The organism is Desulfobulbaceae bacterium DB1, from assembly GCA_001914235.1.
Classification (GTDB): domain Bacteria; phylum Desulfobacterota; class Desulfobulbia; order Desulfobulbales; family SURF-16; genus DB1.
Genome location: MQUF01000025.1, coordinates 1 through 57,671 on the forward strand (window position 1 = coordinate 1; position 57,671 = coordinate 57,671).

The following is a 57,671-nucleotide window of genomic DNA, read 5'->3' on the forward strand; positions in this document are numbered from 1 at the left end:
TATTTTTCTCAAAGTTTCATGCTTCGTTGTTCCCGTCCACGGGGATGGGGGTTAGTGGCAAGAGCAAGCAGGAATATTCGGTTAGCACAACCCCGTTTTGCTGGTCAATTTTAGGTTAGCACTGAGCGAGCTCGGCCAGTGTCTGTTCCCCCCTGACCGCTTCAATGGCAACTTTTGCCTTGAATGCAGAGGAATGATTTCGTCGTGGTCTCTTTGTCATGTTTTTACTCCTTTCTGTTTTTGGTGAATTTAACAGATTGGAGCAAAATTTTCACTTAACAGCCTGTCCAAATTTTCCAGACCGGCTCTTTTTCATACGGCTGTCGGTTGCGACCGCTGTTTTCCGAAATTTAAGTTTTTTCAACGCAATATTATAGTAGTATTGTTGATTAATAGCAAGTCTGAAAAGAATATGGAGGAATAAAATGAAAAAATCTCTCGGAGCGAGTACACTTGTTTATCCAACTCCGGTTTGGGTGATCGGCAGCTATGATGAAAACGGCAGGGCAAATATGATGACGGCAGCCTGGGGCGGAGTCTGCTGTTCAAAACCTCCGTGCGTGGCCGTGTCTTTGCGGGAAGCCACTTACACCCACGGATGCATCATGGCCTGCAAGGCTTTCACCGTTAATATCGGTGGTGAAAATTATGCCGAGCAGATTGATTATTTCGGTATTTGTTCCGGCCGGAACGTCGACAAAATAAGAGCCGTCGAATTGACCGCGACACGAAGCACCCTGGTTGATGCCCCCTTTCTAGGAGAATTTCCTTTGATTCTCGAATGTCGACTCAAGCAGGTGGTGGAAATCGGCCTGCATACCCAGTTCATAGGTGAGATCGTTGATGTCAAGGCAGATGCCGATATCCTCGGGGACAAGGATGTGCCGGAGATTGAGAAACTGCGACCTCTTCTTTTTTCACCCGGCCTTCGAAGATATCATGGCGTCGGCGCTGCTGTCGGCGAGGCCTTTTCCATGGGCAAGAAATTCCGGCAGCAATAAATGACGGCACGAATCGGTGTCGTCATTGACCCGGACAAATGTTCCGGCTGCGGCCAGTGCCTGCGGGTCTGTCCCGACCGTTCCCTTTCCCTGCAAAACGGCAAGGCGGTGGCCGCCGGCACCTCGTGTATCGCCTGCGGGCATTGTTGTGCGGTCTGCCCTGAACAGGCCGTTTCCGTAAAGGGAATAGACGGTCTTCTCGGTTTTGCCACGTTCCCGGAGAATGCGTCCTGGCTGCCCTGGGGAGAAACGAATGTGGCGGAACTTGTCCGTTTGATGCGCTCTCGCCGTTCGTGCCGAAACTACCTTGCCAGGCCCATGGACCGGAACATTCTTTGTGACCTGGTGAAGATCGGCATCACTGCTCCATCCGGCACCAACAGTCAGGCCTGGACGTTTACCGTGCTTGAGACCCGGGGTGAGGTGATGGCGCTGGGCAACCTTGTCGGCCGCTTTTATAAGAAACTCAACCGCAAGGCGGCAAATCCGCTGCTGCGTTTCCTGTCCCGCATTTTCATGGGAGACGTGCTCGGCAATTATTATCGCAGGTATTATCGGACCATTGCCGATGGCGTGCGGCTTTGGGAAGAAGAGGGGCAGGACCGTCTTTTTCATGGCGCGGTTTCGGTCATCCTGGTCGGGTCGCGGCACGGGGCAAGCTGCCCGGTCGAAGACGCCCTGCTCGCCACGGAAAACATGCTGCTTGGCGCCCATGCCATGGGATTGGGAACATGCCTCATCGGTTTCGCCGTTGAGGCCATGAAACGTGACAGGGCCATTCAACAGGCATTGGGGATTCCGCTGAGCGAGGAAGTTCATGCCGTTATAGCCCTCGGTTATCCGGCGGAAAAATACCGGGAGGTGGCGGGACGTAAAGAGGTTGTCTGCCGTTTTTCGAAGATAAAATGAATTATGTTTTCCCCCTTTTATGACACCTTTCTTGACAGACATCCCTGTTTTAGTATTACACTTTTAACAAGGGGTATGGTTGCATAAATTTCCGGACGGAGGAGAAGAAACGATAATGGCGGAATATGAAAAAGCAAGACAAACGGTGCTGACCCTGATGCCGGATTCCCATCTGGGAAATCTTATTGTCGCCCTTCCCGCCGTCATGTCTCTTGAAAGGCATTTCCAGCATGACGACCATTATTTGGTTTTTGATTCCGCCTTCAGGGAAATAGTCGAACCGCTCATTGAACCCTCCCGGACTTTGTTTTATCCTCGAAAAATGGCAAATGAGGGTTCCATTATTGCCCGCATGTTTGTCTATTTCAAATTTCTGCGGCAGATAAAAAAACTTCACCCTGATATCACCATTGATCTTGAGGGGGGGGCCACGTCCTCCATTCTCACCCAGGTTTCCAGGGCGGGCAGGTCATTTTCCCGCAGCAACGCCGAGCGTCCCGATGTCTATACGGACAGGGTTGTTTTGCCGCAGGGCAAGCATAAGGCCTATCATTACAAGGCGATCGCCGAGGCCACCGGCGCCTCCGGCGATGAAAGTTTTTTTTGTTTGCAGGCAACCGATGACAACAGGCTGCTTGTGGAAAAGAAACTTTCTGATGCGGGCATTAATCCGCGGGAGCCCATGATCTGCATTCATCCCGGCGGGAGCAGAAATCAGAAGTTGTGGCCCCTTGAATGTTTCGTCGAGGTGGCCGACTGGTTTGCCCGACACGGACGCCAGGTGGTTTTAATCGGCGGCGAAAGAGAAAAAAAAGCCGCGAGTCGGATCATGGCTTCTCTGGATCGTCCCGTGACGAATTTCGCCGGCACGTCCGGTTTGGGAGAGCTTCTGGCCCTGTTTGGGAAAAACAGCATTTTTGTCGGCAGCGACAGTGGTTTAATGCATATGGCCGCTGCCGCGGGATCAGCCGTTGCGGCGCTTTTTTCTTACGAGGATGAAATTGAATGGGGGCCGCGTTGTGCCAGGGCCGTTGTTTTGCGCGGCCGGGAACGGTGTCCGGATTGCAACAAAAAGGATTGTGCGGACCCGCGTTGCATCAACACCCTTTCCCCTGATGTCGTCAAACACGCTGTTGCGGCATTTCTTGAGCCATATTCGCAGAATTCTAAATAATTCCTGTTGTTTCTTGAGGGAGCATATGCAAAGCAAAAACATACCGGCTGCCCTCCTTTGCCTGGTTCTGCTCGCCTTCCCTTTTTCCGCGTCGGGCCATTTTCTTGAAATTATTCCATCAACCGACATCGTCACTGCCGGGTCAACGCAAAAAATAGATGTCAATCTGGCTTTTAGTCATCCGGGAGGGAAGGAACGTGTTCCGGAAATGGCGGCGCCGGAGCAGATTTTTGTTCTCCATGGAGGCGAAAAAACGGATTTGCAAGATCTGCTCGCCCCAGGGAAGCTTGAACGGAAATCGGCTTACGGATTTGTCGCGTCCGTGCAAAATCCGGGAGACCATGTTTTTGCCGTTGCCGCGGCTCCTTATTGGGATTCGACGGAGAAAAAGCTTATCGTGCAGTACGCCAAGGTGGTGGTCAACGGTTTTGAACGGGAAACGGGTTGGGATGAACCGATTCGTTTTCCTGTTGAAATTGATCCGCTCGTGCGTCCCTACGGGCTTTGGACCGGCAATTCGTTCCGGGGAGTTGTTAAGCACAACGGCCGTCCTGTTCCCTTTGCGGATATCGAGGTTACATATCGGAGCAGGAACGGCGAGGTAATGATTCCTGCCGAGCCGTTCAGGACCCAGGTACTGGTCGCCGATATTAACGGCGTTTTCACCTATACCATGCCCAGGGCCGGTTGGTGGGGATTTGCAGCCTTGATCGAGGGAGAGATGGTGGAGTACGAAGGCAAAAGGGTTGAGGTGGAACTGGGCGGACTCATGTGGGTCAGGTGCGTGGACATGGTAAGCCGATAAAGTCCCTTACGGAAACCCCAACCGTTTTTTGATCAACCGATATTGTAACTATCCAGGTAGATAGGCTGAAGGCTGTAGACTGAAGGAAAAGCGCCTAAAATATGTAATACGACAGTACCGGCAGCCCTATAGCCTTCAGTCTACAGTCTAAACAGCTGGATAGTTACCCGATATTTAAGTTTTTTTTGAAATATTCCGAAATGACAAGTATGAACAATAATGAAGAGTCAGAAGTGAGGAGGAACAAAAATGGATATTATTATCGGCAAGACACCCTACGTCAAAAAGGATCCGGAAAAAAAACCTGCCTATGACACTACGGACAAGAAGAAGGAACGGCGGCGTAACCGTCGTGATCGCCGTAAAAGCGTGCGCGGAGATGTCATTGTTTCCATTTCCGTACCCAATGACCGGCGGATGCATCCTGAGCGGCGCAGGGGATAAGGCACGAAGATGATGTCGCGAGTTAACCGGAATTCCCCATGGGCCAGTTTGTCAATGCACTAAATTGTCATCGGGGAGAATTGCGATCCGGTTCACCAGCAGCAGGATATTTTTTTTCATTTTCGGCGAAACGTTGATGAATTTGACCCCCATCCCACGGTCGATTTCCGGTCCGTCCAGGTTTACCCAGGCGACTTCAGCATTCACCTTGATATCTTTTGCCAGGCCGATGGCAAAATCAACCAAGACTTTTTCTCCTTTGGAAACCGGGGTGGATGTGTTGATGAACATGCCGTCCGCCGAGATGTCACGGGTAAAGGAGATGAGGTAGTCGCCTTCATGCAGAACGGTTACGTCAAACTGAACAGGAATTCGGTTGCTTTTTCTTTTTTCCTTTTTTTTGTTTTCCATAACAGGACCAAAAAAATTAACGGGATATCGATAATATAAATGTTTCTACCACATCAGTGACTGGAAAACAAAAAATATCCCGTTAGTTTTTAAAAAAAACATAGGCCGCCAGTCCGAGCAGAATAACGGCAAAAATTTTCTTGAAATTGGCGGTGGAGACGTGTTCCACCAGCCGGGCGCCGATCTGGGCGCCGGCGATGCCGCCGATACCGAGCAGGATGCCGGCCCGGTAATCGACATGAGTCAGTTTGTTATGGGCAATGACGGCGGATATGGCAATAACCAGAATCGCCATGAATGAGGTGCCCACCGCTTTTTGCGCCGTATAGCCGAGAAAAAGCAGCAGGGGGATGATGAGAAATCCGCCGCCGAGTCCGGTGAAGGCTGCACCGATGCCGACGATAAAGCCGCTGCAGATAAGAAGAAGTGATTGGGTCATGGTAAACGGTTCCTTTCCAGGCGACGATATTGGATGGCCTCGGCGATATGGCCGGAGCCGATTTCTTTTTCTCCGGCGAGATCGGCGATGGTGCGGGCGATTTTCAGGATGCGGTGATAGGCCCTGGCGGACAGGCCAAGTTGCGCCATGCCGCTTTCAAGCAGGCTGAGGGATTTTTCGTTCAGGAGGCAGAATTTTTTCAGATCGCGGCTGGTCATCTGGCTGTTGCTGAAAATTCCTTTCCTGCCCTTAAAGCGTTGTTGCTGTATTTTCCTGGCTTTTACCACCCTTTTCTTGATTTCCCCGGAGCTTTCACCCTCAACGGCTGATGCAACTTCCTGGAAGGGAACAGCCGGCACCTCAAGATGGATATCGATTCTGTCAAGTAATGGACCGGAGAGCTTTTCCGCGTAGCGTTTTATCTGCAGCGGAGTGCAGGTGCAGACGTGCCGGTTGTCGCCGAGATAACCGCAGGGACAGGGGTTTAATGCCGCCACCAGCACGAACCTGGCAGGAAAGGTGAGAGTCGACGTTGCTCTGGCAATGGTCACCTTGCCGTCTTCCAGCGGTTGCCTGAGCACCTCCAGGACGTTTTTTTTGAATTCCGGCAGTTCATCAAGAAAAAGAACGCCGTTATGGGCCAGGGAGACTTCTCCCGGACGGGGAATGTTGCCCCCGCCGATAAGCCCGGCGTCGGAAATGGTGTGATGCGGGGAGCGAAACGGCCTCTGCGGCATCAGACTGCATCTGTCGGGCAGCAGGCCGCAGACGCTGTATATCTTGGTTGTCTCCAGAGCTTCTTCAAAACTGAGATCCGGCAATATGGTCGGTAACCGTTTTGACAGCATGGTCTTGCCGGATCCCGGCGGGCCGCTCAAAAGCACATTGTGGTCACCGGCGGCCGCAACTTCCAGGGCCCGTTTGACATGCTCCTGGCCTTTGACTTCACTGAAATCAAGCTGGTAATCCTGCTGTTTGGTCAACAAGGATTCCATGTCAACCACGGCGGGGGGAATTGATTTTTTGCCGGCAAGAAAATCAACCGCCTGGTGCAGAAAACTGATGCCGATGACGTCTATTCCCGTCACCACCGCCGCTTCCGGCGCGTTGTCAACCGGAACCATGATTCCCTGGAGCCCAGCTTTGCGAGCGGCGAGAACCATGGGGAGGATGCCCGGCACAGGCCGAATGATGCCGTCCAGGGCAAGTTCGCCGACCACGGCGTACAAAGGGAGTTTGTCCGAGGGGAGTATCTCCTCGGCCGCAAGAATGCCGACGGCAATGGGAAGGTCGAACCCGGTTCCCCCCTTCTTGATGTCCGCCGGAGCAAGATTCACGGTTATCTTTTTGTTTGGAAAATCGTAGCCGCTGTTTTTGATTGCGGCCCTTACCCGATCCTTGCTTTCGCGGACGGCACCTTCGGCAAGGCCGACAGTGGAAAAGGCGGGCAGACCGAAAACGATATCCACTTCGACTTCAACCGGCAGTGCATCGACACCGAAAACAGTGCTGGTCTGCACCTTGGCGAGCATCTTCGTGTTCAGCCCTTTCCTGTCAACGCGTCATACATGGCGATGCTGAACCCGAGATAAAATGTTTTGCCGATCTGCAGAGTCGGGGCCCGCAGAGTGCCGCTGCGGCCAAGGGCTCCTTTCAGTATCTCTTCTTTGTTGTCCGAGCTGGGTGAAAATTGTTTTGTCTTGCGACCGCCGGCAATAAAAATCGTCTCTCCACCGGCAAGCAGCTTCCAGGCAGCATCCTCCTCAATCGGATTTTTTCTGGCATCAACTTCGGTTATGATTTCCGCCTTGATCTTCCCAAGAGCCTCTTGGGCTTTCGCACAGGACGCTCAGCCTTTTCTGAAATAGGCCCAATGTATTTTCATAATTTTTCTCCTGTTTTTCGCTGATAGCAATCCGCCACGAGATCACCGGGCGCAAGGGAAAAGCAACTTCGCCTTCTTCCGGGCCTCATGATTCATGCATTTATTTTTTTACCACAATACAATAAAAAAGATAAGGGATGAATGATGAGCACGGGAAAAAATGAAATACATTCAGTGATTCACAAAACAGACGAAGCCTTCCTTTCCCGGACGACGCCACGATGTGCCGTTAATTTCATGAAATGCTGAGCGCCTCACCCCGGCCCTTCTTCCAAAGGGAAAGGAAATCCGCTTTCATGCTCAGCTTGGCATCTGATGATCATCTTGAGTCATTTTGCAAGAGGCTCCGCTGTTTTCTCAATTGATCAAATGATTTGATGCCGGAGAAAAAATCAGATACGTTGAGATATGGCATTGATAAAATTCGGCTGGATTCTCCTGCGAGAGGGGCTGATCCAGAGAAACCAGATGGAGAATATTCTCAATCTCAAGGAGCGTCACCAGGACAGGCTCTTCGGGGAACTGGCATCCCATTATTTCGACGTTCCTGAAGATGAGATCGAGGACGTGTTCGCCAATCATGTACTTCTGCCTTTTTTCAAAAACTGGTTCCTTGACCAGATTCGAAAAAAGGTCAAGATCAAGGATGCGGATATGGATGAGTTCATTACCCATGTGGAGGTGACTCTGTCCGGCTTTACCCGGAAGATTATTCGGTCCACCGCTTTTGCTCAAAAAGACAAGCACTTGCATTGTGCCTCGAAGGACGTCGATCTGCGGATCAGCGGCACTCTTGCCGAGATCGTCATTCATACCTCCATAAATGAAACGCTTGTTTTTCGTGATGTTCAATTTGAGTTTAAAAGAGCGCACGAAGAAATAGCTTTGCTGAACCCCCACATTTTCACCGAAGCAAAAACCCGACTTACCCAGTTGTACAAAAAATATTCTCTTTCTTAAGCATGATAGTGAACCCAAGGTGGCGCCATGCCTGAATCGGTCAAGCTTTTCAAGCAATATCCCTTTCAGAAGGGAGACAAAATCCGTATTGTTGACGGCAAGCGCCACGGCGACTGGCTGGTTGCGGATCTTGACGAAAAAAAAGTGACGCTGCGTTGTCCTGTCAGCGGCCGTGAATTTGCCTGGGATCGGTTTTGTTATTTTGTCGAGGAAAGGGTGCAGTCGTGGCCGGAGAAATAAGCGATTGCCGCAACCAGGTTCCTTCATGATTCCGCGCTTTGCGGAATGCGGCTTTTCCCCGCTGCGGCCACTCATTTTCCGCGAAATGGATGGTGATTTCAGGGGCGGCGGCAGCACCCGGCTTACCAGTGATGAGGAAATCGACACGGGTAACGGCAATAACTGGTTTTACTGTCGATTCTGCCGGGCTCGCATCACCTCTTTTTCCCGAATGATCGAGGTCAACGGCAGTCATTGCCATGTGTTTGCCAATCCTCATGGGAAAGTTTTTGAAATCGGTTGTTTTTCCGCCGCACCCGGCTGTGTTCACCACGGAACGCCGACCAGGGAGTGTACCTGGTTTACCGGCTGTTCCTGGCGTTTTTCGCTTTGCGCTGTTTGCTCGGCCCATCTTGGCTGGCATTATCAGTCGGATCTTGCCGGTTCCTTTTGGGGACTTGTTCTTGCCAATCTCGTCAATTCGTGAATAGTCAGGTCGTTACTTGCGGGGCGGGGCATGCGGATTGCGGATTTTCCGTTATTTTTCGATTTTTCATCACGATTTTACACGTTCATCAACCCCAACAATGATACAATATCCGTAACTATCCAGCTGTTTAGACTGTAGACTGAAGGCTATAGGGCTGCCGGTACTGTCGTATTACATATTTTAGGCGCTTTTCCTTCAGTCTACAGCCTTCAGCCTATCTACCTGGATAGTTACCAATATCCACAAATTATTTTTATCATCAGTATCTTTACTCCGGCCGAAGAAACCAGGTCGGAAAGTTGAGTCACAGGAGAGTTCTCATGAAAACAGCTATGATCGGACTGGGCAGAATGGGGATGAACATGGCCCGCAGGCTTTTGCAGGGCGGGCATCAGGTGGTGGCCTATAACCGCAGTCCGGACAAAACGGAAGAAATCGTCAACGAGGGGGCGGAAGGGTGCTTTTCGCTGGAGGAACTCCCGGAAAAACTCGATTCCCCCCGGATTGTCTGGCTGATGCTGCCGGCGGGCCGGGCGGTTGACGAGCATCTGGAAAAATTACGCGGCCTGCTTGAGGCGGGTGACATCATTGTCGAGGGCGGCAACAGCCGCTATCAGGATGATCAGCGTCGGCAATCCTATCTGAAGGGAGCCGGAATTCATTATGTCGATGCCGGAGTGAGCGGCGGCATCTGGGGACTGACGGTCGGCTACTGCACCATGGTGGGCGGCGAGAAGAAGATTTTTGATTATCTGGAGCCTCTTTTTCGCACCCTGGCTCCGGCGGACGGCTACCTGTATTGCGGGCCGACCGGTGCGGGGCATTTTGTCAAGATGATTCACAACGGCATCGAGTACGGCATGATGCAGGCCTATGGTGAAGGTTTTGCCCTGCTCGAAGCGTCAGCCTTCAGCCGGCATCTTGATTTCGGCCGTATTGCTCATTTGTGGAACCAGGGCAGCGTTATCCGTTCCTGGCTGTTGGAGCTGCTCGAGGACGCCTTTGCCAAGGACCCTGATCTGGCCGAATTGAGCGGTTATGTCGAGGACTCCGGGGAAGGAAGGTGGACGGTGGAGCAGGCCATTGAAAGCAGTGTGCCGGCGCCGGTCATAACCATGGCGCTTTTTCAGCGTTTTGCTTCCCGCCGGGACAATTCCTTTGAAAACAGAGTGCTGGCCGCGCTGCGTCGGGAGTTCGGCGGCCACGCGGTAAAAGGGAAATAGTTGCTGTATTCACCCCTTGAACGCGCCAACGCGGCCAAACGTTTCGTTCCCCTGATGGTGACTTAAGGAACAACCAGTCATGAATGAAAAAATCCTTGATCCCGACGCCGGCTGTGACTGCCTGAAAGCCGGGCAACTTGAGCCGTGCACCATTGTCATTTTCGGCGCATCAGGCGATCTTGCCGCCCGCAAGCTGATCCCCGCTCTCTATCAGATGCATCTGCGCAACAGTCTGCCCGTGCCTGTGACAATCGTCGGCTGCGCCAGGAGCGACTTGACCAGTGAATCCTTTCGTGCCCGATTGCATGAAACCTGTTCCGTTGAGTGCCGATCAGGCATGTCCGGCTGGCAACGATTCGCCGCCTCTCTTTTTTACTGCCGGATAGACTATGATTCACCTGAATCGTTTCAGGGGCTTGCCGGTTTTTTGCAGGAACGTGACCGTGAAATGGGGACCGCCGGCAATTATCTTTTTGACCTTGCCTTGCCGCCGTCTCTCTATCCGGTGGTGGCCGAGCAATTGGGCCGGAGCGGGCTTTCGATCCAGCACCAAAAGAAAAGAGGCTGGTCGCGCATCGTGGTGGAAAAACCTTTCGGCCGCGACCTTGACAGCGCTCTGGCCCTTGACGCCATCCTGCACAGCCATTTCCAGGAAGACCAGATCTATCGTATCGACCATTATCTGGCCAAGGAAACAGTGCAGAATATTTTGATGTTCCGTTTTGCCAATGCCATTTTCGAGCCGGTATGGAATCGCGGTTTTATCGACTATGTCGGCATCATGGCGGCGGAAAAACTGGGGGTGGAGAACAGGGCGGGATATTACGAGCAGGCCGGTGTCATCCGGGACATGTTTCAGAATCACATGCTGCAGCTCATGTCGCTTATCGCCATGGAGCCTCCTGCCCATTTTGAGTCGGAAGGGGTGCGGGATGAAAAGGTGAAGGTCTTGCGCGCCGTTCGTCCCTTCCGTCGCAGGGAGGATGAGGTGGTGCTGGGACAGTATGGACCCGGCGAGATTGACGGCAGCCCGGTTCCCGGCTATCCGCAGGAGACGGGTGTGGCGATCGGTTCGCTCATCCCGACCTTTGCCTTGATGCATCTGTATGTGGAGAACTGGCGATGGCAGGGGGTGCCGTTTTATCTTGTTTCCGGCAAGCGCATGGCGCGGAAGGAAACCCGCATCGTTGTCCAGTTCAAGGAGATCCCCCATTCCATGTTCCGCCGGGTGATCGGGGAGGAAATTGCGGCTAATCGTCTGATTTTCGGTATCCATCCGGAAGAGGGGATCAGTCTGACCTTTCAGACCAAGAAACCCGGTTCCAGGATGTGTCTGCGCTCCATGACCATGGATTTTCGCTATGCGCAAGGGTCCGGGCTAGATGCCTATGAAAAGCTGCTGCTTGACTGTATCGTGGGTGACCGAATGCTGTTCTGGCGCCAGGACGGCATTGAACAGTCATGGAAAATCCTTACTCCGGTGCTGAACGAATGCGAACAGTGCCAAGGCCGGGAGCAGAAGCTCCACGTGTATCCGGCCGGCAGTTGGGGGCCGGATGCGGCCTCATTCTGGGTAAAAAGAATTCACGAAAGGGAAATGGTGTGAATGATGCCCCGTGACATTCCGGTGGGAAACGGTTCCCTGATGATAAATTTTGATGCGAACTACCAGCTGCGTGATATTTACTGGCCCTATGTCGGTCAGGAAAACCATACGGCGGGCAGCCCCTGCCGGTTCGGTGTCTGGGTCGACAATATGTTCCGCTGGGTCACCGATTCGGGCTGGCAACGCAGTCTTCTTTATCTCGAGGATACTCTCGTCACCGAGGTGACCCTTTTTCATCCGGATCTCGAGCTTGAACTGGTTTGTCACGATTGTGTCGATTTTCACATTAATCTCTATTTAAAAAAAATCACGGTACGCAATCACGCGGCAACAAAGCGTGAAGTTCGTCTTTTTTTCGGGCAGGATTTGCGTATCGGCGGTCATTCGGTAGGCGACTGTGCTTACTATGAATCCCAGAAACGGCTTCTTTTCCATTATAAGGGGAAACGCTGGTTTCTGGTCAGCGCTTCCCGGGGAAGGCCGGGTTCATGCGGTTCCGGGCTTGATCAGTGGGCGGTGGGGATCAAGGGGGTCGGTGACAAGGTCGGCACCTGGCTTGACGCGGAGGATGGATTGCTTTCCGGCAATCCGGTGGCCCAGGGCAGTGTTGATTCCGTAGTCGCCCTTCATTTACAGGTGCCGTCTCACGGACAGGACGAGGGGTGGTACTGGCTCGCGGTTGGCGAGGATTATTCCCAGGTAATGGAAATTCAACGAAATCTCTGCCGGCGAGGAGCTGATCCTTACCTGAACCGCACCCGGGATTACTGGCGACTTTGGGCGAACAAGGGACAAGAGGCTGTCACGTTGCCGTCCTCGCCCCTTGCCGGGCTTTATCGCCGCAGCCTGCTCATTCTCCGCTCCCAGATCGACAACAATGGCGCGATCCTTGCCGCTAATGATTTCGACATCACGGATTTCAACAGCGACACCTATTCCTATGTGTGGCCCCGGGACGGCGCACTTGTTTCATCCGCTCTCATAGATGCCGGCTACTCGGAAATAACGGGCCGCTTCTTTGCCTTCTGCCATCAGGCCATAACCCGGGAAGGATATCTGCTCCACAAATACAATCCGGACGGTTCCCTGGCTTCCAGCTGGCACGGCTGGTATCGGGAGGGTGACAAGGAACTGCCGATCCAGGAGGATGAAACCGCCCTGGTCATCTGGGCCCTGTGGAAACATTTCGACCGTTTCCGCGACATCGAGTTCATTAAACCCCATTACCGCGGCTTGATCATCCGCGCCGCCAACTGGTTGCTTTCCTTCCGGGACGAAGAAACAGGGCTGCCGTTGCCGTCCTGGGATTTGTGGGAGGAGAGGCGGGGGGTGCATGGCTGGACTGTCGGCGCCGTTTGGGCCGGTCTCGAGGCAGCGGCCAAATTTGTTCACGCCTTTGGGCAACAGGATCTGGCCGCTGAATACCGCAATGGGGCAAAGGAAATAAAGAAGGCTGCGGGGAAATATTTGTGGATGGAGAATGCCGGTCGTTTCGCCCGCATGATTAACAGGAAAAAAGAGGGTGGCTGGGAGTTTGATGCAACCCTTGATGCTTCTCTCGTAGGGTTATGGTATTTCGGTATGTTCCCGGCGGATCATCCGAAAATTGTCTCCACCATGGAAGCGGTTCGCGAACGTCTGTGGGTAAAAACAGGGGTGGGGGGAATGGCCCGTTACGAAAACGATCCCTATCATCAGGTGTCGGAGGACGTTGCACGGGTGCCGGGCAACCCGTGGTTTATTTCCACCCTGTGGCTGGCCCAATGGTATATTGTCCGGGCTGAATCAGTGGATGATCTGCAAAAGGCGTTTGATATTCTTCAGTGGACGGCGGAGCGGACCTTGAAAAGCGGCATCATGGCGGAACAGGTACATCCGTTCACCAACGAGCCGCTTTCCGTCAGCCCTTTAACCTGGAGCCATGCAACATTTGTTCAGGCCGTGCTCGAGTATCGGGATAAAAAAAGCAGGATGCAACAGAATTGATATTCGCAGGATAAACACAACCCAAAACCAAAATAAAAACCATGTCATTGCTCCTCGCCGCCGACGTCGGCGGCACCAAAACAGATCTGGCCGTTTATGACACCGCGCACGGGCTCGGAAATGCTGTTGTCGAAGCGACTTTTGCCTCCGGCAAGTACAGCTCTTTTGCTCAGCTTTTGGAGGATTTTCTCGCAGACGGGAAACTTCGGATTGACCGGGCCTGTTTTGGGGTTGCCGGGCCCGTGCTGGACAACAGGGTACGACTGACCAATCTTCCCTGGCAAATTGACGGGGATGAAATAGCCGGTAAATTCGCCATGGGCTCGGTTGTCGTGATCAATGATCTGGTGGCGCTGGGCAGCGCCATTCCTTTTTTGCAGCCGGATGATGTCCGTGTGCTGCATGCCGGGAACAGGAAGGAAAAGGGCGCCGTCGGAGTGGTGGCGCCGGGCACGGGGCTGGGTATGGCCTTTCTGGTGTGGAATGGAGCAAAGTATCAGGTCTGTCCGTCGGAAGGGGGACATGCCGGTTTTGCTCCGGGCCGGGATGATGCGGAGCTGTTCAGGTTCTTGCAGGCGCAAAACAGGGCCATAAGCATTGAATCGCTTTGTTCGGGGCAGGGACTGCCCAATATCTATGGTTTTTTGCGGGATTCAGGGCTCTTCCCTGAACCGGAATGGCTGAAAGAGGAACTGGCCGGGGCGCATGACCCGACACCTGTTATTGTCGCGGCGGCCATGGACCCGCTGCGAAAATGCCATATCTGTCGGGAGACGGTACGCAGCTTCGTGGGCATATTGGCTGATGTGTGCGGCAACCTTGCCCTAACGGTTGTCGCCACCGGCGGCATGTATATCGGTGGCGGTATCCCCCCCCGGATTCTTCCCTTTCTGCTGGAGGATGATTTTCACGGTCGTTTCGCCGGCAGGGGGAAAATGTCCGGTTTGCTCGCCGATGTTCCTGTTGCCGTTATTATAAATTCCAAGGCAGCCCTGCTGGGTGCCGCTGCGTATGGGTTGGGCAATGATGAATAAGAAAACCCTGCAACAAGCGGCCATTGTCCTTTTTGGCGCCGGCTGTGTCGCCCTTTTTTATGTTATGGGTTTGGACCGCTATCTGACCCTGCACTATCTGAAAGAGTCACAGGCCGGCTTCGCCGAACTTTACGCCGCACGCCCTTTTGCAGTTATCGCGTCCTACATGGCCGTCTACATTCTCGCCACCGCGCTTTCCCTGCCCGGCGCGGTGATCATGACCCTGGCCGGCGGGGCACTGTTTGGTCTGCTCACCGGCACGGTGATCATTTCTTTTGCCAGCACCATCGGCGCGACACTTGCCTGCATCGTTTCGCGTTTTCTGCTGCGTGACTGGGTACAAAGAAAATTCGGCGACCGGCTTGAGCCGATCAACCGGGGCATCGAGCAGGAGGGAGGATTTTATCTTTTCACCCTTCGTCTGGTGCCGGTCTTTCCCTTTTTTCTCATCAACCTGGCCATGGGCGTCACCCGTATTCCCCTGCGCCGGTATTACTGGGTGTCGCAAGTCGGCATGCTGCCGGGCACCATTGTTTATGTCAACGCCGGCAAGGAGCTTGGCAAGTTGGAATCGGTATCCGGCATACTTTCCCCCAGCCTGCTTCTTTCCTTTGCCCTGCTCGGCCTTTTCCCGATCACGGCGAAGAAAGTGTTGGGATGGATAAAAATTCGCAGGGATGTTTAAACTGTAACGGCGGCAAGGGATTGCCGCCCTCCAGCACCATGCACGGAGAGCCCGTAGGTCGGCAATCCCTTGCCGACAAAAAAACGACGACACCACGCACGATGAACCCGTAGGTCGGCAATCCCTTGCCGACAAAAAAACGACGACACCATGCACGATGAACCCGTAGGTCGGCATCCCCATGCCGACAGAACAAAGGAAAAATGAATCATGTCGAATTATCGACGTTATCATCTTCCGCATCATCCGGTGTTTGTGACGATTGTAACAAATAACCGTCGGAAAATATTTGCATCCGCAGAACGGGTCGAACTTCTACTTGTCGCAATGCGAAGGGTTAAGGTTCAATATCCCTTTCGCCATTATGCTCATGTCATTCTACCCGACCATTTGCACTGGATGTTTGAATGTGATGAAGCCTGCAATTTTTCAAAAATTGTCGGGGCGGTCAAGCGAGATGTCACATGGCGTTTGAAGGAAACGTTTACAGAAAGTAACGGCGGCAAGGAATTGCCGCCCTACGACACCATGCACGGCGAACCCGCAGGTCGGCATTCCCATTCCAGCGGATGCATACACGGTGAACAAGTAGGTCGGCAATCCTTTCCCGACATTCGTGATGGAGAGTTCTTTCCCTTATGGCAGAAAAGGTTTTATGACCACCTTATTCGCGACGAAACTGATTTTGCCAGGCATCTTGATTATGTTCATTATAATCCAGTCAAACATGGTTTCGTTGATCGTGCTGCCGATTTTGCTCATTCTTCATTTGCCGGATGGATGGATCGAGGTGTTTATTCAATTAATTGGGGTGTTGCTGAACCGGAACGGATAAAAAATATGGATTTGGAATAAACCGAGTCATGTCGGCGGCAAAGGATTGCCGCCCTACGGTCATTTGCAAGGAGAACCCGTAGGTCGGCATCCCCATGCCGACACCATGCACGATGAACCCGTAGGTCGGCAATCCCTTGCCGACAAAAAAAACGACGACACCATGCACGGAGAACCCGCAGGTCGGCTCCCCATGCCGACAAAAGGATTTTTGAAAATGACAAAATATGACTATGATCTCGGCGTGATAGGCGGCGGGGCCGCCGGACTCACCGTAACGGCCGGTGCGGCGCAATTGGGTGCAAAAACGCTGCTGATTGAAAGGGAACCTGAGCTGGGTGGCGACTGCCTGCATTATGGATGCGTGCCGAGCAAGACGCTGATCAAAACGGCCGACGTCTATCAATCCATCAAAACGGCAACCCGTTTCGGCTTGCCCGAGGTGGATATCCCACCGGTTGACTTTGCCCGGGTGAAGGAAAGAATCAAGTCGGTCATTGCCGCCATCCAGCAGCACGATTCGGTGGAGCGTTTCTGCAGGCTGGGGGCAAAGGTCGAATTCGGCGTTCCCTGTTTCGTTGATGAACACAGCGTTTCGTTAAACGGCAAAACGGTGTCCGCCCGGTCATGGGTCATTGCTACCGGTTCGTCGCCTGCCGCCGCGTCCATTCCCGGCCTTGAAACAACACCCTTCGTGACCAACAGGGAGATTTTCTCCCTCGACAGGCTGCCTTCCTCCATGGCGGTATTCGGCGCCGGTCCCATTGCCGTTGAGATGGCCCAGGCCTTCAGCCGGCTGGGGACAAAGGTAACGGTTATCCAGCGCAGCAGCCAGATACTCAGCAAGGAAGACAAGGACATGGCGGATCTCGTCATGGCGGCCATGGTCGGGGAAGGGGTGGTTTTTCATCTTAATACCAACGTGCTCGGGGTGCGCGATCTGGGAAAGGTAAAAGAGGTGAGGCTTGCCGGGCCGGACAACACCCCGTTTTGCCTCAACGTCGAAACACTGCTGGTCGCCTTGGGCAGGACGCCGAACACCGATGGCCTGGGGCTTGATAAAATTGATCTTGCCTGCGACGGGAAGGGAATTCAGGTGGACAGGCGCATGCGTACCGGCCGGAAACATATTTACGCGCCCGGCGATGTCAACGGCTCCTTTCAGTTCACCCATGCGGCGGGCTATGAGGGGGGAATCGTCGTCAGCAACGCCGTCTTCCATCTGCCCCGCAAGGCGGATTATACCTGGATGCCCTGGTGCACCTATGCCGACCCCGAGCTTGCCTCCATCGGCATGAATGAAAAGGCGGCCAAAGCCGCGGGCATCGATTACCAGGTGTGGAGCGAGGACTTTGCCGGCAACGACCGTGCCCTGACCGAGGGTGAAACCGGCAAAATCAAGATGATCCTCGATGAAAAGGAACGGCCTGTCGGCGTGCAGATCTGCGGGCCTCGAGCCGGTGAGCTGATCAGCGAGTGGGTGGCGATGTTAAACGGATCGGTTAAGCTCTCCACCCTGGCCGGGGCGGTGCATCCTTATCCGACCCTGACGGAAATCAACAAAAGGGTGACGGCAAACTATTTTTCGCCGAAAATATTTTCCGAAACAGTCAAGAAAGGGCTGAAACTCTTTTTCCAGCTCAAGGGTTCGGCCTGCGATCCGTGTTCTGATCTTGCAGGAAAATGACAATGTGTGTAAATAAGGTGTGCGCACTGAACAGCTGAGAGGAAAACAAAAGGGGAATTGTTGAATTGATATGAAAAAACGGGCACTTATAACCGGCGTAACAGGGCAGGACGGCGCCTATCTTGCCGAGTTCCTGTTGAGAAAAGGATACGAAGTCCACGGCATCAAAAGACGCTCTTCGTTGTTCAACACGGACAGGATAGACCATCTCTATCAGGACCCCCATATAGAAAATAGAAATTTCATTCTCCACTATGGTGATATGACCGATTCCAGCAGCCTGGTGCGAATTGTGCAACAGGTGCAGCCCGACGAGGTTTACAATCTGGCGGCCCAGAGCCATGTCGCCGTCTCATTCGAGGAGCCCGAATACACGGCAAATTCCGACGCACTGGGAACGTTGCGTCTGCTTGAGGCGATACGGATAGTTGGCTTGGAAAAAAAGACCCGTTTTTATCAGGCGTCAACCTCGGAGCTCTACGGCCTTGTGCGGGAATCACCGCAAACCGAAAAAACACCTTTCTACCCCCGTTCACCCTATGGGGTGGCGAAACTGTATTCCTACTGGATCACGGTCAATTATCGCGAAGCGTACGGCATGTATGCCTGTAACGGCATCCTTTTCAACCACGAATCACCCGTTCGCGGTGAAACCTTCGTGACCAGGAAAATCACCCGGGCCATGGCACGTATCAAGCTGAAATTGCAGGATTGCCTCTACCTCGGCAACCTGAATGCCAAACGTGACTGGGGGCATGCCCGTGACTACGTCAAAATGCAGTGGCTGATGCTGCAGCAGGAAAAACCGGAGGATTTTGTCATTGCCACCGGCGTGCAGCACAGCGTGCGCGACTTTGTCAGCGCCGCCGCCCAGGAACTTGGCATGCGGATTCGCTGGGAAGGCGAAGGTGTTGATGAGACCGGAATTCTTGAACCTTGTGGCTTGCATCTTGAGCCTCGCACCATAGTGCGTGTTGATCCCCGCTATTTTCGTCCCACCGAAGTTGAGTCTCTGCTTGGTGATCCTTCCAAGGCAAAAAATGTTTTGGGTTGGTCGCCGAAAACCACTTTTGCCGAGCTGGTTGCCGAGATGGTGCGGGAAGATCTGAAGGCGGCCGAGCGTGACGAGCTGGTCAAACGGCATGGCTATATTGCCTATGACTATAACGAATAAGGCAACATGGTAAGATGCAAGTCCCAAGATGCAAGGTTAAAGGAGAACGAGTGTGGGCCGATTCGAAGATCTGGAAGTCTGGAAACGATCTGCACGGTTGAGCGCTGATTTGTATAAAGCCTTGCAGGGGTTAAAGGATTTTGGTTTCCGAGATCAGATTACCCGCGCCGGATTATCTATCCCCTCAAATATTGCCGAAGGCCATGAACGGGGATCGGAGAAGGAGACCGCAAATTTTCTCAACTACGCCAAAGGCTCTGCCGGCGAATTGCGAACACAGATATATATTGGGATGGAGATTGGCTATATTGAGCACGATATTGGAAGGAAGTGGTTGGGCGAAGCAGAGGAAATTTCACGCATGCTCCATGCCTTGATCAAATCTGTCAGGAACCGATCTTCACTCCTGTAGAAGCAAGATACACGGTTCAAGGTTCATGATGCGTAAGATACAATGCCCCTTGAATCTTGCCTCTTGCATCTTGCCTCTTGCATCTTGCCCCTTGCCTCTTGAATCTTAACCTTGAATCTTGCCTCTTGAATCTTAACTCTAAAATATACATCGCCGGGCATCGGGGGCTGGTGGGGGGATCGCTGCTCCGCTGTCTGGCCGTTGATGGTTTTTTCAATATCATCACCCGTACCCATGCTGAACTCGATCTGACCGATCAGCTGGCGGTAGAAAAGTTTTTTGCCCAGGAAAAACCGGAATACGTCTTCCTGGCGGCAGCCAAGGTCGGCGGCATCCTGGCGAATTCCACCTATCCCGGCGAATTTATCCATCAGAATCTGGCCATCCAGCAGAATGTCATTCATCAATCCTGGCGAACAGGAGTCAAACGCCTTCTTTTTCTCGGCTCATCCTGTATTTATCCCCGGGATTGCGCGCAGCCGATGAAGGAGCAATATCTGCTCACCGGGCCGCTTGAAACGACAAACCGTTCCTATGCCGTTGCCAAAATCGCCGGGATCGAGATGTGTTGGGCTTACAACCGGCAATACGGAACCCGGTATCTGGCGGTTATGCCGACCAACCTCTATGGGCCGGGCGACAATTATGATCTGCAAAACTCCCATGTGTTGCCTGCTCTGATCCGTAAATTTCACCTGGCAAAACTGGCGGTCAAACGCAACTGGGCCGCAATCGCGCAGGATGAAACCAGATACGGCCCCATCCCCGAAAGCATCAAGAGCAAACTTCGTGATACTTGCACCTTGAATCTTGAACCTTGTGTCTCCGTCTGGGGAACCGGATCGCCTCGCCGCGAGTTCCTCTACAGTGACGACATGGCCAGAGCCTGCCTTTTTTTAATGAATCTGTCGGATGATAAATTCCAGGCCCTGCTCAGTCCAGCCGGCTCGCCTCTTGATTCTTGCGACTTGAATCTTGCTCCTTTAATAAACATCGGTTGCGGCGAGGACCAGACAATAAGGAATTTGGCGGACCTGGTGAAGGAAGTTGTCGGCTATACGGGGCAGGTGGAATGGGATGGAACGAAACCGGACGGCGCGCCGAGGAAACTGCTTGATGTCGGCAAACTTTTTTCCTTGGGATGGCGTCCTGAGATTGCCCTGGTCAATGGGATAAAAATGGCGTATAAAGATTTTTTTGCTTCAGTGATAAAGGAAACTCCAAGTCTCAACGGTTGTTGAAACTTGATTTTTTCTTCAAAATTAAAAGAGTGAATAAATGGATAGCAACAATAATAAAGAACCGGTTTGTCCCTATGTCGGAAGTCAATATTGTGCTCAACCTTCGGATGATGAGATTATTCTGCTTGACATTTGGAGGAGGTGAGCGAGGGCCGAGGCGGGTTTCCCCCTTTTTGTACTTTTCCTGACAAGATTCTTCTTGATCTTCTGTGAGGAATCCATTAAAAAAAAAATCCCAACTTATTAGTATGTTCTGGTTGTGAAATTGTTCTTTGTTCAAATTCCGGCTGTCAGGTTTTTTATTGATACATGAAGAATAGTTACAGCAACTCAATTTGTTTGAAACGTGGTGACCATCCTGTTAAATACCGATACCCCTTCTCGACACTCCGCCCATCCGGATCCTGACGCTGCACATTTTCGGCAATATCATGATGATGAAATTGATCTTGTTGATATCTGGCGTCTTCTTGCCAGACGATGGCAATGGATTGCAGCTATCACGTTGATTTGTACCGCTTTGGCTCTTGTCTATGTCCTGTCGGCGCCCCGTGTTTATCGGGCCGAGGCCTCTATACTGCCGCCACGGCTTGGGGATGTTGAGCCGCTGAATATCCTTGGAGTGAATGCCAAGTCTGCTAAAGATGTTTATGGCGAGGCGCTCAAGAATCTGCAGAGTGTGTCTGTGCGGCGGCTGTTTTTTGACCAGCATAATTTGTTTGATTCGTTAAAGGGGCATGGCGATGAAGGTGGCGAGTCGAAAAAGGTTTTTGCCACGGCTTTCCATGAGAAGTTGACAGTTACTCAGGGTAAGAAGGATCGGTCTGATTTTGTTACAGTTTCGATGGAAGGATGTGACCCCGCGCTCATCACCTCCTGGCTCAATGATTTTCTTGCCATGGTCAACGGCTATACCGCTGAAGTCTTGTTGCAAGATCTCAACACCAACCTGGGTTCCAGGAAAGAAGCAATTGAAGTTAAGATCAATGCATTGCGGCAGGTTGCCAATTATAGCCGCCTGGACAGGATTGCTGAACTCCAGGAGGCTCTTTATGTTGCCGGCCAACTTGGTATTGTCCATAGGGTTGATGCCTCTTCCGTATTTTCCCAGACCAAAGGTACTTCTGAATTCGGGGTTGCCGTGAACACGGCAAACACGCCGCTCTACCTGCGCGGTACACAGGAGCTGCAGGCTGAAATCGACACGCTGCAGAAACGTAAAATCAATGATCCTTTTATCCCTTCTTTGCGCTCCTTACAGGCGCAGCTGATAGAATTAAACCAGATTCAAGTCGACCCTGATAAGGTTAAAGCCTTTCGTCTGGACCAGCCGGCTGTGAAGCCTGATGGCCCAATAAAACCCAAACGTAACCTTGTCGTGGCGCTGGGATTTGTCCTTGGCCTCATGCTGGGAGTTTTTACGGCATTTGCGGTTAATTTTATTGAAACAGCTCGTCGGCAGGAGTGTACTGAATGAGATAGGCTTACTGGGTGAGGGAGCGTCATTGCGAGCGAAGCAAAGCAATCCATCAGGTGCGGCAGTCGTAAAAAAAAATAATGATGGCTACTTTCTCCAGCAACCGGAAGTGATTTTTTTGTTTTAGAAAGGTAACTATCCAGGTAGATAGGCTGAAGGCTGTAGACTGAAGGAAAAGCGCCTAAAATATGTAATACGACAGTACCGGCAGCCCTATAGCCTTCAGTCTACAGTCTAAACATCTGGATAGTTACCTAGAAAGAAGCCTGAAACCAATTTTGACCATGGAGAGAAGTTTTGGACCAAGGGTGCAGATGAACCAAAATAATAATGGAAATATGTATGTGCCATATCAGGATGAAATATCTCTCAACGATATTGTCGTAAAACTCCGGAAGCGGCGTGGCATCTTGCTGGCCCTTCCGGTGCTGAGCCTGCTGGCGGCTATTGCTTTTTTGATCTTTAGCGCTGTGCGTACGGAACAGCCGACAATTTATTTTGTCCGCCTGCAGGGAATTGATAAATCAATGTATCCAAACGGCACGCCATTTACCCCCCCAGGATTTATTGCTCCCGGAGGTTCTCGATCGGGCGGCGAAATCCCTTGGGATTGATGATGCGGTGAATTTACGAGGTTTTATCCAAGTTGAATACGGTCTGCCGACAACCGACGGGATACAAAAAAAATATCGTAACAAACTGGAAGCCAAGAATTTATCAACAGCAGACATCGCCCAGATAAATCGTGAGTTTGAGGAAGAAATGCAGCGTCTCTCGGAAAGCGGTCTGCGGATTACCATTAATCACGCTGCTCTTGGCCTGCCACCTGCGGATGGCGCCACCTTGGCTTATGCCTTGCCGCGGGCCTGGACAGAGGTCTTCAGTGAAAAATATCGTGTTTTTGTCGACACGCGTTTGAGCAAGGCGGCGGTCAACACCACTGCCAACCCCTTTACATCCACAGCGGATATCCTTTTGGCCCGACACGCCTTGGTTCTGATGCGGGACGGGCTTGACATTTTGGCCAAAGATAATCGCTTCAAAAGTATCGTCAATGAGTCAGGCTTGGGCAGTTCTGATTTGCAGAGCGAGCTTGACCGCTTCAGTCAGATATATTTTAGCACCATTTTTTCCAGCATGTTTGCCCATCCTGATCTGGTTGCCGCCTCCTTTCTGGTTGAAACACAACTGCAGATTGATGAAATATCCCGTAATATCGAGGAGATTGACCGTGGCATTGCGGATCTGCGCAATTTCCAGCCCCAGGCAACAGGGCGACAGATGAGCGCCGGCGCCAACGAGACCGTCCAGTTCGGTGACAACTCACTGCGCCAGGTGATTGACTTGGCCAACCAGGCATCGTTGGCCGACTATATGCGTGAGCTTCTGGCGGCCCGGCGTGATCTTGTTGCCAAACGTGCCGGCCTTTTGAAAGAAATATCCCGGAATCAGGTAAAATCGGATATCAGTGATAACAAAGATTTTCTCAAGCAGGCATCGGCCATGTATTCCATCCTGGTAGAGGGGTATGACTCATTCCTCACAGTGGCTCACGAGGTGGCTCGCCAAAAAACCGGTGATTTCTACCGCCCTATGGGGATTCCCTACGTAAATGGATCGATCCTGCCACTCAAGGGTTTTTTGATACTGGCGTTAGCAGTGATCCTTGGAGGGATGTCAGCCATGCTTATGGCCCTTGTCTGGCCTGATGGGGCAGGAGTGAAGGGTGAGGGGTGTGGGTGAGCATGGTCAAGATCAAGAATTTTCGTAATTTCAGTAACAAAGTCGCCTGACTCCCCGGGGCATCGATGAAAAAAACGCAGGTGATCAGCGCTTTCCTCCAGCGCAAACTGGCTGAATATGAAATTATCCAATAGGAAATTGCCGAACTGCAGGTTAATGTAGAGTCGTACGAGGAAAAACAGTTTTGATCATTTGATTGAACTTGATAAAAAAATACTAAAAAACGCTTATGACATCTAAAAAAAATATTGCTGTTGTTGGAACAGGTTACTGGGGTAAAAACCTGGTACGGAATTTTCATAATCTCGGCGCCTTGCATTCTGTCTGCGACACCAATCCCGACACCCTGAGCGCATTTCTTGAGCAATATCCTGGTATAAGGGGTTTTTCCAGCTTTTCTCAGCTCTTAAATGATCCTGATATAGAGGGCATAGCACTTGCCACCCCGGCCCCGACCCATGCGAATTTGGCCAAGCAGATTCTGCTTGCCGGCAAGGATGTTTATGTTGAAAAGCCGCTCTGCCTGTCAGAGACTGAGGGCATTGAATTAAATTCCCTTGCTCGCGTCCATCAACGGGTTCTGATGGTTGGCCATTTGCTTTGGTATCATCCCGTGGTCTTAAAATTGAAAGAGCTGGTTGATGCCGGAGAACTTGGTCAGCTTCGTTATATCTATTCAAACAGGCTGAATATGGGGCTGTTGCGCAGGGAGGAAAATGTTCTCTGGTCTTTTGCCCCCCATGATATTTCCGTTGTTTTGGGTCTTGCCGGGGAGGTTCCAGAATCTGTACGGGCGCAGGGCGGTAATTTCCTCCACAAAAATATTGCCGATACCACGGTTACCCTGCTCAATTTCGCCAGTGGCATCCGGGCCCACATATTTGTGTCGTGGCTGCATCCCTTTAAAGAACAGAAACTGGTGGTGGTCGGCGAGAAGCAGATGGCGGTTTTTGATGACACGGCCCCCTGGGATGAGAAATTGCAACTCTACCCCCATTCCGTGGACTGGAAGGGGCATGTTCCTGTGGCCAATAAGGCTGAAGTGCACCTGGTTCAAGTTCCCCAGGATGAGCCTCTTCGCGCCGAGTGCGCCCATTTTCTTGAGTGCATTGAGACGCGCCAAACACCAAGGACCGACGGGGAGGAGGGCTTGCGGGTCCTCAATATTCTCAATGCCTGTCAGGCGTCCATGGATCAGGAAAAGAAAATCGTCATTGCCGCTTTCTCCGCCACTGTCACCCCGGACTATTTTGTTCATGAGACGGCAGAGGTTGATGAGGATGTGCGCATCGGCACCGGTGCCAAAATATGGCATTTCTCACATATCCTTGCCGGCAGCAGTATCGGCCCATCCTGTAATATCGGCCAGAATGTCGTTATCGGGCCGAATGCCCAAATCGGCAGTGGCTGCAAGATCCAGAATAATGTCTCGGTCTATGAAGGCGTGACTCTGGAGGATGAGGTTTTTTGCGGGCCCAGCATGGTTTTTACAAATGTCATGAACCCCAGGGCGGCCATTTCCCGAAAAAATGAGTTTTGCCGAACCATGGTAAGAAAAGGCGTCACCTTTGGGGCAAATTCCACCATTGTCGGCGATGTCGAGATTGGCCAATATGCCTTTATCGGCGCCGGTGCCGTGGTGGTGAAGGATGTGCCGGCCTTTGCCCTCATGGTGGGCAATCCGGCCCGGCAGATCGGCTGGATGAGCCGTTACGGCAAGCGGATGGATTTGCCTTTGGCCGGGGAGGGTGACTTCGTCTGCCCGTACACGGGAGATACCTATCAGCTCAAGGGCGATAAGGTTGTTTTGCTAACTATTAAAGGGTAATTGAGGGCTCTTGCTGCCGAATATTATGAAATCAATCGAATTTATCGATCTTGCTGCCCAACAGAAAGTTATAAGAGAGAAGGTGGAGCGGAACATCTCCGCAGTCCTTGACCATGGTCGTTACATTCTGGGTCCGGAAGTTGCGGAGCTGGAGAAGAGACTGGCAGACTTTGTCGGTGTCAAGCACTGTGTCGGCGTTGCCAATGGCACCGACGCCCTGCTCATGGCCCTGATGGCCAAAGGTATTGGTCCGGGTGATGCCGTGTTCACCACCCCGTTTACCTTTATTGCCACGGCTGAGGTGGTTTCTCTCCTCGGTGCTACGCCAGTATTTGTTGATATTGATCCGCGCACCTATAATATTGACCCGGAGCAGCTTGGCCGGGCAATTAAGGCTGTGCAGGAATGTGATGCTTCCGAGCACCCTTTGCCCCTGGCTGATGACGGATCCCCCTTGGCGCTTACTCCCAAGGCGATAATCCCGGTGGACCTTTTTGGCCTGCCTGCTGATTATGAACCCATCATGGCGCTGGCGCGACAATACGGCCTGTACGTTGTCGAGGATGCCGCCCAGGGGCTTGGCGGCATATACAAGGGCAGGCAGGCCGGTGGTTTTGGCCATATCGGCACCACGAGTTTTTTTCCGGCAAAACCACTGGGCTGTTATGGCGACGGCGGCGCCGTGTTCACCGATGACGATGGGCTGGCGGATATTATCCGTTCCATTCGGGTCCACGGCAAGGGCACGGATAAGTATGACAATATCCGGCTGGGTCTTAATGCGCGCCTCCACACCCTGCAAGCGGCAATCTTGTTGCCCAAGCTTGAGATCTTTCCTGCCGAGATTGAGGCCAGGCAAAGGGTGGCCCAGAGGTATACCGACGGGTTGAAGAAGTGCGACACTCTGGTGGTGCCCCATGTTCCCGAGGGCTGTCAATCTGTCTGGGCCCAATACACCCTGCTTGCCGAGGACAGGGGCACGGTTCAGGAAGCACTCAAGGCCAAGGGGGTGCCCACGGCGATCTATTATGGCCGTTGCCTGCATCTGCAACCCGCCTATGCAAACTTGCACTATAAGGTCGGTGATTTTCCTGTGGGTGAGACAAGTTCCGCCAATGTATTCAGTCTGCCCATGCACCCCTATTTGGACAATGAAACAATAGATTACATAGTCGAGGCTGTCTGTTCCGCAATGCAGGCGAGGTAACACGGTTGAGCCGCCAATGGGTGTTTCTTGTGCGTTGAGCCTGGCGAAACGCCGCAATCGAACGTGCCGTCATTGCGAGCGAAGCGAAGCAATCCAGGAACCAGCAGGAGCCTCGGAGTTAAAAACCTTCTGGACTGCCGCGTCGCTCCGCTCCTCGCAGTGACGTACACAAAAGGCACGTCATTGCGAGCGAAGCGCGGCAATCCAGGAAACAGCAGGAGCCACGGAGTTAAAAACCTTCTGGACTGCCACGTCGCTCCGCTCCTCGCAGTGACGTTTGTAAAAGTGCCGTCATTGCGAGCGAAGCGTGGCAATCCAGGAACCAGCAGGAGCCCCCCGGAGTTAAAAACCTTCCGGACTGCCACGTCGCTCCGCTCCTCGCAGTGACGCAGCAGGCGGCGGCAAGGAGGTGAGCTGAATATGGCAAAGCAGCCGGCAGTCTATATAATGGCCAGTCGTCGCAACGGCACACTGTATACAGGTGTAACCTCAAATTTGGTGAAACGGGTTTGGGAGCACAAGAGTGATGTGGTACCGGGTTTTACACGGCGTCATGCTGTCCATCTGCTCGTCTATTATGAGCTTTTTGATAGCATGGAGGCCGCCATAACGAGGGAGAAACAGATAAAGGCAGGTTCACGGGCCAAAAAATTACGCCTCATCGAATCTATGAATAGTGAGTGGCATGATCTGTATGAGACGATTTTGTGAAAGATTCTGGGCTGCCGCGTCGCTCCACTCCTCGCAGTGACGTTTGTAATGTGCCGTCATTGCGAGCGAAGCGCGGCAATCCAGAAAGCAGCGAGAGCCCCCGGAGTCAAAAACCTTCTGGACTGCCACGTCGCTCCGCTCCTCGCAGTGACGTTTGCAAAAGTGCCGTCATTGCGAGCGAAGCGCGGCAATCCAGAAAGCAGCGAGAGCCCCCGGAGTCAAAAATCTTCTGGACTGCCGCGTCGCTCCGCTCCTCGCAGTGACGTTTGTAATGTGCCGTCATTGCGAGCGAAGCGAAGCAATCCAGGAACCAGCGAGAGCCCCCGGAGTTAAAACCTCTGGACTGCCACGTCGTTCCGCTCCTCGCAGTGACGTTTGCAAAAGTGCCGTCATTGCGAGCGAAGCGCGGCAATCCAGGAACCAACTGGGCCCCCGGAGTTAAAAATCTTCTGGACTGCCGCGTCGCTCCGCTCCTCGCAGTGACGTTTGTAAAAGTGCCGTCATTGCGAGCGGAGCGCGGCAATCCAGGAACCAGCGAGAGCCCCCGGAGTCAAAACCTCTGGACTGCTGCGTCGCTCCGCTCCTCGCAGTGACGTTTGTAAAAGTGCCGTCATTGCGAGCGGAGCGCGGCAATCCAGGAACCAGCAGGAGCCTCGGAGTCAAAACCTCTGGACTGCCGCGTCACTTCTTTCCTCGCAGTGACGATGAAAAACAACGGCTATCAATAACAAACTGTGGCTGAAGTCGTAAAACAAACCAAACACGCGCGAAGAAAAGCCCTAACTTTGACACTGTAATCAGAAAAAAAGGTCTGAAATGCTAACCAACTTATTGGATAAATTGAAAAGAAAAGAGGCAACCATTGGCATAGTCGGCCTTGGTTACGTCGGTCTTCCTCTTATGCTGCGTTATGTCGAGGTGGGTTTTCGGGTCCTCGGCCTTGATATTGATGAAGAGAAAATATCCAGCCTCAATGGCGGCGAAAGCTATATCAAACATATCGCCTCAGAACGCATCAAGCAGGTTGTTGAGGCGGGGATGTTTGAGGCGACAAGCGATTTTGCCAGGGCCACCAATGTCGATGCCCTCCTGATCTGCGTGCCCACCCCCCTTACCAAGTATCGTGAGCCGGACCTCTCCTATGTCACGGGCACCCTTGATTCCCTCCTGCCCTATCTTCGGGCCGGCCAGGTCGTCAGCCTGGAGAGCACAACCTATCCCGGCACCACCGATGAAGTTTTAAAACCCAGGATTGAAAATCAAAATCTCACGGTGGGCACGGATATCTTCCTTGTCTATTCCCCGGAGCGTGAGGACCCGGCCAATGGCAGTTTCACCACACGAACCATTCCCAAGGTTTGCGGCGGCGATACGGACAGCTGTTTACAGGCAGGTGTCGCCCTCTATGAGCAGGTGATCGACCAGGTGGTGCCGGTATCTTCCACCAAGGCCGCCGAGATGACCAAACTGCTTGAAAATATCTATCGGGCAGTCAATATCGGCCTTGTCAATGAACTGAAGATAGTAGCCGACAAAATGGGTATCGATATCTGGGAGGTGATCAACGCTGCCGCCACCAAGCCTTTCGGGTACACGCCTTTTTACCCTGGCCCTGGCCTGGGCGGCCACTGCATTCCCATCGACCCCTTTTACCTGACCTGGAAGGCCCGTGAGTATGGCCTGCATACGAGGTTTATTGAACTTGCCGGTGAAGTCAACACCGCCATGCCGGAATGGGTGGTGGGCAAGATTATGGATGCCCTCAATGACAGGGGCAAGGCGCTCCACGGCGCCAAGATCCTGGTGCTTGGCATTGCCTATAAAAAGAATGTGGATGATATGCGCGAGTCGCCTTCCGTGGAGCTGATGGATCTCCTTAAGAAAAAAGGCACTGAAGTGCTCTACGCAGACCCGTTTGTGCCGAGATTCCCACCAATGCGTAAATATGCATTTGATCTGGCATCCACTACCTTGACCCCGGCAATTATAGAACAGGTGGACTGTGTGCTGCTTGCCACGGATCATGATGATTTTGATTATCAGATGATCGCCAGACACGCGCAGCTGATTGTTGATACCCGTGGTGTCTTTGATGGCGAGCTGCCGAATGTGGTGAAGGCCTGAGCAGAGAAGATGGCTTTTTCCTGAGAACGATGATGTGACCAGCGTGAAGCAAATGTGTAAAGAAATCTGGACACTACCGTCATTTTTGCCGCAGTGGAAGCAATGCTGGCCGATGTTTTTAGGGCTGCTCCTGCTTGGCGGTTGCCAGTACGACGCTTTCGTGGAGCAAAAGCCGGTCAGTTTCAACGGTAATTTTCTTTTCTATAATGCCCCTGCTGCTCAACGGATTCCCGGTACCTCAACAGAGTATGTGTCCTATGTGAATCGATGGGGAGCAGTAATGGTTACTGAGCTGATTGTCAAAAACAATCGCACACGGATAATTACTGAGGAAATTGTTCATGAGTACACCAATAGTATCAATTATGACAGGGGGTACGCGGATGATCACGCAGCCCCAGCCCTTCTGTTTGATACAAGCGAAAACCGCTTGCTGGTGGCTACCGCTTATCATGGTTCAGATTTGTTTCTCTACGAAAAGAAACTGGGCCTGAACGAGTCGTTTAGACTCGTTCAACATATACCTGGCCGTTACACCTATCCTCGCTTCATTGAATACCGGGGGAAAACATATCTTTTCCTGCGCAATCAGTCGCCAGGAAAGCTGTTGGGTCATCTGGTTGTGAGGAGTAGTCTTGATAATTTTACGGCCGAGCAAGTCGTCATCCCGTCGGATGAAGGTCACGTCATCTATGCCTCCGTGCCGGCCTTGTTCCATGACGGGGTAATGATCCAATATTCCACCCATTCCTATGAAACCGAAGACCTCGAGGGCTGGAATTTGGCACATTACGATCCCGAAAGCGGTAAAGTTGTCCGATCAGCAGACTTCTCCTCTTTCATCCCGATGACCTGTGTGAGCAATCGGCCAACGGGAATCGCTGTTTCCGGGGGTAAGGTGCTCATGGCAACCGCCTGCTTCGAGCCTGGGTATAAGACAAAAAAAAACAGTGAACGTTTCTTCAGCCGTGAGAATTATATACGAATTCTTCAGGTTGACCTCAATACGCTCGATGCCAATGATACCAAGCTGCTGCACGATGCGGTCGCAGTTGCGCCATACTACCACACCAGTGTTGCCGTGCATGAAGACGGCACCTGGCTGTACTTTGACGGCAAGGATATTCGTTCCAACCGATTGGTGCCGGCTGCATGCCGTACCCCCGAACCCCCTCGTGTGCGAATGTATCCAAACCTGACCGATGACGCACTTTATTACGCCAGCCCACATCAGGACTTCTACCAGATTCGCAATTTTCAGAATGCCCTGTACCGCTGTAGTCGATATTAGCAACAAAGTATTGAAAACCTTTCTAATTGTACCAAGATATATGGAATGTTGATGAGAATGAATAGTATAGAAAGGTTGAAACCAGCATTCCGCACTGACATTCAAGGTCTCAGGGCCATAGCGATTCTGGCGGTTATCGTCTTTCACTATAATGCCGAGCTTCTTCCCGGTGGTTTCATTGGTGTTGATCTGTTTTTGGTGATATCCGGCTATCTGATAACATCGATTCTCATCAGTAAAAAAGAGTCAGGTCAGAATTTTTCGCAAATACTGGGGAATTTCTACTTCAGCAGGCTCAAAAGGATAGCCCCGGCATACTATTTTGTGCTGGTAGTTGTATCAGTTGCTGCGGCGATATTGTTTATCCCTGCTGATTTTTCCTACTACGAAGATAGTCTGGAGAAATCATTATATTTTGTCAGCAATACTTATTTCGCCGGATTCGGGGATTATTTTGCACCGGCTACCTCTGAATTGCCTTTGCTGCATACCTGGGCATTGGCAGTGGAGATGCAGTTTTATCTCCTCATGCCGTGTATTGTTCTTTTTGTCCCAGTCAAATGGTTACAACGGCTGACACCCCTCTTCATAGTAGGCTTGACGTTTTTGGCTGAGTATATGATCCGGGTCGCCGGAGAAGAGCAAAGCACATATTACGCCCTTTATGCCCGTGTGCCGGAATTTTTGATAGGAGGTTGGCTGGCTTTACACAAGATCGGCACTCACTGGTCCGAACGAAGAGCAAGCCTTACGGCATTTGCCGGGCTTGTCCTGATCCTGATAGCAGCGACTTATATCACCGCAGACGTGCCTTTCCCGGGATTGTTGGCCTTGGTGCCCTCCATTGGCGCGGCCTTGGTCATCTGTGGCGGCAAGGGCTGGCCGTCGAAATTCTTGTCGTTACCGATACTGGTCTGGTTTGGGGCTATTTCGTATTCTTTGTACCTTTGGCACTGGCCGGTATTGGCCTTCTTGCGCTATTATTCAGGCACCTACCAGCTCGACGTAACCCTGTCGGCTGTTTTTGTTGTTGCGACCCTGATCCTGTCTTCTTGTACCCACTACTTTGTTGAACAAGTGTTCCGAACTCGTTTGACATCGGCGCGGGTTCTGGTGCCGGTGGCAATGGCACTTGTAGTAATCGTGGCCCCAATCAAACAGGTGTCATCGATCATAAACAAGAAATTGCTGGAGCCGTTGCCCGTTGAGTTGACACGATATGCTGACCCGGATGATATCTGCCATGGCACGATAAATGGCACCTGTCTGCGCGGAATAGACCGGGATGACACTGACATTCTGGTCTTGGGTGACTCTCATGCCGCCATGCTCAACCACTTCTTTGATGCAGTTGGCGAGGAATTGGGGATCACGGCAAGGGTTATTACAGGCAGCAGCTGTGTGACAATCCCTGGTTTTGATTATCAGAGGATTGCCAAGTGGGCCCAGGACCCCTGCAAAGAGCAAATAGCTACTGTGGAGAATTATCTGGATTCAGCCTCGATCATATTTGTTGCAGCAAAATGGAGCCGGCACACGCAGAGTACCGATTTTATGAATGCCTTACAGGATTTTTTGGAAACAAGATCCATAATGAAAGGCCAAATTATTCTTCTCTCCCAGATACCCAGGTTTGCGAAAGATCCTTTGCGGGCACAGAGGTTTGAGTTTTTGAATATTCCGTCATCATTGCCAAGGGATGGACATTATTTGGAGGCCAATCACATGATTAAGCAATTGGCCGCTCACTATCAGCACGTTCGATTTTTAGACCTGACAAAGTTACCCCTGTTTGACGCGGCCCCAATATATGAGGGGCAGCTGATATACCACGATGAGCACCATCTCAACGAGGTCGGATCGAAAATCTACGGCCGCCAGGCCATTTCTCATCTGCGGAATCTTGGTTTCTTTGATTCTGCCAAAAGGTAATTTTATTAATTTTGAAGGTAGCAGCTGTCCAAGAGCAGCGGCTTTTTGCCTGGTTTCAATAATTCATGCTTTCCATACTAAAGCGTAAAATAAACAACCTTACATCTGACAAGAAGTTTTCGGAGGTTCTGACCGGTTCTGCCTGGGCTCTGGCAGCCAGGGTTATCACTACTGGTTTGGGTCTTGTGTTGAGTGTCCTCGTGGTGCGGCTCTACGGCGCGGAGATGATGGGTGTTTTGGCTGTTCTCCAGTCATTTCTTGGCTTGGCCACCATCTTTACCGTCCTTGGCACCAACACATCTATTCTCCGCCTTATTCCTGAGCATCTTGCCAAATATTCTCCCTCTTCAGCATTCAAGCTCTATCGCAAAACTCAGTGCATGGTTATCGGAGTTTCTTTGTTCACAGGCTCTTTATTTTTTTTGGGGGCCCACTTTATTGCCGGCAAAGTTTTTTCAAAGCCGCATCTTTCTTTTTATTTTGCCCTTGCTGCCGTTTTCGTCGTGTTCCAGTCTCTCGTGCTATTAAACACTCAGGCCGTCCGGGGGTTGAAATTGATTCGGGTGTTTGCTTTCATGCAGGTTTTACCTACGGCTGCAAACTTAACATTTCTTGTTTTTTTAACCGTGTTTTTTTTCGCCAGGGAGAACCCTGTCTATACACTGTTCGCCAGCTTGGCGATTACTGGCATTGTGGGCTGGGTTATCATGGAATACGCATTTAAGAAAAGAATGCACCCTGATGATTCAGTGAAGTCCGTGCCTTTTCGTGAGATATTGTCCATTTCATTACCGATGCTTATGACTTCCACCATGACCTTTGTTATTGGGCAGACCGGAGTGATCATGCTTGGTATGTTCCGATCGGAGGCGGAAGTAGGGTATTATTCCGTTGCTGTCAGGATGGCAACCCTGACCACTTTTGTCTTGTCAGCCATCAACTCCATGGCTGCGCCCAAATTCTCCGAGCTTTTTCAAAGCGACAAAATGGAGGAGCTTTTTTATGTAGCAAAAAAGTCCAGCAAACTTATTTTCTGGACTACTGTTCCTTTGCTTATGTTTTTGATGGTAATGGGTAAATCATTGCTTTCCTTCTTGTTCGGTTCTGAATTTACGGTCGCTTATTGGGCCATGTTTTTTCTTGTTCTGGGACAATTTGTAAATTCGATTTCAGGATCAACAGGTTATTTTATGAACATGACAGGGAGCCAAATTGTTTTTCAAAATGTTATGGTTGTGGCTGCATTTTTGAATGTAATACTGAATTTGCTGCTTATCCCAGACCTTGGCATTTACGGTGCCGCCTTGGCTGGAATGTCCAGTCTTGTTTTTTGGAATGTCTATTTGTTGATATATATCAAAAGAAAATATGGCACGACCATTGGCTATTTACCGCTTATTTGCTGAATTTGGGTGATGGAAAGGAGTGATAAATGGTAACTAAAGAAATTAAACCACCTAATGTTTTTCTGATTGGCGCCCCAAAGGCTGGAACATCTGCCTTGGCAGATGCTTTGTCGCAGCATCCCGATATTTTTATGGGGAAAAAAGAACCGCGTTTTTTTGATGCCGAGAGTTTTTATGATTTCGTAAGTGACTATCCTATCGCTTCTCTTGATGAATACCTTCAGTTTTTCTCATCTGATGTTGCTCAGAAATCGAATTTCAGGCTGGATGCCAGTGTGTTCAATATGTACAGTAGCCAGTCTATTGAACGGATTCTTTCAGTTAGTCCAGATGCTAAGTTTATTGTAATGCTCCGTGATCCGATAACGGCCTCAAAATCTATGCATAACCAAAGACTCAAATATACCGATCCTGCAATGCGTGAGGTTTCAGAAGATTTTTGCGCATGTTGGCGTTTGCTTGAGCAAAGAAAGAGGGGATTGGGTTTTCCTAAAGGATGCAGAAATCGAATATTATTTCGTTATGACTATCTCTACCATTACGAATGGCATCTTCCAAAGTGTCTTGCTCTGATAAATAAAAATCAACAAATTGTCCTTCGATATGAAGAATTTAAGGCAAACCCCTTGAGTGTGTGTATGCAAATATTTTCTCATCTAGGTATAGATATATCGTTCAACCCACAACTCGGAATAGTTAATCCGTCATTGGTAACAGAAAACAACATGTGGAACAGTTTTATCCAAGCCCTTATACAAAAGACGGCTGGGGCACGAAAGGTCATCGGGTTACGTGGGAGTAGGTTGAAACTGATTAAAAATATATTGCCTAAGTTGATGAAGACAAGAAAACCTACTGTTGCAAATGAATGCGACGAGCTGTTGGAAGAAGAGTTTTACGAGACATATATGTTTTTAGAGCAGATCGAATCACAACATAATCCGACTGAGAGACATGTTCGCTTAAGAAAAATAATTTGTTCAGACGCAAAATCGAACACTAATCCATGTTTCTGATTGTAGAAATGGCTTCCTCTCATACCGCTGAGCGCGATTATATACTTGGCGTGTTGCTGGGCGAGTTCCTCGGGTTGCCATGGCGGCGGGAGGATTCAGACCGCACGGATGTTCGCATTACTTTGTCCGGCCATCCAGGCGAGATTCGCATGCCTGATTGTTTGCTATCAGTCTCTGAGATGGATTGGCTTAAGCCTTCATCAATGCCGAAGCTGCCGTTGCTTGCATGGAATACCAGCGACTTGGGGCTGGATGCCAATGTGATAGACCCGGTTTTGCCGGTAATCTATGGCAACGAGCCGCAGGTGGTTTGCAGAGATGAACATGGGATTCGCCTGCCGGTGGATGTTTTTGGTTCCGCTTTCTTCATGCTTAGTCGCTATGAAGAGCTGGTGACTCCTGACCGGGACGAACACGACCGTTTTCCAGCCTGGGCCAGTGTGGCATACAAGGAAGGTTTTCTGGAGCGTCCCATTGTGGATGAATATGTGGAGGTGCTTTGGGGCGCAATACAGGCACTGTGGCCTGGACTGCAACGCCAAGATCGTTACTTTCAGATGCGGGTTTCACACGACGTGGATCGCCCAAGCCGTTACCAGTTTGGTGGTACGCGTAAATTTATCCGCTCTTGGGGGGGAGACATCATAAAGCGCGGACAGTGGGCGGACTCCCTGCGAGCGCCGATGATCCGTGCTGCGAGGAAGGACCAGCTTCATCCTGCCGATCCCTACAATACTTTTGAATGGATTATGGATCTGTCCGAGCAGCAAGGGCTGGTCAGCGCTTTTTATTTTATCTGTGGTCGAACGTGTGGGCAGAGGGATGCGGATTATGATATCGGACACCCAGCAATCCGAGCGCTGTTGCGCCGTATCCATCAACGAGGGCATGAGATCGGTCTGCATCCGAGCTATGGCACTTATAAAAGCCCTTCTCTGCTCAAATGGGAAGCAGACCGCCTGCGGCGTATCTGCGCCGAAGAGGGTATTAAACAGCAAGAGTGGGGGGGGAGGATGCACTATCTTCGCTGGGAAACACCTGTGACCATGCGAGGGTGGGAACAGGCCGGCATGACATATGACAGTACTTTGAGTTATGCCGATCGCCCCGGTTTCCGGTGCGGGACATGTCATGAGTACCCAGCTTTCGATTCTTTAGAGGGAAAAACTCTGAACTTGCGAATTAGACCCTTAATTGCCATGGAATGTACTGTTATGGCAGAGAAATACTTGGGACTTGGTTTGACTGACGAGGCCAGAGAAAAATTTGTAACCCTGAAAAATAGCTGCGAGAAAGTAAATGGTGTTTTTACCATGCTGTGGCATAATTCTGAGCTGACGACCACGGAGCACAAAGCGCTTTACGAATCCGTAGTGGCCACGTGAGAGATTTTTGGGATCGAGGGTGTAAAATAGTTTGTGTAAATGGCTATGACTGAGTAAGTCAAAAAACTACCCTTTAAAAAGGAGCTCATATGGCCATTGATAAAGAAATTTTGGATCGTTTACTTGCCGACTACAATTACCAGAAGCCCGAAGAACTGATCGGTGAAAACGGGCTGCTCAAGCAGCTCACCAAGGCCTTACTGGAGCGGGCGTTACAGGCGGAAATGACCGTCCACCTGGGCCACGAAAAACATGGAACCATCGTCACCAAAGGCGGTAATGCCCGAAATGGTAACTCTGCAAAGACCATCAAGGGCGACTTCGGTAAAATGCCGATTGAGGTCCCGCGCGACCGCGACAGCAGTTTCGATCCGGTCATCATTCCCAAAGGGCAAACCCGCTTTCCCGGCTTTGACGACAAGATTATCTCTCTCTACTCCCGAGGGATGACTACCAGGGAGATTCAGGGGCACTTGGAAGACATTTACGGAGTTGATGTCTCTCCCACCCTGATTTCAACGGTCACCGATGCCGTTGCTGACGAGGTTAAAGTTTGGCAAAATCGCCCGTTGGACCCCATTTATCCCATTGTTTACATGGACGCTATCCGGGTTAAGGTGCGCGACAATGGGCATGTTAAGAACAAGGCGGTCTATCTGGCTATTGGCATCACCATGGACGGCGTCAAGGATGTCCTGGGAATGTGGGTTGCCGAAAACGAGGGCGCCAAGTTCTGGTTGCAGGTAGTGACTGAGCTAAGAAACCGTGGCGTGCAGGATATTTTCATTGCCTGCGTCGATGGCCTCAAGGGTTTTCCTGAAGCCATTGAGACGGTTTTCCCCTTCACCCAGGTCCAGCTCTGTCTCGTCCACATGGTGCGCAATTCCCTGAAATATGTCTCATGGAAACAGCGCAAAGAGGTGGCTGCGGATCTCAAGGCCATTTACCAATCGCCAACAGCCGAGCAGGCCGAAATGGAACTGATGACCTTTGAAGAAAAATGGGACAAAACGCATCCGTCCATCGGCCAATCCTGGCGAAGAAATTGGGAAAGAATCACCCCATTTTTTGCGTATTCGCCCGAGATACGCAAGGTGATATATACCACCAATGCTATTGAGTCGTTGAACATGTCACTGCGCAAAGTTACCAAGAACCGGGGTTCATTTCCCAATGACGAGTCGATGCTTAAACTGCTTTACATGGCGCTGAACAATATCGCCAAAAAATGGACTATGCCAATCAGAGACTGGAAGGCTGCCTTGAACCGCTTTTCAATCTTGTTCGGCGACAGAATGCCTGCATATTGAAAATTAAAAATGAAAACCATTTACACAAAATTCTTTACAGGCCCTTGGGATCAGGCATAGTGGACACCGAGAAGAACCGCCCAAAAGGATATTTTTTTTTATATGCTTATCTCTATGTATACAGTTAACTTAAAAGCTATGTTCATATGGAATGCAAACATAGCTTTCCTGCTGCTGTTTCCCGGGTTCTTCTTTTACCAAAGCATGATTGGCTTAGGGATTATTCCTGCCTTGCTTGGAGGATATTTCGGAATAGTAGCATTGTTAGTATTTCCGTTAACTTCGGCAGGATTTGTTTATTTAAATAAAAAAAGAAAAACAAATTATACTATTATAGATTACGTGTTCTTTAGTGTTGTTGTTTTGACGATATTTATATCTTTAACAAATTACTCGTTAGGCACTCCAAGCAACTATAGTGTCGATATGCTTAAATGGTCGCTAAGTGGATTGCTCTTTAATCTTGTAACTTACTTTTTAGCAAATACAATATCCTTTGATTCAAAATTGTTTAAGTTACTAGTGGTAGGATCCGTAGGGGTTATGGCACTGATAGTTTTCTATAATATAGGTGCATATGGAATTTTCTACCTTAAGGCTGAAGATGCTAATTCTGAACACGTTGCCACCTATCAGGGATTTGCTAGATCACTAGCGGTTGTTGGGTTATTGTCTGTGGCTATACTGCAAAACAAAAAAAAATCGTTTCTTATATTTTTGCTGACATCGGCAGCATTATTTTTTAATGGAGCACGCACAGAGTTTGTCTTGTTTTTTGTTTCCTATATATCTCTTCTTGTATATTTGAGCACCAGATCAGTTAGAAGAATGTTTGTAGTGCTAATGTTGTTAATTGCTGGCACAATAGTATTTGCTGTCAACCTAGAGATATTGTTGGCATTACTGCCATCCAATAGGATGTTGCAATTAGTTGATATCGGTTCATCCACAAGCGGGATGGCCAGGATTCAGTATGCGTTGGCCGCCCTTGAGACAATTTCTAACAACCCTCTGCTCGGTGATTATGGTAGTTATGTGAACTTTGGAGGTGTAGGTTCTTATTCTCATAATCTACTTTCGGCCTGGGTTAACCTTGGTCTGTTCGGGTTTAGCCTATATGTTTTTGCTATTTTAATGGTCACAAAGGGTTTGGTGATGGTTGTGCTCAGAATGAAACCAAAAACAACAGAAGAGCGCGTTATGTTTGTATTCGCAGTGTTTACTATTTTGGCGCTAATTGTTGCCAAAGACTATAGCTATATGCTTTTTGGTATGATGATAGGCTTTTATTCCAGAGCCAGGTATTCTTATAATAAAGCAATGGTCCGTATGTAAGGGTTAGTTAATGCAAACCGCAATAGTCGCCCACCTCACCACCGTCCATCCCCGCAACGACACCCGGATCTTCATCAAACAATGCCGCAGCCTCGCTGCCCATGGTTATGAGGTGATTCTGGTGGTGGCCGATGGCCAGGGGGATGATACCAATGGCAACGTACGGATTGTCGATGTCGGCCATCTGCCCGGCCGGCTGAATCGCATCTTCAAGACTACTCGGCGGGTGTTGAAGAGGGCCATTGAACTTGATGCCGATCTTTACCATTTCCACGATCCCGAGCTGATCCCTGTCGGCCTCAAGTTGAAGCGTCTGGGCAAAAAGGTGGTGTTTGATTCCCACGAGGATGTGCCCAAGCAGCTTTTGGGGAAGCCTTATTTGAATCCGTTATTATTACGGATGTTATCGGGCGTTTTTTCTCTGTTCGAGCGCTATGCCTGCCGCCGTTTTGACGCCATTGTCGCGGCGACGCCCTTTATTCGGGATAAATTCCTGGCTATCAACCCCAACACTGTTGATATCAATAATTTTCCCATGCTTGGTGAGCTGGCTGAGGGGGAAATCGACTGGCGAGCCAAGCATCTTCAGGTTGCCTACATAGGTGGTATTGCCAGGATTCGCGGTATTATGGAGGTCGTGCAGGCTTTGGGGCAGGTGCAATCTGATGTGCGTCTCAAATTGGGGGGGCGCTTTGGCGAAAATGGGTTGGCGCAGGCGGTACAGGCCCTGCCTGGCTGGCAACGAGTTGATGCCCTTGGCTTTATCGACCGCGCTGCGGTGCGGAACGTCTTGCGGCGCTCCGTGGCAGGATTGGTAACCCTGCATCCTCAAACTAACTATCTTGATGCCTTACCGGTTAAGATGTTTGAATACATGAGCGCCGGAGTGCCGGTGATCGCTTCGAATTTCCCATTATGGCGGGAGATTGTCGAGGGCAATGATTGCGGCCTGTGCGTTGATCCATTGAACCCGGCCCAGATTGCCGAGGCCATTGATTTTCTGGTCAATAATCCGGAACGAGCCGAACAGATGGGACGCAATGGACAAAAAGCAGTGCAGGCCCGCTACAACTGGGGCATTGAGGAGCAGAAACTGCTCCGGTTCTACCAATCCTTTTAAAGCTAAGAGTCATTATGCAACGTATCCTCACCATCATCGGCGCCAGGCCGCAATTTATCAAGGCCAGTGTCGTCTCACGGGCAATCGCCGCCCAGTCTGGGCTTGAGGAGGTTATTCTCCATACCGGCCAGCATTTTGATGCCAATATGTCCGAGGTTTTTTTCGAGCAGTTGGCCATCCCGCGTCCAAACTATCTGCTCGACATCCATGGTGGCACGCACGGGGCCATGACGGGCCGGATGCTTATGGAAATCGAGACTGTCATCCAGCAGGAGCGGCCTGATCGCGTCTTGGTTTACGGCGACACCAACTCCACCCTGGCCGGTGCCCTGGCCGCTGCCAAGCTGCATGTGCCGGTGGCCCATGTGGAGGCGGGCCTGCGCAGCTTCAATATGCGGATGCCTGAGGAGATCAATCGGATTTTGACCGATCAGATCAGCGATGTGCTGTTTTGCCCCACCGAAGCTGCCGTGGCTAATCTCAAGCAAGAAGGTTTTGCCCACAAGCAGGTGCACGTGCTCAAGGTTGGCGATGTGATGCAGGATGCCGCGTTGTTCTTTGCCGAACGGGCCATGCCGCCTACCGGCCAGGAAGGGCGGGCAGGTTTCGTGCTGGCAACCTTGCACCGGGCGGAAAATACCGACGATCCACACAGGCTCGCTGCCATTGTGGAGGCATTGAATATCATCCACCGTGAGGTTGCGCCGGTGGTGCTGCCCTTGCATCCGCGAACCAAGGGGGCCATGGAACGGGCCGGACTGTCGCTTCTAGCTGAGGTGATCGACCCGGTCGGCTATTTTGAAATGGTCTGGCTGCTCAACCATTGCGGCCTGGTGCTCACTGACAGTGGCGGGGTACAGAAGGAGGCCTTCTTCTTTGGCAAGGCCTGCGTTACCATGCGTGATCAGACCGAATGGGTGGAGTTGGTGGAAAGCGGCGCCAATGAATTGGCCGGCGCGGATAAAACGGTGATTGTTGCTGCCGCCAAACGCCATTACGGCCGGCACATGGTTGACGATGGCGCGTTGTATGGCGGCGGTCAAGCAGCAGGTCGCGTGGTCGAAGCACTGGCAGCAAGAGGTTTGTGATGGCCGGGCAGAAAACTATCTGGCTCATCAACCAGTACGCCTCCACGCCGCAAACCGGTATGGGAGGTAGGCATTATTATTTAGCGAAAGAATTGGCCAAGCAGGGGCACAAGGTGTATCTGGTTGCGGCCTCCTTTACCCATCTTTTACGCGAACCGCCCACCATGGATGCAGCCTTTAAAATGGAGGCGGCTGAAGGCTTTCATTTTGTGTGGGTGCGGATGCCTGAATACCATGATGCCCATGATAAAAAACGTGTGTTGAATTGGTTTATATTTGCCTGGCGGTTGTTGAAGTTGCCTCGAATCATTGCGGATAAGCCTGATGTTATTTTGGCATCTTCGCCAGCCCCCTTTGTTTTTTTGGCCGCCCAGCGTTTGGCTCGAGAAATGGGTGCGCGTTTTGCCTTTGAGGTGCGGGATATCTGGCCCCTTTCTTTGATGGAATTGGGGGGGTATTCTCGGAATAATCCGATTATTCGTATCATGCAATGGGTTGAAGATAAAGCCTACCGGTATTCGGATGTGGTGTTGTCCAACCTGCCTTATGCGGTCGACCACATGGTGGCACGCGGCATGGATCGAGACAAATTTGCTTGGGTTCCCAACGGTTTTTCCCTGGCGGATGTGTCGTTACATGTGCCTTTGCCTGAGGCTGTGCGGGCGCAGATTCCGCAGGATAAATTTATAGTTGGTTATACAGGCACATTGGGTGTCGCCAATGCTCTGGATACATTGATCGGGGCTGCCGCGATTTTAAAGGACCAGGCGGATGTGGTCTTTGTGCTTGTTGGCGGCGGCAAAGAAAAAATAAGGTTGATGAAAAAAGATCAGACACTGCACAATGTCGTGTTTGTTGACCCTATTGCGAAAACGCAGATTCAAACGATGTTGGCACAGTTTGATGTATGTTTTATTGGTTTAACAAAAGATCCATTATTTAGGTTTGGGGTTTCACCTAATAAACTGTTTGATTATTTTTATGCCGGAAAACCAATTTTGTATGCGATTGAATCAGGTAGGTATTTGCCTGTCGATGAAGCCAAAGCCGGTATAAGCATCCCCGCTGAAAATCCCCAGGCGATTGCCGAGGCGGTTTTACAACTCAAGGCCCTTTCGCCTGAAGAGCGTGCTCGGCTGGGGCAAAATGGTCGAGAATACGCCCTGGAAAACCATGACTATGCTCGGTTGGCTGAAAAACTCGCATCCGTGTTGTTGAACGATAGATGCTGAAACGTTTTTTTGATTGCACGGTATCCTTAGCCGGCCTGGTGATTCTTTCGCCTGTTGTTGCCGTGATAGCTCTATTGATTCGCTGGAAGCTCGGGACGCCGGTGTTGTTCCGTCAGCTCCGCCCAGGACTCTATGGTAAATCTTTTGAGATGGTGAAGTTCCGTACCATGCGTGATGCCATGGATACGCACGGTAACCTGTTGCCCGATGAACTGCGGATGACTATGTTCGGCAGCGTCTTGCGAGCCGCCAGCCTGGATGAGTTACCGGAGTTGTGGAATGTGCTCAAGGGAGAGATGAGCCTGGTGGGCCCGCGTCCCTTGCTGATGGAGTATCTGCCACTTTATTCCCCTGAGCAGGCTCGCCGTCATGAGGTTCGCCCTGGCATCACCGGCTGGGCCCAGGTGAATGGTCGCAATACCCTGAGCTGGGATGAAAGATTTAAGCTGGATGTCTGGTATGTTGACAATCGTTCGTTGTGGCTGGATATCAAGATTCTCTGGCTGACCATCAGAAAGGTGTTGGTTCGTGAAGGGATTAGTGCGCAAGGCGAGGCAACGATGCAAAAATTTCGCGGCAATGATGTCGAGGGGGTTTAGCCATGAACAGGCGATTGCTGATTCTCGGGGCCAGCGGTCATGGCAAGGTGGTGGGTGACTGTGCCCGTGCGGTTGGCGCCTGGAGCGAGTTGTTGTTTTTTGATGATCGCTGGCCGGAGCTGACTGTATGTGGTTCTTGGCCAGTGGTGGGACGAGGTGAGGATTTGGCGGCCAATGTTCTGCCGGGTGACCAGGTCTTTGTGGCAATCGGCAAGAGTGCGACACGATTGGAATGGCTGGATCGCTTAAAAGGAGCGGGCCTGGATGTGACGACAGTGGTTCATCCATCGGCTATTCTCAGTCTGGAAGTGTCTGTTGGAATTGGTTCCTTGGTGGTGGCGGGTGCGGTGGTGAACATTGATTGTCTGATCGGTAAGGGGTGTATCGTGAATACTGGGGCAACGGTCGACCACGATTGTATTTTAGGGGATGGGGTGCATATTTGCCCAGGTGTGCATCTGGCTGGTGATGTTCAGATAGGGGATGGCAGCTGGATTGGAATTGGCAGCTCGGTTGTCCAGGGTATTCGCATTGGCGCCGGCGTTATGGTGGGTGCGGGTGCTGCGGTGATTGATCATGTGGCGGATGGTTTGACTGTGGTCGGTGTGCCGGCTCGACCAATTAAAAGTTGTTGAGAAATGAGTATGCTGAACACTCCCTTTTCCCCCTGGCCTTTCTTCACCAAGGAAGAGGCCGACGCCGTCAGCCGTGTTCTGCTTTCCAATAAGGTCAATTACTGGACAGGTAACGAAGGGCGGGAGTTTGAGACGGAATTCGCTGCCTGGTGCGGGGCTGAGTATGCCGTGGCGCTCGCCAACGGTACAGTGGCTCTGGATCTGGCCCTTAAGGTATTGGGTGTCGGTGTTGGGGATGAAGTGGTGGTAACGCCGCGCACTTTTCTTGCCTCGGCTTCCTGTGTGGTGACAGCCGGGGCAGTGCCGGTTTTTGCTGACATTGATGCGGAGTCCCAGAATATTACTGCCGAGACGATCCGGGCCGTGCTCACTCCCCGCACCAAGGCAATCATTTGCGTGCATCTGGCCGGCTGGCCGTGCGATATGGACGCGATCATGGTCTTGGCTGCGGAAAAGGGGTTGTATGTTATCGAAGATTGCGCCCAGGCCCATGGGGCGCACTATAAAGGGCGGCCGGTGGGTTCCATCGGCCACTTTGGCGCTTGGTCGTTCTGCCAGGACAAGATCATGACCACGGGGGGCGAGGGTGGCATGCTCACCACCAACCGTCGGGAGTGGTGGGAGCAGGCGTGGGCCTACAAGGATCATGGCAAGAGCTGGTCGGCAGTCTACGAGCGGAAACATCCACCCGGATTCCGCTGGCTGCATGAATCCTTCGGCACCAACTGGCGGATGTTGGAGATGCAGGCGGTGATCGGCCGTATCCAACTGCGCCGCATGCCAGAGTGGCATGCGAGACGTCAGCGCAACGCCGAGGCTATCCTGGACGCCGCTCGAACCTGTGCCGCCCTGCGGGTGCCTGAGGTTCCTGGTCATGTCGAGCATGCCTGGTATAAATGCTATGTCTTTCTACGCCCGGAATGCCTGGCCCCTGGATGGGATCGGGACCGTATCATGACGGAGATCAACAGCCGTGGTGTACCTTGTTTTTCCGGATCATGTTCCGAGGTTTACCTGGAAAAGGCCTTTGACGGCATGGGCTGGCGTCCGGCGAAACGCTTGCCTGTTGCCAGGGCTCTGGGGGAGACCAGTTTGATGTTTTTAGTCCACCCCACCTTGACGGATGAAGAAATCGAGAAGACGTGCAGGGTGGTGGCGGCGGTGATGGAGGAAGGGACAAGTAAAGGGTGAGGTGTGAGGGTACGTCATTGCGAGCTAGTGTCTGTCCAGAAATGGCCCTTTCGCCCGATCTCGGCGTCATGCTCAAAAAATAATGCTCGGAATATCGCATATATGCCTGCGCTTATTTTTTTCGCAGTCCTTGATCTCGAACGAAATGACCTATTTCTGGACAGACACGAGCTAAGCGCGGCAATTCAGGGAGGTGTTGGGCTGTGGTGCCCCATTGTGCTTTCTGGACTGCCGCGTCGCTTTGCTCCTCGCAGTGACGGTGGGGGGATTGTTTTGTGTTGAGCGGGGTCGGACCGAGGCAACTCGTTGAAGTTATAGTGTGATAACTAGAAATCATGGTAGATTTTGGCCTTAGAACAGCATTTTGGGGTTCAAAAATCAGGTTTTAACAGATGAGCGGGTAACTGAACGAATCCAGGGAACATTGATTCTCAGAATGCCTTCTTGTTTGATCCCGTCTTGGATGTGACGTAACTATCCAGCAGCACCGCATCTGCGTCGGAGTCTCGCAGGCTTCTGCCTAGCAGCTACGGCGCTGCCGGATAGTTACGGTTTGGGTTGTTTTTGTTCGTTTCCGGCCTTGAGCTGAATAGTTACGATGTGACAAAGTTCGTAACTTGTGCTTCTTCCTTTTCCGGGACATTTTTGCAGAATATGTTTTTCGACAAGATCACTTAAGTCTCGACTGGCTGTTACTTTACTGCATTTCGTCATTCCTGCATATTTTCTGGTTGTCATGCCTCCTGCAAATCTTTCTCCGGCATCCAGCAGCCGGTTGATTGCCTTGTGTTGTCTTGCATTGAGGGAAGTGTTCGTATGGTGCTGCCAAAAATCAGCCTTCAGGGCAACTCTTTCAACGACCCATTCTGATTCATGGATGGCGGCTTTCAAGGTCTGCAGAAACCATTGCAGCCAGCCGGTTATATCCAGTCCGTCTTTGCCTGCAGCCTCCAGAATACGATAATACCCTTTTCTGTCCATGCTGATATGCTTGGAGAAGGAGGCAAGCTGCATGACTGCCGGATAACTTTCCGCCAGTTGGTAATCGGTAATGGCCCTGCCGATTCGTCCGTTACCATCGTCAAAAGGATGGATCATAATAAACCACAAGTGCGTGATTCCTGCCTTGATCAGGGGCTCCTGTTCATTGTTGCTGTTGACCCAGAAGAGAAATTGATTCATCTCTTTGGCCAGGATTTCTTGTGGTGGAGCGATGTAATGAACCGTCTGCCTGCCGAACGGGCCGGAGACAATCTGCATTTCCTCTTCGCCACGGTAGCGACCGACCCGAATTTTTGTCAGCCCTGAATAGCCGGCAGGAAACAGGGCTGCATGCCAGCCGCAAAGTCTTTCTTCAGTTAATGGCCGGCGCTGCTTGCTTCGGGCATCAAGCAGCACGGAGACAAGGCCGTCCGCCTGGGCGTCCCATTCCGGGCAATCTCCGGGCAGACCGAGTCGCCTGCGGATTGATGCCCGAACTGAACTGCGGCGCAGGACTTCTCCCTCGATGGCAGATGTTTCCATGGCATCATCTGCCAGCACCTGCTCCTGAACGGTCATCTGTTCTTCGTTGTTCAGTGTGCGATAAATGATATCCAATCTGCCTGCCAGTCGAGAAACAGCGGCTATGTCTGCGAGCAATACCTTGGCATCATACGAAAATGCAGGCCAGTTGCGGTGTTGCCATATCCAATGATTTGTTTGCATGTGCTAATCGTATCAAATTGTATATGAATAGGCAAGATAATCGTATCATGTTTCGATGATGAGCAGGGGCAGAATTTTATGATCACCTCGAATGATCGGCAAAAGCTGGCGGAATTAGTATTGCTGCACGCCTCGCAGTGACGGGGGTGGGGCGAAGGGCGGAAGGATGTAACCCGTCGCATCCGGGAACGCGGGCGACCCACCGGGTCGCCCCTACGGGGTTTGCATTCGGTAATCCATTATCCGCCGTTGGTTGCCCCTTTCCTCGTTCCAATGCGCCGCATGGGATGGCTAAGGTGAGCTGACGGTCTCGGCGGCGCCTATCGAAGTTGATATTTGATGAAAGTACAAAAAAAGAACGGAAAAGGGGACGCAATTTCTCATTCAGCCTGCAACAAGAAAGCAAATACCCTTGACTTTTAACTTTAGAATAATAGAAACACCCTTGACTTTTTATGTTGAACAGGTGTAATGTTTAGTGCCTTGTAGCTTATTTTCTTGTTTTTTGCGTAACTGTCCAGGGTTTTTTCAAGTTTTTTTGCCCTTTGCTGGATAGTTACTTTTTTGTAAGAAAATAAGCTGCGAAAGGCACTTGTCCCGTTCATTGGGGTTAGTTGGTTGCAGTTTGATATACACTCTGTACCAACACGTCTGAAGCAAGGGAGAATCATGCATGCAACGATTAGCTGAAAAACAGATTGCAGGCTGGAAAGATTCGCCGCGTCGTAAACCACTGATAATTCGTGGGGCTCGCCAGGTTGGGAAAACATGGCTTGTCGAGAATGTTCTGGCAAAGCAATTTCATAGTTTTGTCAAAATAGATCTGGAAAAACGCCGCGATCTGCACCCTCATTTCTCCGGGAATCTTGAGCCTCAGTCGATACTGAAGCATCTGGAATTGACCACTGGTCGAATCATACCCGGTGAGACGCTTCTTTTCTTTGATGAGATCCAGGCCTGTCCGCGCGCCCTCATGGCATTACGCTACTTTCATGAAGAGATGCCGGAACTTCATGTTATTGCCGCCGGGTCATTGCTGGAATTTGGCTTTGGCGAGATATCCATTCCTGTCGGCCGCGTGCAGTATCTGCACATGCATCCGATGACATTCTACGAATATCTGCTGTCAATGGGCAAAGAGCAGATGGCCGAATACACTCTGGAGCAGTCGGACAACGTTGCAGGTTCTATCCAGGAAATCATCCTCAGGGAATTACGGATCTATTTCTTTGTTGGCGGCATGCCTGAATGTGTCAAGACCTATCGTGACACCGGTTCCATGGTTGAAACCTTTCAGGTCCAATCAGAAATTCTGGACTCGTATCGCGATGACTTTTCCAAATACACCCCTCATATCAATACGATCTGCCTGGATGCAGTTTTTTTGAACGTGGCAAAAAGTATTGGAGAACAATTAAAATATACACGTTTGAATGATGGGCATTCAAGCCAGATGAATCGTAAGGCGTTTGATCTGCTGGTCAAGGCGAAGGCCGTTCATAAAATTCCGGCCTGTGACCCAAGTGGTTTGCCGTTAGGCGCAACAGCCAACCCAAAGAAATTCAAGGCATCCATGCTCGACATAGGGCTTATGCAGAGACTCTGTCAGGTGCCGGTTGAACTGGAATTGCAGCAGGAAAATCTTCTGGCGATGTACCGGGGAAAACTTGCGGAACAATTTGTCGCCCAGGAACTACTGGCCTGGCATAGTTCAGAGTTGTTTTATTGGGCACGAGAGGCCCGTGGCAGTAGTGCTGAGGTTGATTTTCTCGTTGTTCGGCAAGGAAATATTTACCCGGTAGAGGTTAAATCGGGAGCAGGCGGGAGTCTGCGAAGTCTGCACCTTATGCTTGAAAAATATCATAATTGCCCGCAAGGGTTGGTCCTTTATAGCGGTACGAGCAATAAACTATCTGACCAGAAACTCCAATTCCTCCCACTCTATTGTGTCTCGACGATTGGAGACCAACGACCGGACGTGGTTTGAGCAGGGAGAAGACCAGTATGGACCAGTATGGGGTCAGGCTTCCAAGTTGACAAGTTGAAGCTGCAAAGATATATTCCAACGTATGGCACGGAAACCACGCATCCATCTTCCTGGTGGAATCTATCATGTTATTTTCAGGGGAAACGGTGGCCAGGACGTATTCCTGACCGAAGCTGACCGCTATCGTTTTTGCCTGCTTCTTCAAGAGGGGAGCCACCGGTTCGGATACCGCATCCACGCCTTTTGCCTTATGGGTAACCATATCCACCTTGCCTTGCAAGTTGGCGATATCCCCCTGTCCCGCGCCATGCACAATCTCTCCTTCCGCTATACCCGCTGGATCAACTGGCGGAAGCAAAGGTCGGGCCATCTCTTTCAGGGGCGCTACAAGGCCATCCTCGTGGATGGTGAGAGCTATCTTCTTGAATTGGTTCGCTATATTCACCTCAATCCGGTGCGGGCAGGCCTGGTTGTAGATCCTGAGGAGTACTCCTGGAGTGGCCACCGCGCCTACCTGGGAAAAGAAACACTCCCCTGGTTGACCACCGATTGGATGTTGGGCCAGTTTGGAAAATCGGTTACCAAGGCGCAAGCAGCGTACATGGCTTTTGTCCTTGAGGGAGTGGGTGAAGTTCGCCGACCCGATTTTCATGGTGCCGGCGTCGATTCGCGACTTCTCGGTGACGACAACTTTATGGACAGATGTCTTTCCGGCTCAGGGGAGATGCCGCTTCGCTTGATCGCCCAACAAATCATCGACCAGGTGTGCCTGGCATATCATATTGATGTGAGCATTTTAAAGGCCAAGTCACAGCAGAGAACTGCATCGGAGGCCCGGGCGATGGCAGGCTGGCTGGCCCGTGAATCAGGATGCGTGACCCTTTCTTCAATTGCCAAGCTGGTGAACCGGGATGTGGGGAGTATCAGTTCAGCCGTGCGCCGCTTGTCGGATCGTGTTCAGGATGACCCGGTACTTGCTGAAAAGATGAGGTCTCTGCAAATAACGATGCAAGGAGAAACTTAACAACTTGGAAGCCTGACCCCGTTGTCCCTTAGCGTTCTCCTTTTAACGCCCATTGAAAATGAGGGGTGCTTTCCTTTTGCTCAATGCAACCATTGACAGTCTGATTTTTTCGGTATACATAAAGTTATATTAACTGTAACCTTATGTGGACCGTGGTGGCCTATGCAGCCGATTAAGCAACTGGCAAAGATTCTTGCTGAACTTGCGGATGATGAACATTACCTCTTTTCCCTTGCCGACCTGAAGGGTGCAATGCCCGAACAGAGTCAGGGTGGATTCAAAGCGCTGGTATCCAGAGGGGTAAGGGATGGTTTGCTTAAGCGTATCTGCCGCGGGGTGTACCTGTATCCGTCGGTTGATTATGCCGGTGGATTGGTGCTTTTTCACGCGGCTGCGAGATTGCGGGCCGATGCGTTTAATTATATCAGCCTTGAGACGGCGCTCAGCGATGCCGGAGTGATTTCTCAGATTCCTATGAACTGGATCACCTTGATGTCTTCCGGTCGCAGTCACATTGTAAATTGTGGTGAATTCGGTCGGATTGAGTTTGTTCACACCAAGAAGCAGCCGGAGAATTTGACGGATCACCTGATCTACGACTCACGTTGCCGTTTGTGGCGTGCATCCGTTGCCCTGGCAATAAAGGATATGCAGGCTACCAAGCGGAGTACCGATTTAATCGATTGGAATGCAGCCAATGAACTTGTTTGATCAACTTGTCCTTCAGGCAACGAAAAATAAGGCTGAGCTTGCGCCGCTGCGTGCGGTGGTGGAGAAAGAACTTCTCCACCACGATATCATTCGCGAAATGAGTGCAGCCGGGCTTCTCGACACCCTGACCTTTATCGGCGGGACTTGCCTGCGGGCCTGTTATGGCTCTCATCGGTTGAGTGAGGACTTAGATTTTACAGGGGGAAAGCACTTCAACCGTGCGACGCTGAGCGATTTGGCTGCTGTTCTTGTTGACAGCCTGGAAGCGAAATATGGCTTGCAGGTTACGGTGGGTGAACCGAAGAAAGAGACGGGGAACGTTGATACCTGGAAGATGAGCGTTATCACCAGGCCGGAACAAAAGTCGCTGCCTTCCCAACGAATAAATATCGATATTTGTACCCTGCCCAGCCATGATCGGCGGCCGATGATGTTGCGCAACCATTATGGCGTCGAAATGGGGACCTCCAGCCTGATCATCCAGGCGCAAAGCCGTGAAGAAATCCTGGCTGATAAACTTGTTGCCCTGGCCTTACGGGCAAACCGGCTGAAGAATCGTGATCTTTGGGATATTGTCTGGCTTAAGCAGCAAGGTGTTGATCTGCCGCTTGATTTGATCCCGAAAAAGATTCTGGATCGTCATCGGAGTACGGCGGAATTTCTGGATTTGCTCAATGAACGGAAGACTCGATTACAGCTGGATGCAGGGTTACGTCATGATTTTATTCAAGAAATGAGACGATTCCTGCCTGTGCGCATCGTGACGGAAACGATTGAGAATGAAGCGTTCTGGTCGTATCTGACCAGCATTGTCTGCGCGGAATGTGAACAGGTGGCGCAGTCACTCGGGAACGTTTCTGAACCGCCCAGGTTTAAGATGTAAGTAAGGAATGGGGGCGCCGGCAGTATGGGGTCAGGCTTCCAAGTTGTTAAGTCGCAACCCCGGGGTTTGATCTTGAATTATCAGTTTTTGGAATACCCCGTGGAGCTACTGGGAACTGGCCGCCCGCTATGTCGAGGCCTTTGCCGGGCTGGCCACATCTACTGCTTGAAAATGAATATATAATCGGTTATTTTCCGTTTAATTATGCATTTTTTGAGAGAAACGGAATGGAAAAACTGCTTCGTCATCTGGGTAATGTTCCTTTTGGTCACGAGGTTTTGTTGTCGGTGCTGGCGGGCTATCGCCGTCCCAACGACAAAATAGCCGACTGGCTGGCCAAGGGGGTGCTGTTGCCTTTATGTCTTGGGCCCGGAGGAGCGGGCAGAGCCGATACCGTTGCCTCTGGTGGCCAATATTCTGTATGGTCCTTCCTATGTGTCGCTGGAGTTTGCCTTGAGCCGATACGGCCTGATTCCCGAAGGGGTGTTCGATGTTACTTCGGTGACCTTGAAGCGCAGCCGGGTAATGACCACGCGCCTGGGCCGATTCTCGTATACACATTTGCCGCCTCCGGCTTACGGGATTGGGGTGCGAATGGAGCAGGGAGAGGGCGGAGTATCGTATTTGCTGGCTTCGCCCGAGAAGGCACTGTGCGATCTGATCATGCTGACGCGTCGGCTGCCCCTTATGTCGGTATCCGGCATGCTGACTTGGCTGCTGGAGCATTTGCGGATGGATATGGAGATGCTGCGGGAGATGGATCGGCAGGTTGCTGGTGATTGTGCTGCCGCGGGATACAAGTCGCGGCATTTGCGGGTGCTGGCCAGGGCATTGGAGACTTTATGACCCCGACGGTGGTTGAGCAGATGCTTGAAACGTTACCGCCGCGATACCGATGCGGAGGTGACCCATGCCTTGCGCGAGGTGATGCAGCAAATCGCCCTTGCCGCCTGAACCGTGGGGGGGTTGCCAAAGCCGCTTTTTATGGCGGCACCTGTCTGCGTATATTTTATGGTCTTCCCAGGTTTTCGGAGGGTCTGGACTTTTCTTTGCTGGCGGCGAATCGGGAATTCACTTTCGAGCCGTATTTCAAGGCGTTGCGCGAAGAGTTCGCGGCCTTTGGTTTTGAGGTGGATATTGTGGAAAAGTCAAAGTCCGCGACTTCCGATATTGCCTCGGCATTCCTGAAAAAGAGTTCCAGTTGCTGAATTAATTCATTATTATCATGAATAGAAGGTCGCAAGGTGCAAAATGAATGGGGGAGGCAAGATGGGAAAAGCAAGAGGTGAGGAAAGGATATCGTCATTGCGAGTGGTTCGCGGCAATCTACCCCCATCCGTCATTGCGAGTGGAGCGAAGCAATCCAGGTAATAGTGGCGGCTCCTGAGTCAAAACCTCTGGACTGCCGCGTCGCTCCGCTCCTTGCAGTGACGGGGGTGGGGAGCAGGTCTTGAATTGTGTGTTTGGTTGTGTTGAGTCCAGGTAATGAGTTTTTCCTCAATCATACAAGGTTGGCTCTTGCGCGTGTCAGTTGAGCAGTTCTTTATCACTGGGCAGGTTTTGAACAGAATTCCGAAAAGACCAGGAGATCGGGCTAAGGTGAGAAGTGGAATCACAAGCGGTTGAACATAAAAAATCTTTTGGCAAGGAAGTCGTCATCTCCCTGGTTGCCTTTGCCAATACGGATGGCGGTAAGGTCATCGTTGGTATCGACGATCATGGTAATGTGTGCGGTGTTGATGTCGGTCAGGAGACATTACCCTGAGATTGTCCTCGTTGTAGATGAGGTTGGTGATTTTTTCAAGGTCGAGATGCGCTTGACTGAGCATGTTGCCCCCCCCGGTTGCCCGTCCCCCAGTTCCCCCCAGTTGCGCGCGTCTTGCTTGCTTGTGAAAAGATTGTCGGCAGAGAAGAACTGCAAAAAAGGCTTGGGATTAAGAATAAAAAACATTTTCTCGAATCGTACCTGAAGCCAGCTATAGAGAGTGGATTTCTTGAAATGACTATCCCCGATAAACCAAATAGCCTTTTACAGCAATATCAGTTAACTGAAACGGGCAGACAATGGCTGAGGGATAAAGGGTAAATGAAAGTGGGCTGGCCATCAGTGTGGATGAGGGACTGCGCCGAACAGCGCAAGGGATTTTTGCATGAAACGACTGTTTGATCTGATTCTGGCCGTTTGGGTGGCGCTTGTTCTGGGCCTGCCGATTGTGCTGGTGGCCTTGCTGGTCAAGCTGTCATCCAAAGGGCCGGTCCTTTATTGGTCCGACCGGGTGGGTCGCAATAATAGTATCTTCAGGATGCCGAAATTCCGCAGCATGCGGGTGGGTACCCCGGCGGTGGCCAACCCATCTGCTTGCTGATCCGGCGACGCACCTCACGCCTGTTGGTGGCTTTCTACGCAAGTCCAGCCTGGACGAGTTGCCCCAACTGTATGACCTGCACGACCCTGCAGGAAGTGATGACACGCTGCACCTGCATTTGATTCAACTTTTGGAAGACAAGATGAAAGTGAAGAGCTATGGTAGGCGTATCAGGCCGTTTTCAAATTTGAAAGAGTGTTCTTGAGGGGGAGTAGACATGCCGCAAACCTATCTGCGCAAACTTTTTTTTAATCGCTGGGCCGCGTTATTGCACGATCTGTTCTGGATTCCCTTGGCCCTTTTCTGTGCATACTGGATTCGTTTTAACTTTGAAAGTATTCCTTCGCGCTATTTTCCGGTATTTTATCAAATCTTGCTGGTGATCTTTCCCCTCCAAGGTTTGTTTTTGTGGATATTTGGTCTCTATCGCGGGATGTGGCGTTTCGCCTCCCTGCCTGATTTGCTCCGTATCCTGAAAGCGGTTTTCAGCGGCACAGCGGTTCTTCTACTTGTTTTTTTTCAATTCAATCGTCTCGATGGGCTTCCTCGGACGGTTATTTTCCTTTACCCATTGTTGCTTGTTTGCGGGCTTGCCGGGCCTCGATTTTGTTATCGACTCATTAAAGATCGTCACAAGATTTTCAGCAAACAGGAGGGGAAGCGAACGTTGATTGTTGGCGCGGGACAGGGCGGTGAATTGCTGGTACGTGATCTTCTGCGGCGGCCCGAGTATATGCCCGTTTGTTTGGTGGACGACAATCATGCCAAGCATGGCCGCGAGATTCACGGGGTTCGGGTCTATGGTTCGCTTGACGATATCGAGGACTTGGTTGGCAGCTACGATATCGAGCTTGTCCTCTTGGCCATCCCTTCGGCAGGCCGCAAGGTGGTGCAGCGGGTTGCTTCGGTTTGTGCAAAAATTGGGGTTACCTGCCACACTCTGCCTTCCCTCCAAGATATGAATGGCCACCAGGAAACCACCAGTCAGTTGCGATCCCTTACATTGGAAGATTTACTGGGCAGGGATAGTGTGAAATTGGATCATCAGGCCATTTTGGGCTATCTCGGCGGCAAGACGGTTCTGGTGACAGGCGGCGGTGGCTCCATCGGTTCGGAGCTTTGCCGGCAGGTTGCCGGTCTTCATCCCTCCCGGCTTATTATTTTTGACCACAGCGAGTTTAATCTGTATGCCATCGATATTGAGCTGCACGCTTCATTCCCTGACCTGAAAATCATTAGTGTGCTGGGCGACATGAAAAATTACGACAGGGTTGATTGGGTTTTCCGCAAGTTCTCCCCTGATGTTGTTTTTCATGCGGCTGCGTACAAGCATGTGCCCATGCTGGAGTTGAATCCGGCCGAAGGGGTGCGGAATAACGTCTTCGGCACCAAGATGGTGGCTGATGCCGCCGACCGGTATCATGTTGATCGTTTTGTTTTGGTGTCGACTGACAAGGCGGTCAATCCGGCCAATGTCATGGGCACCACCAAGCGCATTGCCGAAATTTATTGCCAGAACCTTAATCTTCGCTCCCAGACAAAATTCGTCACCACCAGATTCGGCAATGTGCTCGGTTCCGCCGGGTCTGTTGTTCCGCTTTTTGAAAAGCAGATAGCCCAGGGGGGGCCGGTTACCGTCACCCACCGAGAAATAAAGCGTTACTTCATGACCATTCCCGAGGCGGTGAGTTTGATTCTTCAGGCGGGATCAATGGGCAAGGGCGGTGAAATTTTTGTTCTTGAAATGGGAGAGCCGGTTTTTATCAAGGACCTTGCCGAGCAGATGATACGTTTGTCCGGTTTGGAGCCGGACCGGGATATCAAAATCGAATATATTGGCTTGCGGCCCGGTGAAAAGCTTTTTGAGGAGATCTTTCATGAAAGTGAAGATCTGCGGGGGACATCGCACCCGAAACTGCAACTGGCTCGCGCACGCCAGTGTGACTGGCAATGGTTGGCAACGGTCCTCGATGAGTTGAGCCGTGCCGCTACCAGCCGCAACGTGCCTGAATTAATCAGGCATCTCCGGGAAATCGTGCCCGAATACAACGGATTGCATGTCAGTGACAATGAAAAAAAGGCAACCGGGTCGGTTCCGCTTCGATTGCACAAGGCGGCAAGGGATTGCCGCCCTACGGGCCTGATGGGATAGGGCACAAGGCGGCAAGGGATTGCCGCCCTACTCCCGGGAAGTGTGTCGGTAAAAGGCGGCAACGGATTGCCGCCCTACTGTCTGTTACAAGTCGAGCTTCTTGCAAAATGAAAAAAGGAAAATTTGTCCTCTTGGAGTCTCACGAGTTCGCTTACCGGACCGTAAGGGAGAAATTTTATAAAATCACATCATTTAAAGTTTCCTCTCTACGTTCGGAATGACAGATAGAGTCATTTTGCAAGAACTCATCTTAAGGAACAATCTGTTCTAAATTGACACCCATGGTTTTTGCGAGTATCGTGTAAATATCATGGGTAAAAAACGCTATCTTTCCACAAAAATAAACCAACTGCTGGCCATGTTTCCGGTGGTGGCTCTTGTTGGTTCACGTCAATGCGGGAAATCCACGCTGGTAAAGCAGCTTCGCCCTTCCTGGAAATACTATGATCTTGAGAGCCCGGATGACTATCAGTTGATCAGCAGTGACCCGGTTACCTTTTTCGCTATGAATTCGGATGGGGTAATTATCGATGAAGCGCAACAATATCCGGAAGTTTTTAAAGTTCTCCGGGGGATAATTGATTCGGATCGAAAGAAAAAAGGCAGGTTTCTGCTTACAGGATCAAGTTCCCCTCATATTGTGAAGGGGATCACGGAAAGTCTCGCGGGCAGAATAGCAACAGTTGAAATGTGGCCATTCAAGCAGGGGGAGTTCCATGAAAAAGAACTCTCGGCGCTCTACCGGATGATGGCTGACGAGACAGTGCAGGCAAGAGATTTTCTGCATTTGCAACCTTTAGTGGGCATAGATCAGACAATGAACGTCTGGCTCAAGGGTGGTTTCCCTGAGCCACTTATTGAAAGTGATCACAATGAAGATTTTTATAAACAATGGGTAGAAAATTATATAACGGATTATCTCGGTAGAGATATCCGCGCTCTGTTTCCCAAATTGAATATTCATAATTTCAGGAGGTTTCTCACCCTGTTGGCACAATTTTCAGGGCACCAGTTAAATATGAGCGATATGGCTCGGGCCCTTGAGATAAGTGTTTCAACGATCAAGGACTATTTGGATATTATTCATCAGACATTTATATGGAGAAATTTGCAGCCTTATACCGGCAATCTCCTGAAAAAAGTGCAAAAGGCCAGAAAAGGGTTTTTCAGAGATCAGGGGTTATTGCATTATTTTCTGAAAATTAAAGATGTGAACCAGTTGCTGCTGCATCCGGTTGCCGGTTTTTCCTTTGAAAGCTTTGTTGTAGAAGAGATCATCCGCGGTCTGCAATCGACCATGGCGACTCAGCTTGAATTCAATTATTACAGAACCATTGATAAGTCTGAGGTTGATCTTGTTGTTGAAGGGGATTTTGGAATCGTGCCAATTGAGATCAAGCTTAATTCCATAGTAAAACGGAAATCGCTTCGTGGGCTGGAAAACTTAATCGATGACACGAAGGCGGGCTACGGAATTGTTATTAACACCGGCAGGCGAATAGAGTTTTTGACCGATAAAATTGTTCAAATACCGGTTCAGTACATATAAGATCCTCTATAATCTGACTTGTTCATTCCCCGGAAACATCTCT

52 protein-coding genes and 4 pseudogenes (1 of these 56 running past the window's edge) are annotated in these 57,671 nt (G+C 51.1%); 49 read left to right on the top strand and 7 right to left on the bottom strand.

Annotation, left to right across the window (positions count from 1 at the left end; genetic code table 11):
- Nucleotides 1–121 precede the first annotated feature (121 nt).
- A pseudogene (locus BM485_16870) lies at nucleotides 122–220 on the bottom strand (transposase).
- Between the two features lie 205 nt (nucleotides 221–425).
- Here BM485_16870 and BM485_16875 point away from each other — a divergent pair.
- The 5 genes from BM485_16875 (at nucleotide 426) to BM485_16895 (ending at nucleotide 4,333) form a co-directional block, all read left to right on the top strand.
- Nucleotides 426–1,001 (top strand): flavoredoxin, encoded by a 576-nt coding sequence (locus BM485_16875; protein ID OKY73736.1) that lies wholly within the window; start codon nucleotides 426–428, stop codon nucleotides 999–1,001.
- Nucleotides 1,002–1,910, top strand: a complete 909-nt coding sequence (locus tag BM485_16880) for a hypothetical protein (GenBank protein ID OKY73737.1) — start codon at nucleotides 1,002–1,004, stop codon at nucleotides 1,908–1,910. It abuts the gene before it with no gap.
- 115 nt (nucleotides 1,911–2,025) lie between these two features.
- Nucleotides 2,026–3,084, top strand: coding sequence for a hypothetical protein (locus BM485_16885; protein ID OKY73738.1), 1,059 nt, complete (start codon nucleotides 2,026–2,028; stop codon nucleotides 3,082–3,084).
- Nucleotides 3,085–3,109: 25 nt separating this feature from the next.
- The gene (locus BM485_16890) at nucleotides 3,110–3,889 is read left to right on the top strand and encodes a hypothetical protein (protein ID OKY73739.1); all 780 of its coding nucleotides are present in this window, start codon (nucleotides 3,110–3,112) and stop codon (nucleotides 3,887–3,889) included.
- 249 nt (nucleotides 3,890–4,138) lie between these two features.
- Nucleotides 4,139–4,333 carry a hypothetical protein gene (locus BM485_16895; GenBank protein ID OKY73740.1) on the top strand — a complete coding sequence of 65 codons (195 nt, stop codon included), beginning with the start codon at nucleotides 4,139–4,141 and terminating at the stop codon, nucleotides 4,331–4,333.
- Nucleotides 4,334–4,384: 51 nt separating this feature from the next.
- On the opposite strand, the gene BM485_16900 is transcribed toward BM485_16895, so the two are convergent.
- From BM485_16900 to BM485_16915, 4 genes are all read right to left on the bottom strand, one after another.
- Nucleotides 4,385–4,744: a hypothetical protein gene (locus tag BM485_16900; protein OKY73741.1), complete on the bottom strand. Its 360-nt coding sequence runs from the start codon at nucleotides 4,742–4,744 to the stop codon at nucleotides 4,385–4,387.
- Nucleotides 4,745–4,826: 82 nt separating this feature from the next.
- On the bottom strand, nucleotides 4,827–5,183 hold the full coding sequence (locus BM485_16905) for a hypothetical protein (protein ID OKY73742.1): 357 nt from the start codon (nucleotides 5,181–5,183) through the stop codon (nucleotides 4,827–4,829).
- Nucleotides 5,180–6,715 (bottom strand): ATP-dependent protease, encoded by a 1,536-nt coding sequence (locus BM485_16910; protein ID OKY73743.1) that lies wholly within the window; start codon nucleotides 6,713–6,715, stop codon nucleotides 5,180–5,182. Before BM485_16910 ends, BM485_16905 begins: the two co-directional genes overlap by 4 nt.
- Nucleotides 6,716–6,723: 8 nt before the next feature.
- On the bottom strand, nucleotides 6,724–6,906 hold the full coding sequence (locus BM485_16915; protein OKY73811.1) for a hypothetical protein: 183 nt from the start codon (nucleotides 6,904–6,906) through the stop codon (nucleotides 6,724–6,726).
- Between BM485_16915 and BM485_16920 the strand changes: the two genes are divergently transcribed.
- From BM485_16920 to BM485_17080, 33 genes are all read left to right on the top strand, one after another.
- Entirely contained in the window at nucleotides 6,874–7,092 is a 219-nt protein-coding gene (locus BM485_16920) for a hypothetical protein (GenBank protein OKY73744.1), read from the top strand. The genes BM485_16915 and BM485_16920 overlap by 33 nt on opposite strands.
- A gap of 384 nt (nucleotides 7,093–7,476) precedes the next feature.
- Nucleotides 7,477–8,028 (top strand): hypothetical protein, encoded by a 552-nt coding sequence (locus BM485_16925; protein OKY73745.1) that lies wholly within the window; start codon nucleotides 7,477–7,479, stop codon nucleotides 8,026–8,028.
- 27 nt (nucleotides 8,029–8,055) lie between these two features.
- Nucleotides 8,056–8,268, top strand: a complete 213-nt coding sequence (locus BM485_16930; protein ID OKY73746.1) for a hypothetical protein — start codon at nucleotides 8,056–8,058, stop codon at nucleotides 8,266–8,268.
- A gap of 25 nt (nucleotides 8,269–8,293) precedes the next feature.
- On the top strand, nucleotides 8,294–8,734 hold the full coding sequence (locus tag BM485_16935; protein OKY73747.1) for a hypothetical protein: 441 nt from the start codon (nucleotides 8,294–8,296) through the stop codon (nucleotides 8,732–8,734).
- Between the two features lie 323 nt (nucleotides 8,735–9,057).
- On the top strand, nucleotides 9,058–9,960 hold the full coding sequence (locus BM485_16940; GenBank protein OKY73748.1) for a 6-phosphogluconate dehydrogenase (decarboxylating): 903 nt from the start codon (nucleotides 9,058–9,060) through the stop codon (nucleotides 9,958–9,960).
- A 79-nt stretch (nucleotides 9,961–10,039) separates the two neighbouring features.
- Entirely contained in the window at nucleotides 10,040–11,566 is a 1,527-nt protein-coding gene (locus BM485_16945) for a glucose-6-phosphate dehydrogenase (GenBank protein OKY73749.1), read from the top strand.
- Nucleotides 11,567–11,569: 3 nt separating this feature from the next.
- A complete protein-coding gene (locus BM485_16950; GenBank protein OKY73812.1) occupies nucleotides 11,570–13,552 on the top strand; it encodes a hypothetical protein in 1,983 nt (660 codons plus the stop codon).
- 47 nt (nucleotides 13,553–13,599) lie between these two features.
- Nucleotides 13,600–14,586 (top strand): glucokinase, encoded by a 987-nt coding sequence (locus tag BM485_16955; GenBank protein OKY73813.1) that lies wholly within the window; start codon nucleotides 13,600–13,602, stop codon nucleotides 14,584–14,586.
- Entirely contained in the window at nucleotides 14,579–15,271 is a 693-nt protein-coding gene (locus tag BM485_16960) for a TVP38/TMEM64 family protein (GenBank protein OKY73814.1), read from the top strand. The genes BM485_16955 and BM485_16960 overlap by 8 nt, the downstream gene beginning before the upstream one ends.
- Nucleotides 15,272–15,481: 210 nt before the next feature.
- The gene (locus BM485_16965) at nucleotides 15,482–16,126 is read left to right on the top strand and encodes a hypothetical protein (protein OKY73750.1); all 645 of its coding nucleotides are present in this window, start codon (nucleotides 15,482–15,484) and stop codon (nucleotides 16,124–16,126) included.
- Nucleotides 16,127–16,322: 196 nt separating this feature from the next.
- Complete coding sequence (locus BM485_16970) at nucleotides 16,323–17,792, top strand: mercuric reductase (GenBank protein ID OKY73815.1); 1,470 nt, start codon at nucleotides 16,323–16,325, stop codon at nucleotides 17,790–17,792.
- A gap of 70 nt (nucleotides 17,793–17,862) precedes the next feature.
- Nucleotides 17,863–18,966: a GDP-mannose 4,6-dehydratase gene (locus BM485_16975; protein OKY73751.1), complete on the top strand. Its 1,104-nt coding sequence runs from the start codon at nucleotides 17,863–17,865 to the stop codon at nucleotides 18,964–18,966.
- Nucleotides 18,967–19,018: 52 nt separating this feature from the next.
- Nucleotides 19,019–19,378 carry a four helix bundle protein gene (locus BM485_16980; protein OKY73752.1) on the top strand — a complete coding sequence of 120 codons (360 nt, stop codon included), beginning with the start codon at nucleotides 19,019–19,021 and terminating at the stop codon, nucleotides 19,376–19,378.
- Between the two features lie 98 nt (nucleotides 19,379–19,476).
- Nucleotides 19,477–20,619 carry a GDP-fucose synthetase gene (locus BM485_16985; GenBank protein ID OKY73816.1) on the top strand — a complete coding sequence of 381 codons (1,143 nt, stop codon included), beginning with the start codon at nucleotides 19,477–19,479 and terminating at the stop codon, nucleotides 20,617–20,619.
- Nucleotides 20,620–20,965: 346 nt separating this feature from the next.
- The gene (locus BM485_16990) at nucleotides 20,966–22,096 is read left to right on the top strand and encodes a hypothetical protein (protein ID OKY73753.1); all 1,131 of its coding nucleotides are present in this window, start codon (nucleotides 20,966–20,968) and stop codon (nucleotides 22,094–22,096) included.
- A gap of 567 nt (nucleotides 22,097–22,663) precedes the next feature.
- Nucleotides 22,664–23,839 (top strand): hypothetical protein, encoded by a 1,176-nt coding sequence (locus BM485_16995; protein OKY73754.1) that lies wholly within the window; start codon nucleotides 22,664–22,666, stop codon nucleotides 23,837–23,839.
- Nucleotides 23,840–24,068: 229 nt separating this feature from the next.
- Nucleotides 24,069–25,667, top strand: coding sequence for an oxidoreductase (locus BM485_17000; GenBank protein ID OKY73755.1), 1,599 nt, complete (start codon nucleotides 24,069–24,071; stop codon nucleotides 25,665–25,667).
- Nucleotides 25,668–25,701: 34 nt separating this feature from the next.
- Nucleotides 25,702–26,874: an aminotransferase DegT gene (locus BM485_17005; protein OKY73817.1), complete on the top strand. Its 1,173-nt coding sequence runs from the start codon at nucleotides 25,702–25,704 to the stop codon at nucleotides 26,872–26,874.
- A gap of 420 nt (nucleotides 26,875–27,294) precedes the next feature.
- Entirely contained in the window at nucleotides 27,295–27,585 is a 291-nt protein-coding gene (locus tag BM485_17010; protein OKY73756.1) for an endonuclease, read from the top strand.
- Between the two features lie 816 nt (nucleotides 27,586–28,401).
- Nucleotides 28,402–29,709 carry a UDP-N-acetyl-D-glucosamine dehydrogenase gene (locus BM485_17015; protein ID OKY73757.1) on the top strand — a complete coding sequence of 436 codons (1,308 nt, stop codon included), beginning with the start codon at nucleotides 28,402–28,404 and terminating at the stop codon, nucleotides 29,707–29,709.
- A gap of 112 nt (nucleotides 29,710–29,821) precedes the next feature.
- A complete protein-coding gene (locus BM485_17020) occupies nucleotides 29,822–31,000 on the top strand; it encodes a hypothetical protein (GenBank protein OKY73758.1) in 1,179 nt (392 codons plus the stop codon).
- 57 nt (nucleotides 31,001–31,057) lie between these two features.
- Entirely contained in the window at nucleotides 31,058–32,932 is a 1,875-nt protein-coding gene (locus BM485_17025; GenBank protein ID OKY73818.1) for a hypothetical protein, read from the top strand.
- A 65-nt stretch (nucleotides 32,933–32,997) separates the two neighbouring features.
- A complete protein-coding gene (locus tag BM485_17030) occupies nucleotides 32,998–34,338 on the top strand; it encodes a polysaccharide biosynthesis protein (GenBank protein OKY73759.1) in 1,341 nt (446 codons plus the stop codon).
- 26 nt (nucleotides 34,339–34,364) lie between these two features.
- Entirely contained in the window at nucleotides 34,365–35,354 is a 990-nt protein-coding gene (locus BM485_17035) for a hypothetical protein (protein OKY73760.1), read from the top strand.
- Nucleotides 35,345–36,739 (top strand): MarR family transcriptional regulator, encoded by a 1,395-nt coding sequence (locus tag BM485_17040; protein OKY73761.1) that lies wholly within the window; start codon nucleotides 35,345–35,347, stop codon nucleotides 36,737–36,739. The genes BM485_17035 and BM485_17040 overlap by 10 nt, the downstream gene beginning before the upstream one ends.
- An 89-nt stretch (nucleotides 36,740–36,828) precedes the next feature.
- Nucleotides 36,829–38,049 (top strand): IS256 family transposase, encoded by a 1,221-nt coding sequence (locus BM485_17045; GenBank protein ID OKY73762.1) that lies wholly within the window; start codon nucleotides 36,829–36,831, stop codon nucleotides 38,047–38,049.
- Between the two features lie 102 nt (nucleotides 38,050–38,151).
- Complete coding sequence (locus BM485_17050) at nucleotides 38,152–39,384, top strand: hypothetical protein (GenBank protein OKY73763.1); 1,233 nt, start codon at nucleotides 38,152–38,154, stop codon at nucleotides 39,382–39,384.
- Between the two features lie 10 nt (nucleotides 39,385–39,394).
- A complete protein-coding gene (locus tag BM485_17055; protein ID OKY73764.1) occupies nucleotides 39,395–40,504 on the top strand; it encodes a glycosyl transferase in 1,110 nt (369 codons plus the stop codon).
- A gap of 14 nt (nucleotides 40,505–40,518) precedes the next feature.
- Nucleotides 40,519–41,592 (top strand): UDP-N-acetylglucosamine 2-epimerase, encoded by a 1,074-nt coding sequence (locus tag BM485_17060; protein OKY73765.1) that lies wholly within the window; start codon nucleotides 40,519–40,521, stop codon nucleotides 41,590–41,592.
- A complete protein-coding gene (locus BM485_17065; GenBank protein OKY73766.1) occupies nucleotides 41,592–42,824 on the top strand; it encodes a glycosyltransferase WbuB in 1,233 nt (410 codons plus the stop codon). The genes BM485_17060 and BM485_17065 overlap by 1 nt, the downstream gene beginning before the upstream one ends.
- Nucleotides 42,818–43,423, top strand: a complete 606-nt coding sequence (locus BM485_17070; GenBank protein ID OKY73767.1) for a sugar transferase — start codon at nucleotides 42,818–42,820, stop codon at nucleotides 43,421–43,423. Before BM485_17065 ends, BM485_17070 begins: the two co-directional genes overlap by 7 nt.
- A gap of 2 nt (nucleotides 43,424–43,425) precedes the next feature.
- Nucleotides 43,426–44,058, top strand: coding sequence for a hypothetical protein (locus tag BM485_17075; protein OKY73768.1), 633 nt, complete (start codon nucleotides 43,426–43,428; stop codon nucleotides 44,056–44,058).
- Nucleotides 44,059–44,067: 9 nt separating this feature from the next.
- Complete coding sequence (locus tag BM485_17080) at nucleotides 44,068–45,249, top strand: aminotransferase (protein OKY73769.1); 1,182 nt, start codon at nucleotides 44,068–44,070, stop codon at nucleotides 45,247–45,249.
- A 546-nt stretch (nucleotides 45,250–45,795) separates the two neighbouring features.
- On the opposite strand, the gene BM485_17085 is transcribed toward BM485_17080, so the two are convergent.
- On the bottom strand, nucleotides 45,796–46,956 hold the full coding sequence (locus BM485_17085) for a hypothetical protein (GenBank protein ID OKY73770.1): 1,161 nt from the start codon (nucleotides 46,954–46,956) through the stop codon (nucleotides 45,796–45,798).
- 673 nt (nucleotides 46,957–47,629) lie between these two features.
- Here BM485_17085 and BM485_17090 point away from each other — a divergent pair.
- The 11 genes and pseudogenes from BM485_17090 to BM485_17140 all read left to right on the top strand — a co-directional run bounded on the left by BM485_17090 (nucleotide 47,630) and on the right by BM485_17140 (nucleotide 57,628).
- Entirely contained in the window at nucleotides 47,630–48,943 is a 1,314-nt protein-coding gene (locus BM485_17090) for a nuclease (protein ID OKY73771.1), read from the top strand.
- An 82-nt stretch (nucleotides 48,944–49,025) separates the two neighbouring features.
- A complete protein-coding gene (locus BM485_17095) occupies nucleotides 49,026–49,967 on the top strand; it encodes a transposase (GenBank protein OKY73772.1) in 942 nt (313 codons plus the stop codon).
- 162 nt (nucleotides 49,968–50,129) lie between these two features.
- Complete coding sequence (locus tag BM485_17100; protein OKY73773.1) at nucleotides 50,130–50,678, top strand: hypothetical protein; 549 nt, start codon at nucleotides 50,130–50,132, stop codon at nucleotides 50,676–50,678.
- Nucleotides 50,665–51,561 (top strand): hypothetical protein, encoded by an 897-nt coding sequence (locus BM485_17105; protein ID OKY73774.1) that lies wholly within the window; start codon nucleotides 50,665–50,667, stop codon nucleotides 51,559–51,561. The genes BM485_17100 and BM485_17105 overlap by 14 nt, the downstream gene beginning before the upstream one ends.
- Nucleotides 51,562–51,788: 227 nt before the next feature.
- Nucleotides 51,789–52,407 (top strand): annotated as a pseudogene (locus BM485_17110) (hypothetical protein).
- Entirely contained in the window at nucleotides 52,404–52,769 is a 366-nt protein-coding gene (locus BM485_17115; GenBank protein OKY73775.1) for a hypothetical protein, read from the top strand. The pseudogene BM485_17110 and the gene BM485_17115 overlap by 4 nt, the downstream one beginning before the upstream one ends.
- A gap of 401 nt (nucleotides 52,770–53,170) precedes the next feature.
- Nucleotides 53,171–53,305, top strand: a pseudogene (locus BM485_17120) (hypothetical protein).
- 99 nt (nucleotides 53,306–53,404) lie between these two features.
- Nucleotides 53,405–53,647, top strand: coding sequence for a hypothetical protein (locus BM485_17125; protein ID OKY73776.1), 243 nt, complete (start codon nucleotides 53,405–53,407; stop codon nucleotides 53,645–53,647).
- 64 nt (nucleotides 53,648–53,711) lie between these two features.
- Nucleotides 53,712–54,006, top strand: a pseudogene (locus BM485_17130) (UDP-phosphate galactose phosphotransferase).
- A 138-nt stretch (nucleotides 54,007–54,144) separates the two neighbouring features.
- Entirely contained in the window at nucleotides 54,145–56,079 is a 1,935-nt protein-coding gene (locus BM485_17135) for a polysaccharide biosynthesis protein (protein OKY73777.1), read from the top strand.
- Nucleotides 56,080–56,389: 310 nt separating this feature from the next.
- A complete protein-coding gene (locus BM485_17140; protein ID OKY73778.1) occupies nucleotides 56,390–57,628 on the top strand; it encodes an ATPase in 1,239 nt (412 codons plus the stop codon).
- Between the two features lie 6 nt (nucleotides 57,629–57,634).
- Here BM485_17140 and BM485_17145 read toward each other — a convergent pair whose 3' ends face one another.
- Nucleotides 57,635–57,671, bottom strand: partial view of a hypothetical protein gene (locus tag BM485_17145; GenBank protein OKY73779.1) — the final stretch only. It continues 434 nt past the right edge of the window; 37 of the gene's 471 nt are visible here — the last part of the coding sequence; its start codon lies off the right edge, out of view; the stop codon is at nucleotides 57,635–57,637.

Bases quoted from the DNA above. Each gene is read 5' to 3' on its own strand.
- BM485_16965 (OKY73750.1), top strand. From the start codon at position 15,482: ATGTCGAATTATCGACGTTATCATCTTCCGCATCATCCGGTGTTTGTG.
- BM485_17075 (OKY73768.1), top strand. From the start codon at position 43,426: ATGAACAGGCGATTGCTGATTCTCGGGGCCAGCGGTCATGGCAAGGTG.
- BM485_16885 (OKY73738.1), top strand. From the start codon at position 2,026: ATGGCGGAATATGAAAAAGCAAGACAAACGGTGCTGACCCTGATGCCG.
- BM485_17040 (OKY73761.1), top strand. From the start codon at position 35,345: ATGTTTCTGATTGTAGAAATGGCTTCCTCTCATACCGCTGAGCGCGAT.
- BM485_17085 (OKY73770.1), bottom strand. From the start codon at position 46,956: ATGCAAACAAATCATTGGATATGGCAACACCGCAACTGGCCTGCATTT.
- BM485_17015 (OKY73757.1), top strand. From the start codon at position 28,402: ATGCTAACCAACTTATTGGATAAATTGAAAAGAAAAGAGGCAACCATT.
- BM485_16925 (OKY73745.1), top strand. From the start codon at position 7,477: ATGGCATTGATAAAATTCGGCTGGATTCTCCTGCGAGAGGGGCTGATC.
- BM485_17020 (OKY73758.1), top strand. From the start codon at position 29,822: ATGTTTTTAGGGCTGCTCCTGCTTGGCGGTTGCCAGTACGACGCTTTC.
- BM485_16875 (OKY73736.1), top strand. From the start codon at position 426: ATGAAAAAATCTCTCGGAGCGAGTACACTTGTTTATCCAACTCCGGTT.
- BM485_17010 (OKY73756.1), top strand. From the start codon at position 27,295: ATGGCAAAGCAGCCGGCAGTCTATATAATGGCCAGTCGTCGCAACGGC.
- BM485_16970 (OKY73815.1), top strand. From the start codon at position 16,323: ATGACAAAATATGACTATGATCTCGGCGTGATAGGCGGCGGGGCCGCC.
- BM485_17050 (OKY73763.1), top strand. From the start codon at position 38,152: ATGCTTATCTCTATGTATACAGTTAACTTAAAAGCTATGTTCATATGG.
- BM485_17060 (OKY73765.1), top strand. From the start codon at position 40,519: ATGCAACGTATCCTCACCATCATCGGCGCCAGGCCGCAATTTATCAAG.
- BM485_17100 (OKY73773.1), top strand. From the start codon at position 50,130: ATGCAGCCGATTAAGCAACTGGCAAAGATTCTTGCTGAACTTGCGGAT.
- BM485_17070 (OKY73767.1), top strand. From the start codon at position 42,818: ATGCTGAAACGTTTTTTTGATTGCACGGTATCCTTAGCCGGCCTGGTG.
- BM485_16950 (OKY73812.1), top strand. From the start codon at position 11,570: ATGCCCCGTGACATTCCGGTGGGAAACGGTTCCCTGATGATAAATTTT.
- BM485_17095 (OKY73772.1), top strand. From the start codon at position 49,026: ATGGCACGGAAACCACGCATCCATCTTCCTGGTGGAATCTATCATGTT.
- BM485_16960 (OKY73814.1), top strand. From the start codon at position 14,579: ATGAATAAGAAAACCCTGCAACAAGCGGCCATTGTCCTTTTTGGCGCC.
- BM485_17000 (OKY73755.1), top strand. From the start codon at position 24,069: ATGACATCTAAAAAAAATATTGCTGTTGTTGGAACAGGTTACTGGGGT.
- BM485_17055 (OKY73764.1), top strand. From the start codon at position 39,395: ATGCAAACCGCAATAGTCGCCCACCTCACCACCGTCCATCCCCGCAAC.
- BM485_16945 (OKY73749.1), top strand. From the start codon at position 10,040: ATGAATGAAAAAATCCTTGATCCCGACGCCGGCTGTGACTGCCTGAAA.
- BM485_17140 (OKY73778.1), top strand. From the start codon at position 56,390: ATGGGTAAAAAACGCTATCTTTCCACAAAAATAAACCAACTGCTGGCC.
- BM485_16905 (OKY73742.1), bottom strand. From the start codon at position 5,183: ATGACCCAATCACTTCTTCTTATCTGCAGCGGCTTTATCGTCGGCATC.
- BM485_16895 (OKY73740.1), top strand. From the start codon at position 4,139: ATGGATATTATTATCGGCAAGACACCCTACGTCAAAAAGGATCCGGAA.
- BM485_16880 (OKY73737.1), top strand. From the start codon at position 1,002: ATGACGGCACGAATCGGTGTCGTCATTGACCCGGACAAATGTTCCGGC.
- BM485_17105 (OKY73774.1), top strand. From the start codon at position 50,665: ATGAACTTGTTTGATCAACTTGTCCTTCAGGCAACGAAAAATAAGGCT.
- BM485_17090 (OKY73771.1), top strand. From the start codon at position 47,630: ATGCAACGATTAGCTGAAAAACAGATTGCAGGCTGGAAAGATTCGCCG.
- BM485_16975 (OKY73751.1), top strand. From the start codon at position 17,863: ATGAAAAAACGGGCACTTATAACCGGCGTAACAGGGCAGGACGGCGCC.
- BM485_17030 (OKY73759.1), top strand. From the start codon at position 32,998: ATGCTTTCCATACTAAAGCGTAAAATAAACAACCTTACATCTGACAAG.
- BM485_17135 (OKY73777.1), top strand. From the start codon at position 54,145: ATGCCGCAAACCTATCTGCGCAAACTTTTTTTTAATCGCTGGGCCGCG.
- BM485_17080 (OKY73769.1), top strand. From the start codon at position 44,068: ATGCTGAACACTCCCTTTTCCCCCTGGCCTTTCTTCACCAAGGAAGAG.
- BM485_16910 (OKY73743.1), bottom strand. From the start codon at position 6,715: ATGCTCGCCAAGGTGCAGACCAGCACTGTTTTCGGTGTCGATGCACTG.
- BM485_16890 (OKY73739.1), top strand. From the start codon at position 3,110: ATGCAAAGCAAAAACATACCGGCTGCCCTCCTTTGCCTGGTTCTGCTC.
- BM485_17045 (OKY73762.1), top strand. From the start codon at position 36,829: ATGGCCATTGATAAAGAAATTTTGGATCGTTTACTTGCCGACTACAAT.
- BM485_16930 (OKY73746.1), top strand. From the start codon at position 8,056: ATGCCTGAATCGGTCAAGCTTTTCAAGCAATATCCCTTTCAGAAGGGA.
- BM485_17065 (OKY73766.1), top strand. From the start codon at position 41,592: ATGGCCGGGCAGAAAACTATCTGGCTCATCAACCAGTACGCCTCCACG.
- BM485_17115 (OKY73775.1), top strand. From the start codon at position 52,404: ATGACCCCGACGGTGGTTGAGCAGATGCTTGAAACGTTACCGCCGCGA.
- BM485_17025 (OKY73818.1), top strand. From the start codon at position 31,058: ATGAATAGTATAGAAAGGTTGAAACCAGCATTCCGCACTGACATTCAA.
- BM485_16935 (OKY73747.1), top strand. From the start codon at position 8,294: ATGATTCCGCGCTTTGCGGAATGCGGCTTTTCCCCGCTGCGGCCACTC.
- BM485_16900 (OKY73741.1), bottom strand. From the start codon at position 4,744: ATGGAAAACAAAAAAAAGGAAAAAAGAAAAAGCAACCGAATTCCTGTT.
- BM485_16940 (OKY73748.1), top strand. From the start codon at position 9,058: ATGAAAACAGCTATGATCGGACTGGGCAGAATGGGGATGAACATGGCC.
- BM485_17035 (OKY73760.1), top strand. From the start codon at position 34,365: ATGGTAACTAAAGAAATTAAACCACCTAATGTTTTTCTGATTGGCGCC.